The sequence below is a fragment of the Pseudomonas sp. 2725 genome (genome assembly GCF_050434585.1).
GTDB lineage: Bacteria > Pseudomonadota > Gammaproteobacteria > Pseudomonadales > Pseudomonadaceae > Aquipseudomonas > Aquipseudomonas jessenii.
Window position 1 is genome coordinate 1 of record NZ_JBNDIV010000009.1, and the last position, 57125, is coordinate 57125.

At 59.4% G+C, this 57125-nt stretch carries 52 protein-coding genes, 4 tRNA genes and 1 pseudogene (1 of these 57 running past the window's edge); 32 read left to right on the top strand and 25 right to left on the bottom strand.

What is annotated here, in order from left to right; translation table 11 throughout:
- Positions 1 to 310, top strand: a pseudogene (locus ABIE16_RS23790) (hypothetical protein); the annotation flags it as partial.
- 28 nt (positions 311 to 338) lie between these two features.
- On the opposite strand, the gene msrQ reads toward ABIE16_RS23790, so the two are convergent.
- The 9 genes from msrQ to mrcB form a co-directional block, all read right to left on the bottom strand.
- Complete coding sequence (msrQ, locus tag ABIE16_RS23795) at positions 339 to 959, bottom strand: protein-methionine-sulfoxide reductase heme-binding subunit MsrQ (RefSeq protein ID WP_102672222.1); 621 nt, start codon at positions 957 to 959, stop codon at positions 339 to 341.
- Positions 959 to 1972, bottom strand: a complete 1014-nt coding sequence (gene msrP, locus ABIE16_RS23800) for a protein-methionine-sulfoxide reductase catalytic subunit MsrP (RefSeq protein ID WP_429522083.1) — start codon at positions 1970 to 1972, stop codon at positions 959 to 961. The genes msrQ and msrP overlap by 1 nt, the downstream gene beginning before the upstream one ends.
- Before the next feature lie 58 nt (positions 1973 to 2030).
- On the bottom strand, positions 2031 to 2885 hold the full coding sequence (pssA, locus tag ABIE16_RS23805; protein ID WP_223500487.1) for a CDP-diacylglycerol--serine O-phosphatidyltransferase: 855 nt from the start codon (positions 2883 to 2885) through the stop codon (positions 2031 to 2033).
- Between the two features lie 143 nt (positions 2886 to 3028).
- Positions 3029 to 4045, bottom strand: coding sequence for a ketol-acid reductoisomerase (ilvC, locus tag ABIE16_RS23810; protein WP_003228216.1), 1017 nt, complete (start codon positions 4043 to 4045; stop codon positions 3029 to 3031).
- A 45-nt stretch (positions 4046 to 4090) separates the two neighbouring features.
- Complete coding sequence (gene ilvN / locus ABIE16_RS23815) at positions 4091 to 4582, bottom strand: acetolactate synthase small subunit (protein ID WP_003205610.1); 492 nt, start codon at positions 4580 to 4582, stop codon at positions 4091 to 4093.
- Between the two features lie 2 nt (positions 4583 to 4584).
- Positions 4585 to 6309, bottom strand: coding sequence for an acetolactate synthase 3 large subunit (locus ABIE16_RS23820; protein WP_057716561.1), 1725 nt, complete (start codon positions 6307 to 6309; stop codon positions 4585 to 4587).
- A 483-nt stretch (positions 6310 to 6792) separates the two neighbouring features.
- Complete coding sequence (locus tag ABIE16_RS23825; protein WP_090451421.1) at positions 6793 to 7128, bottom strand: YqcC family protein; 336 nt, start codon at positions 7126 to 7128, stop codon at positions 6793 to 6795.
- Complete coding sequence (locus ABIE16_RS23830) at positions 7128 to 7865, bottom strand: tetratricopeptide repeat protein (protein WP_102672225.1); 738 nt, start codon at positions 7863 to 7865, stop codon at positions 7128 to 7130. The genes ABIE16_RS23825 and ABIE16_RS23830 overlap by 1 nt, the downstream gene beginning before the upstream one ends.
- A gap of 16 nt (positions 7866 to 7881) precedes the next feature.
- The gene (mrcB, locus tag ABIE16_RS23835; protein WP_090451424.1) at positions 7882 to 10200 is read right to left on the bottom strand and encodes a penicillin-binding protein 1B; all 2319 of its coding nucleotides are present in this window, start codon (positions 10198 to 10200) and stop codon (positions 7882 to 7884) included.
- Positions 10201 to 10316: 116 nt separating this feature from the next.
- On the opposite strand from mrcB, the gene ABIE16_RS23840 reads away from it, so the two are divergent.
- From ABIE16_RS23840 to ABIE16_RS23855, 4 genes are all read left to right on the top strand, one after another.
- Complete coding sequence (locus ABIE16_RS23840; RefSeq protein WP_429522084.1) at positions 10317 to 11873, top strand: AAA family ATPase; 1557 nt, start codon at positions 10317 to 10319, stop codon at positions 11871 to 11873.
- A 90-nt stretch (positions 11874 to 11963) separates the two neighbouring features.
- Positions 11964 to 12308, top strand: coding sequence for a pentapeptide repeat-containing protein (locus tag ABIE16_RS23845; protein ID WP_008053898.1), 345 nt, complete (start codon positions 11964 to 11966; stop codon positions 12306 to 12308).
- Between the two features lie 249 nt (positions 12309 to 12557).
- The gene (locus tag ABIE16_RS23850) at positions 12558 to 12830 is read left to right on the top strand and encodes a TfoX/Sxy family protein (RefSeq protein WP_057713281.1); all 273 of its coding nucleotides are present in this window, start codon (positions 12558 to 12560) and stop codon (positions 12828 to 12830) included.
- 481 nt (positions 12831 to 13311) lie between these two features.
- Entirely contained in the window at positions 13312 to 13629 is a 318-nt protein-coding gene (locus ABIE16_RS23855; protein ID WP_090451430.1) for a Rieske (2Fe-2S) protein, read from the top strand.
- Here the strand turns inward: ABIE16_RS23855 and sfsA are convergent.
- Together sfsA and ABIE16_RS23865 are read right to left on the bottom strand one after the other, a co-directional pair.
- Positions 13626 to 14339: a DNA/RNA nuclease SfsA gene (sfsA, locus tag ABIE16_RS23860; RefSeq protein WP_429522085.1), complete on the bottom strand. Its 714-nt coding sequence runs from the start codon at positions 14337 to 14339 to the stop codon at positions 13626 to 13628. The two genes, ABIE16_RS23855 and sfsA, sit on opposite strands and share 4 nt — an antisense overlap.
- Complete coding sequence (locus tag ABIE16_RS23865; protein WP_429522086.1) at positions 14339 to 15511, bottom strand: pyridoxal phosphate-dependent aminotransferase; 1173 nt, start codon at positions 15509 to 15511, stop codon at positions 14339 to 14341. Before ABIE16_RS23865 ends, sfsA begins: the two co-directional genes overlap by 1 nt.
- Before the next feature lie 333 nt (positions 15512 to 15844).
- On the opposite strand from ABIE16_RS23865, the gene dksA reads away from it, so the two are divergent.
- The 16 genes from dksA (at position 15845) to ABIE16_RS23945 (ending at position 36986) form a co-directional block, all read left to right on the top strand.
- Entirely contained in the window at positions 15845 to 16285 is a 441-nt protein-coding gene (dksA, locus tag ABIE16_RS23870) for an RNA polymerase-binding protein DksA (protein ID WP_008053890.1), read from the top strand.
- 229 nt (positions 16286 to 16514) lie between these two features.
- The gene (gluQRS, locus tag ABIE16_RS23875; protein WP_429522087.1) at positions 16515 to 17411 is read left to right on the top strand and encodes a tRNA glutamyl-Q(34) synthetase GluQRS; all 897 of its coding nucleotides are present in this window, start codon (positions 16515 to 16517) and stop codon (positions 17409 to 17411) included.
- Between the two features lie 77 nt (positions 17412 to 17488).
- Positions 17489 to 17665, top strand: coding sequence for a hypothetical protein (locus ABIE16_RS23880; protein WP_003176118.1), 177 nt, complete (start codon positions 17489 to 17491; stop codon positions 17663 to 17665).
- Positions 17649 to 20603, top strand: coding sequence for a sensor histidine kinase (locus ABIE16_RS23885; protein ID WP_167362842.1), 2955 nt, complete (start codon positions 17649 to 17651; stop codon positions 20601 to 20603). The genes ABIE16_RS23880 and ABIE16_RS23885 overlap by 17 nt, the downstream gene beginning before the upstream one ends.
- A gap of 22 nt (positions 20604 to 20625) precedes the next feature.
- On the top strand, positions 20626 to 22059 hold the full coding sequence (locus ABIE16_RS23890) for a sigma-54-dependent transcriptional regulator (protein ID WP_057713275.1): 1434 nt from the start codon (positions 20626 to 20628) through the stop codon (positions 22057 to 22059).
- A 799-nt stretch (positions 22060 to 22858) separates the two neighbouring features.
- Entirely contained in the window at positions 22859 to 24259 is a 1401-nt protein-coding gene (locus tag ABIE16_RS23895) for a polynucleotide adenylyltransferase PcnB (protein WP_056728631.1), read from the top strand.
- 3 nt (positions 24260 to 24262) lie between these two features.
- Positions 24263 to 24748: a 2-amino-4-hydroxy-6-hydroxymethyldihydropteridine diphosphokinase gene (folK, locus tag ABIE16_RS23900; protein WP_429522088.1), complete on the top strand. Its 486-nt coding sequence runs from the start codon at positions 24263 to 24265 to the stop codon at positions 24746 to 24748.
- Positions 24749 to 25112: 364 nt separating this feature from the next.
- Entirely contained in the window at positions 25113 to 25913 is an 801-nt protein-coding gene (gene panB, locus ABIE16_RS23905) for a 3-methyl-2-oxobutanoate hydroxymethyltransferase (RefSeq protein ID WP_057713273.1), read from the top strand.
- A complete protein-coding gene (gene panC, locus ABIE16_RS23910; RefSeq protein ID WP_429522089.1) occupies positions 25910 to 26770 on the top strand; it encodes a pantoate--beta-alanine ligase in 861 nt (286 codons plus the stop codon). The genes panB and panC overlap by 4 nt, the downstream gene beginning before the upstream one ends.
- Before the next feature lie 234 nt (positions 26771 to 27004).
- A complete protein-coding gene (gene panD, locus ABIE16_RS23915) occupies positions 27005 to 27385 on the top strand; it encodes an aspartate 1-decarboxylase (RefSeq protein WP_003228271.1) in 381 nt (126 codons plus the stop codon).
- A gap of 224 nt (positions 27386 to 27609) precedes the next feature.
- A complete protein-coding gene (gene pgi / locus ABIE16_RS23920; RefSeq protein ID WP_057713271.1) occupies positions 27610 to 29274 on the top strand; it encodes a glucose-6-phosphate isomerase in 1665 nt (554 codons plus the stop codon).
- 231 nt (positions 29275 to 29505) lie between these two features.
- On the top strand, positions 29506 to 31443 hold the full coding sequence (gene acs, locus ABIE16_RS23925; protein ID WP_429522090.1) for an acetate--CoA ligase: 1938 nt from the start codon (positions 29506 to 29508) through the stop codon (positions 31441 to 31443).
- Positions 31444 to 31573: 130 nt separating this feature from the next.
- Positions 31574 to 32443, top strand: coding sequence for an oxygenase MpaB family protein (locus ABIE16_RS23930; protein WP_429522091.1), 870 nt, complete (start codon positions 31574 to 31576; stop codon positions 32441 to 32443).
- Positions 32444 to 32625: 182 nt separating this feature from the next.
- Positions 32626 to 33642: a class I SAM-dependent rRNA methyltransferase gene (locus tag ABIE16_RS23935; protein WP_429522092.1), complete on the top strand. Its 1017-nt coding sequence runs from the start codon at positions 32626 to 32628 to the stop codon at positions 33640 to 33642.
- Positions 33643 to 33735: 93 nt separating this feature from the next.
- On the top strand, positions 33736 to 36693 hold the full coding sequence (locus tag ABIE16_RS23940) for a DUF748 domain-containing protein (RefSeq protein WP_429522093.1): 2958 nt from the start codon (positions 33736 to 33738) through the stop codon (positions 36691 to 36693).
- Positions 36693 to 36986, top strand: coding sequence for a DUF2845 domain-containing protein (locus ABIE16_RS23945; RefSeq protein ID WP_173677975.1), 294 nt, complete (start codon positions 36693 to 36695; stop codon positions 36984 to 36986). Before ABIE16_RS23940 ends, ABIE16_RS23945 begins: the two co-directional genes overlap by 1 nt.
- A gap of 267 nt (positions 36987 to 37253) precedes the next feature.
- Here ABIE16_RS23945 and ABIE16_RS23950 read toward each other — a convergent pair whose 3' ends face one another.
- Positions 37254 to 37610 carry a BON domain-containing protein gene (locus tag ABIE16_RS23950; protein ID WP_223500415.1) on the bottom strand — a complete coding sequence of 119 codons (357 nt, stop codon included), beginning with the start codon at positions 37608 to 37610 and terminating at the stop codon, positions 37254 to 37256.
- Positions 37611 to 37910: 300 nt separating this feature from the next.
- Positions 37911 to 38333, bottom strand: coding sequence for a pilin (locus ABIE16_RS23955; RefSeq protein WP_429522094.1), 423 nt, complete (start codon positions 38331 to 38333; stop codon positions 37911 to 37913).
- A 227-nt stretch (positions 38334 to 38560) separates the two neighbouring features.
- Between ABIE16_RS23955 and ABIE16_RS23960 the strand changes: the two genes are divergently transcribed.
- From ABIE16_RS23960 to yacG, 4 genes are read left to right on the top strand one after another with little or no spacing between them, the layout of a single operon-like run.
- Positions 38561 to 39778, top strand: a complete 1218-nt coding sequence (locus tag ABIE16_RS23960) for a type II secretion system F family protein (RefSeq protein WP_429522095.1) — start codon at positions 38561 to 38563, stop codon at positions 39776 to 39778.
- A 1-nt stretch (position 39779) separates the two neighbouring features.
- Entirely contained in the window at positions 39780 to 40652 is an 873-nt protein-coding gene (locus ABIE16_RS23965) for a prepilin peptidase (RefSeq protein WP_102672244.1), read from the top strand.
- A complete protein-coding gene (coaE, locus tag ABIE16_RS23970) occupies positions 40649 to 41272 on the top strand; it encodes a dephospho-CoA kinase (RefSeq protein ID WP_057713261.1) in 624 nt (207 codons plus the stop codon). Before ABIE16_RS23965 ends, coaE begins: the two co-directional genes overlap by 4 nt.
- Positions 41269 to 41469, top strand: a complete 201-nt coding sequence (yacG, locus tag ABIE16_RS23975) for a DNA gyrase inhibitor YacG (RefSeq protein ID WP_102672246.1) — start codon at positions 41269 to 41271, stop codon at positions 41467 to 41469. Before coaE ends, yacG begins: the two co-directional genes overlap by 4 nt.
- Before the next feature lie 35 nt (positions 41470 to 41504).
- Here the strand turns inward: yacG and ABIE16_RS23980 are convergent, their stop codons facing one another.
- Entirely contained in the window at positions 41505 to 42194 is a 690-nt protein-coding gene (locus ABIE16_RS23980) for an energy-coupling factor ABC transporter permease (protein WP_349736310.1), read from the bottom strand.
- 71 nt (positions 42195 to 42265) lie between these two features.
- Positions 42266 to 43198 carry a LysR family transcriptional regulator gene (locus tag ABIE16_RS23985; RefSeq protein WP_429522096.1) on the bottom strand — a complete coding sequence of 311 codons (933 nt, stop codon included), beginning with the start codon at positions 43196 to 43198 and terminating at the stop codon, positions 42266 to 42268.
- 121 nt (positions 43199 to 43319) lie between these two features.
- On the opposite strand from ABIE16_RS23985, the gene ABIE16_RS23990 reads away from it, so the two are divergent.
- Positions 43320 to 43562 carry a DUF2790 domain-containing protein gene (locus tag ABIE16_RS23990; RefSeq protein WP_223500404.1) on the top strand — a complete coding sequence of 81 codons (243 nt, stop codon included), beginning with the start codon at positions 43320 to 43322 and terminating at the stop codon, positions 43560 to 43562.
- 9 nt (positions 43563 to 43571) lie between these two features.
- On the opposite strand, the gene ABIE16_RS23995 is transcribed toward ABIE16_RS23990, so the two are convergent.
- Genes ABIE16_RS23995 through ABIE16_RS24005 form a run of 3 tightly spaced genes read right to left on the bottom strand, consistent with a single transcriptional unit; the run spans position 43572 to position 47424 of the window.
- Positions 43572 to 44840, bottom strand: a complete 1269-nt coding sequence (locus ABIE16_RS23995) for an OprD family porin (protein WP_429522097.1) — start codon at positions 44838 to 44840, stop codon at positions 43572 to 43574.
- A gap of 16 nt (positions 44841 to 44856) precedes the next feature.
- Positions 44857 to 46077, bottom strand: a complete 1221-nt coding sequence (locus tag ABIE16_RS24000) for a benzoate/H(+) symporter BenE family transporter (RefSeq protein WP_429522098.1) — start codon at positions 46075 to 46077, stop codon at positions 44857 to 44859.
- Positions 46078 to 46080: 3 nt separating this feature from the next.
- Positions 46081 to 47424, bottom strand: a complete 1344-nt coding sequence (locus ABIE16_RS24005; protein ID WP_429522099.1) for an aromatic acid/H+ symport family MFS transporter — start codon at positions 47422 to 47424, stop codon at positions 46081 to 46083.
- Positions 47425 to 47643: 219 nt separating this feature from the next.
- Here ABIE16_RS24005 and ABIE16_RS24010 point away from each other — a divergent pair, with 219 nt between their 5' ends.
- From ABIE16_RS24010 to ABIE16_RS24025, 4 genes are read left to right on the top strand one after another with little or no spacing between them, the layout of a single operon-like run.
- Positions 47644 to 48270 (top strand): DUF1780 domain-containing protein, encoded by a 627-nt coding sequence (locus ABIE16_RS24010; RefSeq protein ID WP_007970534.1) that lies wholly within the window; start codon positions 47644 to 47646, stop codon positions 48268 to 48270.
- Positions 48267 to 48794: an MOSC domain-containing protein gene (locus ABIE16_RS24015; protein ID WP_090451463.1), complete on the top strand. Its 528-nt coding sequence runs from the start codon at positions 48267 to 48269 to the stop codon at positions 48792 to 48794. The genes ABIE16_RS24010 and ABIE16_RS24015 overlap by 4 nt, the downstream gene beginning before the upstream one ends.
- 53 nt (positions 48795 to 48847) lie before the next feature.
- Positions 48848 to 49021 (top strand): DUF3094 domain-containing protein, encoded by a 174-nt coding sequence (locus ABIE16_RS24020; RefSeq protein WP_007970531.1) that lies wholly within the window; start codon positions 48848 to 48850, stop codon positions 49019 to 49021.
- 60 nt (positions 49022 to 49081) lie between these two features.
- Positions 49082 to 50380: an NAD(P)/FAD-dependent oxidoreductase gene (locus tag ABIE16_RS24025; RefSeq protein ID WP_090451465.1), complete on the top strand. Its 1299-nt coding sequence runs from the start codon at positions 49082 to 49084 to the stop codon at positions 50378 to 50380.
- Positions 50381 to 50557: 177 nt separating this feature from the next.
- Here the strand turns inward: ABIE16_RS24025 and ABIE16_RS24030 are convergent.
- The 7 genes from ABIE16_RS24030 to rluD form a co-directional block, all read right to left on the bottom strand.
- A tRNA-Pro gene (locus ABIE16_RS24030) sits at positions 50558 to 50634 on the bottom strand.
- Positions 50635 to 50729: 95 nt separating this feature from the next.
- Positions 50730 to 50805: transfer RNA gene (locus tag ABIE16_RS24035), tRNA-Lys, on the bottom strand.
- Between the two features lie 5 nt (positions 50806 to 50810).
- Positions 50811 to 50887 (bottom strand) — tRNA-Pro (locus ABIE16_RS24040).
- Between the two features lie 9 nt (positions 50888 to 50896).
- Positions 50897 to 50972, bottom strand: a tRNA-Asn gene (locus ABIE16_RS24045).
- A 300-nt stretch (positions 50973 to 51272) separates the two neighbouring features.
- Positions 51273 to 53837 (bottom strand): ATP-dependent chaperone ClpB, encoded by a 2565-nt coding sequence (clpB, locus tag ABIE16_RS24050; protein WP_429522100.1) that lies wholly within the window; start codon positions 53835 to 53837, stop codon positions 51273 to 51275.
- A 295-nt stretch (positions 53838 to 54132) separates the two neighbouring features.
- A complete protein-coding gene (pgeF, locus tag ABIE16_RS24055) occupies positions 54133 to 54852 on the bottom strand; it encodes a peptidoglycan editing factor PgeF (RefSeq protein WP_429522101.1) in 720 nt (239 codons plus the stop codon).
- Positions 54849 to 55811: a 23S rRNA pseudouridine(1911/1915/1917) synthase RluD gene (rluD, locus tag ABIE16_RS24060; protein WP_008052092.1), complete on the bottom strand. Its 963-nt coding sequence runs from the start codon at positions 55809 to 55811 to the stop codon at positions 54849 to 54851. Before rluD ends, pgeF begins: the two co-directional genes overlap by 4 nt.
- Before the next feature lie 151 nt (positions 55812 to 55962).
- Here rluD and ABIE16_RS24065 point away from each other — a divergent pair, with 151 nt between their 5' ends.
- Together ABIE16_RS24065 and ABIE16_RS24070 are read left to right on the top strand one after the other, a co-directional pair.
- The gene (locus ABIE16_RS24065; RefSeq protein ID WP_057713251.1) at positions 55963 to 56985 is read left to right on the top strand and encodes an outer membrane protein assembly factor BamD; all 1023 of its coding nucleotides are present in this window, start codon (positions 55963 to 55965) and stop codon (positions 56983 to 56985) included.
- Between the two features lie 125 nt (positions 56986 to 57110).
- Positions 57111 to 57125: the beginning of a PP0621 family protein gene (locus ABIE16_RS24070; protein ID WP_057713250.1), read on the top strand. The gene runs 219 nt beyond the window's last position; 15 of the gene's 234 nt are visible here — the first part of the coding sequence; the start codon lies at positions 57111 to 57113; its stop codon lies off the right edge, out of view.

Below are 57125 nucleotides of genomic sequence, written 5' to 3' on the forward strand. Positions count from 1 at the left end.
CGGTTGGTTAAGATCTTTCGTCTCAACCGAGGCGCGCATTCTACAGCAGCCTCATTTGCTGTCAAGTGATTATTTTCAGAAGCTTTCAAAGTTTCGCTTGGAAATCCTTAACAACTTCAACCACTTGCGCCTCAGATCTCTCATCAGCGGGAGGCGAATTCTACAGCGTTACACGCTGCTGTCAACACCTCTTTTTCAACTCCCTTTCGGCTTCGATGAACTGAAGCAACCTGCTGCCGAAAACTGCATAACTCTTTGTTTACCAAGGAGTTTTCCGTTTCGACTGCGCCGGAAGTGGGGCGAATTATAGACACCTGGAATCTGCCGTCAACCACTATTTACGCCTTTTTGGCAGAAGAGGCCTTTTTAGCCATTAGACGCGGGATTCGACGAGCCACAGGCGGTAGCCGCAGCATTAACAGCAATGCACCTATAGATGCATAGATCACCCACTCTTTCAGGTCGGCGCGCACAATCCAGAGCATATGCAGTAATCCAAGCCCGAGAATGGCATAAGCCAGGCGATGCAACTTCTTCCAGCGGGCGCCCAATCGTCGCTGGCTGTATCGATTGGAAGTCACCGCCAATGCCAGCAAACCAAGAAAACCCAACGCCCCGACAATAATGTAAGGCCGCTTGCGCAACTCGACACCCAACTGCGACCAGTCAAAACCAAGAATGAATGCGCAGTAGCTACCGAGGTGGAGCAGCACATAGGCAAAGCACCACAATCCCAACTGTCGCCGCACGGCATTCCACCCCGCCCAACCGGTGAGTCTCTGCAAAGGCGCCATGCTCAAGGTTACAAGCAGCAGAACAAGCGCCCCCAAACCCAATCGATCGACCAGCACCTTGCCCGGATCCGGCCCGAGGACATCCTCCCAGGCCTGGTACAGCCACAGCAGCGGCCACACCAGCACCACGACAAAGACACCGATACGCCAAAACGGATAGCGCATCAGTAATTCTTCCTCAGGTCGAGCCCCGCATATAGAGAGGAGACTTCCTCTGAATAGCCGTTGAACATTTGCGTGTCGCGCACATTGGGCTTGAACAAGCCACTGGGCAGGCGGCGTTCACGCGCCTGAGTCCAACGAGGATGATCAACGGTGGGATTCACGTTCGCATAAAAGCCATATTCATCCGCAGCAATACTCTGCCAAGTGGTTTTCGGCTGCTCGCTGACCAGACTGATGCGCACAATTGACTTGATGCTCTTGAAGCCATATTTCCAAGGCACCACCAAACGCAACGGCGCGCCGTTTTGATTAGGCAATTCACGCCCGTACATCCCCACTGCGAGAATCGCCAACGGATTCATGGCCTCATCCAGTCGCAACCCTTCCACATAGGGCCAGTCGATCAAGGCAAAACCGGAGCGCTGACCCGGCATGTTTTGGGGATCCTGCAAGGTTTCGAAGCGGATGAATCTGGCTTTCGAGGTCGGCTCGACTTCCTTGAGCAAGGCCGAGAGCGGAAAACCGATCCAGGGAATGACCATCGACCAGGCTTCCACGCAACGCAGCCGGTAGATTCGCTCCTCCAACCGATACGGCTTCATGAGGTCCTCCAGCGCATACCGCCCAGGCTTGCCCACCTCCCCGTCCACCACTACCGACCACGGCTCCGTCTTCAGCGTGCCGGCATTGGCGGCCGGATCACCTTTGTCTGTGCCGAACTCGTAGAAGTTGTTGTAGTGGGTCGCATCCTTGAACGGCGTGATCGCCTCATCCTTGACGCTGATCACCCCCCACTGGGTAGCCGGAAGTTTTTCGCTGAACCAGGAAGGCGCCTTGCCGGGCTCGACATCCGGATAACGCACAGCATCGCCAGCGCTGGCCCATTGCGGCAGGCTGCCCAGAGCGAAGCCCGCAACCGTGGCGCCGAGCACTTTGCGTCGAGAAAGATAGAGGGATTCAGGCGTGACGTCCGACTCGTGGCAGTCGGACGCTCTGGGGACTTTGATCAGCATGGTTACTCCGCAGCTTTGGAGGACAGATGCACCCATAGACTGCGGAGTATGAGGGAAATTACGCGCTCTTGTTACGGCGAAGACGTAACAGATATTGAACCGGGCCGGAGGCTGCATAGGCGAGAAACACCAGCAGCAGGATACGCGGAGGGTCACTGAACACCACTGCGAACACCAGCACCACGGCGAGAATCGCCACGAAAGGCACTCGCCCCTTCAGGTCCAGCTCCTTGAAGCTGTTGTACTTGATGTTGCTGACCATCAGCATGCCGGCCGCCGCAACCATCAGCGCAACCAGGAAGGACATCTTGGAACCCTGAATGCCGTAGTCACTGAACGCCCAGACGATACCTGCAACCACACCCGCAGCGGCAGGACTGGCCAGACCGATGAAGTAGCGCTTGTCCGCGGTACCGACCTGAGTGTTGAAGCGCGCAAGGCGCAAGGCCGCGCCCGCCACATAGATGAAGGCGACCATCCAACCAACCTTGCCCATGTCACCCAAGGCCCAACCGAAGGCCAGCAATGCCGGGGCAACACCAAAGGCAACCATGTCCGACAGCGAGTCGTACTCGGCACCGAAGGCGCTCTGGGTATTGGTCATGCGGGCCACGCGCCCATCAAGACCATCGAGCACCATTGCGACGAAGATCGCGATGGCCGCGAACGCGAAATATTTGCTCGCATTGGTCGAGTCACCGGCACTCAAGGCCGCCTGGGCGCTCATTGAGTTGATGATGGAATAGAACCCTGCGAACAGATTCGCAGTGGTGAACAGATTCGGCAGAAGATAGATACCACGATGCCGGACTTTACGACCTTCGGCGTCATGCCCTTCCTCGACATGCTCATCGATGGGCAGCAGGCTTTCGGCGTCGGAAGCCTGGTTTGGCTCTTCGGGGCGTTCGCTCATGGACATTACCTTGCAACGGGTGGAAAGTTTGGACAGGTGTCTGGGACGACGGTTCGGCCGCAAACGATGCAGCTTTATACCAGAACCGGCCCCCCAAACGAAAAAACGCGGCCTAAGCCGCGTTTTTCGTACAAGCGCGTGACTTAGTTTTTAGCTTTGTCGACGATCTTGTTGGCACCGATCCACGGCATCATGGAGCGCAGTTGCTCACCGATGATTTCGATACCGTGAGCGGCGTTGTTACGACGCTTGGCGGTCATCGAAGGATAGCCGGTAGCGCCTTCGCTGATGAACATCTTGGCGTATTCGCCGTCCTGAATACGTTTCAGGGCGTTGCGCATGGCCTGACGGGATTCGGCGTTGATGACTTCAGGGCCGGTCACGTACTCGCCGTATTCGGCGTTGTTGGAGATCGAGTAGTTCATGTTGGCGATACCGCCTTCGTACATGAGGTCAACGATCAGCTTCAGTTCGTGCAGGCACTCGAAGTAGGCCATTTCCGGCGCGTAGCCAGCTTCAACCAGGGTTTCGAAACCGGCCTTGACCAGCTCAACGGTACCGCCGCACAGAACGGCTTGTTCGCCGAACAGGTCGGTTTCAGTCTCGTCCTTGAAGGTGGTTTCGATGATGCCGGTACGACCGCCGCCAACGCCGGCAGCGTAGGACAGGGCGACGTTCTTGGCGTTGCCCGAGGCATCCTGGTAGATAGCGATCAGGTCAGGGATACCGCCACCCTTCACGAACTCGGAACGTACGGTGTGGCCTGGAGCCTTCGGCGCGATCATGATCACGTCGAGGTCAGCGCGCGGCACAACCTGGTTGTAGTGGATCGCGAAGCCGTGGGAGAAGGCCAGGGTGGCGCCTTTCTTGATGTTCGGCTCGATTTCGTTCTTGTACAGGGAGGACTGGAATTCGTCCGGGGTCAGGATCATGACCAGGTCGGCAGCTGCAACAGCAGAAGCAACGTCGGTCACTTTCAGGCCGTGGGCTTCAGCCTTGGCAACGGTAGCCGAACCTTTACGCAGGCCGACAGTCACGTCAACGCCGGAGTCTTTCAGGTTGCACGCTTGAGCGTGGCCCTGGGAACCGTAACCGATGATGGCAACTTTCTTGCCCTGGATGATCGACAGGTCGCAGTCTTTATCGTAGAAAACTTTCATGAATTTCCCCTATATCAGGCCGTTCAGGCCGTTCGCTAATTTGGTTTAGATGCTGAGTACTTTGTCGCCGCGGGCAATGCCGGTCACGCCACTACGGACGGTCTCCAGAATCGAGGCGGTGCCAATGGACTGAATGAAGCTGTCGAGCTTGTCGCTGGTACCGGTCAGTTGAACGGTATACACGCTGGCGCTGACATCGACGATCTGTCCACGGTAAATATCGGTAGTGCGCTTGATCTCGGCACGCTGGGCGCCGGTGGCCTTGACCTTGACCAGCATCAGTTCGCGCTCGATGTGAGCACTCTCCGACAGGTCGACCAGTTTTACCACTTCGATCAGCTTGTTCAGGTTCTTGGTGATCTGCTCGATGATTTCATCGTGACCGACCGTGGTCAGCGTCAGACGCGACAGGGTCGGGTCTTCGGTTGGTGCCACAGTCAGGCTTTCGATGTTGTAGTTGCGCTGCGAGAACAGGCCAACCACACGAGACAGAGCACCGGGTTCGTTTTCCAGAAGCAAGGAAATAATGTGCCGCATGATTAGGTACGCTCCGTCTTGCTCAGCCACATATCGCGCATGGAGCCGTCTTTGATCTGCATCGGGTAGACGTGCTCGCTGGTATCGACCGAAATATCGATCACCACCAGGCGATCTTTCATGGCGAACGCTTCTTCCATCTTCGACTTCAAATCTTTCGATTCAGTGATGCGCACGCCAACGTGACCATAGGCTTCAGCCAGCTTGACGAAGTCAGGCAACGACTCCATGTAGGAGTGCGAGTGACGGCTGCCATAGCTCATGTCCTGCCACTGACGAACCATACCCAGAACGCCGTTGTTCAGAATGACGATTTTTACCGGCAAACCGTATTGCAGACAGGTGGACAGTTCCTGGATGTTCATCTGGATACTGCCTTCGCCCGTCACACAGGCGACGTCGGCATCCGGATAGCTCAACTGAATGCCCATGGCTGCCGGGAAACCGAAGCCCATGGTGCCCAGGCCACCGGAGTTGATCCAGCGGTTCGGCTTGTTGAACTTGTAGTACTGCGCAGCAAACATCTGGTGCTGACCCACGTCGGAGGTCACAAAGGCATCGCCATTGGTCACTTCGCACAGGGTTTCGATCACGGTCTGAGGCTTGATCTTGCTGCCGTCGCCCTTGTCATACGGGAACAGGCCGCGATCACCGCGCCACTCGTCAACCTGCTTCCACCAGCTGGCAACGGACTCCTTGTTCGGGGTCTCGCCGATTTCCTTGAGGATCGCGACCATTTCGGTCAGGACACTCTCAACCGGCCCCACGATAGGCACGTCGGCCTTGATGGTCTTGGAGATCGAAGCCGGGTCGATGTCGATGTGAATGATCTTGGCGTTCGGGCAGAACTTCGACGCGCCGTTGATGACACGGTCGTCGAAACGTGCGCCGACAGCGAGGATCACGTCAGCATGGTGCATCGCCAGGTTGGCGGTGTAGCTGCCGTGCATGCCGAGCATGCCGATGAACTGACGGTCGGTGCCAGGGTAGCCACCGAGGCCCATCAGGGTATTGGTCACTGGCAGGTTGAGCATCTTCGCCAGTTCGGTCAGTGGTGCGGAACCACCGCCCAGGATCACGCCGCCGCCCGAGTACAACACAGGACGCTTGGCCGCCAGGAGCATTTCTGCCGCCTTGCGGATTTGACCGGAGTGACCGCGAACAGCCGGGCTGTAGGAACGCAGCTTGGCTTTTTTCGGGAAGACGTATTCGAACTTCTCGGCCGGGTTGGTCATGTCTTTCGGGATATCGACAACGACCGGGCCAGGACGACCGGATTGCGCCAGGTAGAACGCCTTCTTCATGACTTCCGGGATTTCCGACGCGTGCTTGATCATGAAGCTGTGCTTCACGATCGGCCGGGAGATACCGATCATGTCGGTTTCCTGGAACGCATCGGTGCCAACCATGGTGCTAGGCACCTGGCCGGAAATGATCACCATTGGAATGGAGTCCATGTAGGCGGTGGCGATACCGGTGATGGCGTTTGTTGCGCCAGGACCGGAAGTCACCAGTACCACGCCGGCTTTACCGGTGGCACGGGCGTAGCCGTCAGCCATATGGGTAGCCGCTTGCTCGTGACGAACCAGGATGTGGGTCACTTCCGGTTCTTTGAACAGGGCATCGTAGACATGAAGAAGAGCACCACCCGGGTACCCGTAGATATATTTGACGCCTTCGTCACGCAAGAAGCGGACGAGCATCTCACCGCCAGATAAAAGCTCCACGTTGCTCACCTCTAAAACGCCAGAATACCGCCCACGAAAAATGGGACGGGTCTTAATAGGTTTACTTCTCGGCAGAGCATGAGCGACGGTGGTCGCCGACTACGTCAGCACTGACTGAGCAAGTATTGGGATCGTCCCAAGTGTTGCGGGGCTTTCCCACCCAGCGCGAGGTAACGCGTTGCGGGTGTAACAGGTCGACGCGGATATGCGCCTCATGATCTGCTGAGAGGGTCTGCTTCTGGCAGTCCCTGTACAGCGGACTTTGGATTCTTCTGTTTCGGCCTTCGCAAGTCAAGTCGTCTATGTGCTTTATTCTACTAAGCACATGAGAACGCAAGAAAAAACCCGTAAATCCACCCCGTGTTAGCTTTGATTGCGCAACTTTTGGCAAAAAATTGGCACGCGAATGCACTTACCCTGAAACGGCCGACAAAATAGAGAGATATTGTGAACAACTGCCAGCGGACACTGGCAGCTTCTGGCTCAGCGGGACGCGGTGATCAGTTGATCGAATTCTTTGAGCAGCACCTGCAACTGCCGATCCCTACCCTGGACATTGCGCCCGGCAAAGACCATTTCAGCCATTTCCTGAATGCCCGAAGCATTGGGTAGCGGCAAATCCTGCTCGAGGATCATCTTCATGCGTGGCAGGAAGATCCATTGCAGCCATTGTTCGAAATCCAGTGTGTCGACCGAAAACGGCTCGACACTGGAAAGCGCTTCGGCAGAGGGCGGGACTTCATCCCACCACCCTTGCACCCGCAACTCGCGCTCGATCAACAACAGTTGATCGGCGATTTTCAGAAATCGCACATCCATCACAGCGTTACCTTGGCCTTCTGACGAGCCAATGCCGCGCCCTGAGAGTCACCCTGCTTTTCGCGCGCCTGGCCAATCAGCTCCCACAAGCTGGCCTGAAGGGCTGGACGGCCATTGGCAAAGGTCAGCCCACGGCGAGCGAACTGCTCGGCTTGGGCCGCATCGCCCTGAGCCATGCGTACCTGGGCCAGACGGTAAAGCACCTGCGGCTCACGCGGAGCAACGCGCTGGGCGCGTTCGAGGCTGGAGGAGGCACCATTGAGATCGCCGCTCGCCTGTTGCTGTTGAGCGGTGGTCAGCAAAGCCAATACCGGGCCGTCCAATTGCTCGTCGGCAGAAAGCCCGCCCGAACTGGCCGATGGAATCCCGCTTGGCGACGACGGCATGCTGTAGCTGCCCGGATTGATCGGCGCCGATTGGACCGGCGACGTGTCAATCGGCCCCGGCGTGATCGGACCCGGGGTAATCGGCGTGGTGCTGATCGGCGTCGAAGTCGTTGCCGCGCCTGGCACCATCACCACTACGCCGCTGTCACCTTGCGGAATCGCCTGGGTCTGCGACTGACCCTGCGCAGGGCGCTTGACGGTCGTCTGGCGGAAACCGCCATTGGCCGAGATCCGCTCACTGTTGGACACGGCGGTGCCGGAATCCACGACCGGAATCGAGCCACGTTGTACGCTAGAGCAACCGCTGAGCAAAGCTACGGCGGCAACCGCTGGAATCAACCACTTGTTCACTTGAAACCCTCTTTGCTTAATTCATCCAGCCCTTGACCCAGTCCATCACCGTCTCGGCAGGGTTTTCACCACCGCAAGCAGCACCGGGAGGTGGTTCGCTGCCGCGAATATACGGCATCTGCACGGCACCAGGGCAACCGGCGTCAGAACCTTGCCCGGTTCGCGAGTCCACCCAAGCCTGAACGATATTATCCGGCTGCGGCATGTCCAGCGGCAACGGGTCGGCCTTGCGCATAAAGCTGGTCCAGACCTGCAAGGCCCCGGTGGCGCCGGTGAATGGTGTCTTGCCGTTGTCGTCGCGACCCAGCCAGACCACCGCCAGCAAGTCCTGGCTGAAACCGGCAAACCAACTGTCTCGCGAATCGTTACTGGTACCGGTCTTGCCCGCCAGGGTCAGCGTCCTTGGCAACGCGTTATAAACCGAGCTGCCGGTACCCTCACGCATCACCCGCTGCATGGCGCTCTGGATCAGGTAAATGGAGGCCGGATCAAAACGCTGCTGTATCTGGAACGGATAACGCTTGAGTGGCTCGCCCTCGGCAGTCAGCACGCTACGAATCCCGCGCATCGGCGTATTGAAGCCGCCGTTGGCCAAGGTCTGGTACATGGTCGCCACTTCGATTGGCGTCATGCCGCCGGCCCCGAGCAACATCGACGGGAAGGCCGGGAATTCACGCGTCACACCCAGGCGCGCCACCGTCTTCAATACGTTCGGCACACCGACCGCCAAACCAAGACGCGCGGTCGACAGGTTGTAGGAATGCGCCAGGCCTTGATAGAGGAACACCGTACCGTGAGAACGGCGATCGTAGTTCTGCGGCTTCCAGACCTGACCATCCGCGCCTTTGACCGAGAAGGACTCGTCCGACAGCCAACTGGTCAATGTGTACTGGCTCGGTTTCTCCAGTGCGGTCAGATAAACAGCCGGCTTGATCAGCGAGCCGATCGGCCGTACAGCATCCAGCGCCCGGTTGAACCCGGCAAAACTGGCCTGGCGGCTGCCGATCATGGCCTGCACTTCTCCGGTCTCCGGGTTGGTCACGACCATTGCCGCTTCGACGTCATCGGACCCCTTGCGTCCTGCCAGACGCTTGAAGGTGTCGTTGACCGAGGCCTCAGCCTTCATCTGCAGGATCGGGTCGAAACTGGTGAAGATGCGTAGCCCTTCTTCGGTCAAGTCTTCGTCGCGATAGTCTTCACGCAACTGACGCTTGACCAGATCGAGGAAGCCGGGGAACGAGCTGTCCGCCAGACTGCCGCGCTTGGTCACGCCCAGCGGCATTTTCTTCGCCGCCTCAACCTGCTCGGCGGTCGCGACGCCCTGCTCTTGCAGCACATCGAGTACCAGGTTGCGCCGCTCGAGGGCACGCTCCGGATTACGACGGGGGTTATAGGAAGAAGGCCCCTTGACCATGCCCACCAGCAGCGCGACCTGATGCAGCTTGAGCTCGGCCAGCGGCTGGCTGAAGAAGAACTGGCTGGCCAGACCGAAACCGTGCACCGCACGCTGACCGTCCTGCCCGACAAACACTTCGTTGAGGTAAGCCTCAAGGATTTCGCGCTTGTCGTAGTGCAGTTCAAGCAGCAGCGCCATCATCGCTTCGGTGAGTTTGCGGCTCAGGCTGCGCTCGTTGGTCAGGTAGAAGTTCTTGACCAACTGCTGCGTCAGGGTACTGCCGCCCTGACGCATGCGCCCGGATGAACCATTGACCCAGATTGCACGGGCGATCGACTTCGGCGAAACACCAAAGTGATGATAAAAATCGCGATCCTCGACCGCCACCAGCGTTTCAAGCAGGTACGGTGGCACCTGATCGATCTTGATCAGAATCCGGTCTTCGAGGTTTTTCGGGTACAGGCCGCCGATCAGCAGCGGCTCCAGGCGCACCACCGACAGCTTCGAGCCTTTTGCCCCCGCCAACTCGGCCACGTAATCGCCGGAGAAACGCACCCGCACCGGTTGCGCCTGCTCCATGCCTTCATAGAACTGGAAGCCACGGGTATTCAGATCAACGGTATTGCCGTTGACCGACGCCGCCCCCGGACCGTTGGCCACGCTTTCGCGGCGATAGCCCAAGGCATCGAGCTCGGTCAGGAAATCATCCCGGCTCAGCTTCTGTCCGACGAACAGTTCGAGCGGGCGCGCGTAAACCTTGGCCGGGATGGTCCAGCGCTTGCCGGAAAACTTCTCCTGGACGATCGCATCAAGGTAAACGGCGAATCCGGCCAGCACCACAAGGGCGACCAGACTGAGTTTAATGGCCCAGCCCAGCCAGGGGCGCAGGCCCCTGGAGGGTGGTTTTTTCGGGGTACGGGGAGTTCGAGTACGAGTCATGGCGGCGGATTATACGCACTTTATTCATCCTCAACAGGAGCGCTCCGAGGTTTGCGTCAAGCGGACTTGCGGCCATAATGACGGCCTTGAATTTCCCAGACTCTGAAGGATCGCCTGTGAGCCAGTCCCTGATCGCTGCCCTGCAAAACCCTGCCCTCTACCCGCATCCTGTAGAGGGGTTCCAGGTCATCGAGACCCATATTTCCTGGGTACTGCTTACCGGCCCCTATGCCTATAAAGTGAAGAAGCCGGTCAATTTCGGTTTTCTCGACTTCACCAGCCTTGAGGCTCGCGGACACTTTTGCGCTGAAGAACTGCGCCTGAACCAGCGTCTGACCGACGATTTGTATCTCGAAGTGCTGCCCGTCACCGGCAGCGCCGAGGCTCCGCAACTGGGCGGTGAAGGCCCGGCCATCGACTATGTACTGAAGATGCGTCAGTTCCCGCAAAACGGCTTGCTCAGCACCCTGCAAGCCAATGGCGAACTGACCACCGCGCACATCGACGAGATGGCCGAGCAAATCGCCCGCTTCCACCTCAGCGCGCCGAAAGTGCCGGCCGGGCACGAAGCCGGCACCCCGGACAGCGTCATGGCGCCGGTGCGGCAGAACTTCGAACAGATTCGTCCGTTCCTCAGCGACAAAGCCGACCTGTTGCAACTCGACGCCCTGCAAGCCTGGGCCGAAAGCAGCTTCGAGCGCCTCAAACCGCTGCTCGCCCAGCGCAAGGCCGAAGGTTTCATTCGTGAATGCCACGGTGATATCCATCTGGGCAATGCAACCGTGATCGACGGCAAGGTCGTGATCTTCGACTGCATCGAATTCAACGAACCGTTTCGCTTTACCGACGTTTATGCAGACACCGGTTTCCTGGCGATGGACCTGGAAGATCGCGGCCTGAAGTGCCTGGCGCGTCGCTTCATCAGCCAGTACCTGGAGCTGACCGGCGACTATCGCGGTCTCGAACTGCTGAACTTCTATAAAGCCTACCGCGCACTGGTTCGCGCCAAGGTTGCCCTGTTCAGCATGCCGGCCGACGCCACTGCGGTGCAGCGCGCCACGACCTTGCGCCAGTACCGCAACTACGCCAACCTGGCCGAAAGCTACAGCACCATTCCCTCACGCTTCATGGCCATTACCCACGGTGTTTCCGCTGTCGGCAAGAGCCATGTCGCCATGCGCCTGGTCGAAGCCCTGGGCGCGATTCGCCTGCGTTCCGATGTCGAGCGCAAGCGCCTGTTCGGCGAGCAAACCGTCGAGAATGACGTACAGGCCGGCATCTATAGCGCCGACGCCAGCGCGGCGACCTATGCCCGCCTCCACGAAATCGCCGACGTCATTCTGCGTGCGGGGTTCCCGGTGGTGGTCGACGCCACTTACCTCAAGCGTGATCAGCGTGACAGTGCAGCGAAGGTGGCCGAGGCCACGGGTGCACCCTTCCTGATCCTCGACTGCAATGCGCCACAGGCTGTAATCGAAAGCTGGCTGGCCATGCGCCAGGCAGACAAGAAAGACCCGTCCGACGCCACCCTGGCTGTTATCGCCGCCCAGCAAGACAGCCGTGAAGCGCTGACACCCGCGGAAATCCTCTGCAGCAAACGCGTCCAGACCAATGAAAGCGGGACGCTCGATACCGTTGTGGAGCAAATTCGCCAGCGCCTGCCAGGGCTGTAAGAACTATTTCAGTCGTGAGGCCCTCGCTGGCTTCACGACTGTCAAATAGTGGCACTATACTGGCGTCATAAAAACATCAGGTGATGCGACATGAGCCAGCCAAAACTTCTCGACACACCGCTATATGCCCTGCTGCACAAAGACGACATCAAAGGCTTCAACAGTGAACGCCCCAAGGATGGCCCCATCGACATGGTGGGTGGAGATTTCCGGGGGCTGGACCTGCGCGAATTGAATGCCGACGGCGTGGATTTCAGCGACGCCTACTTCCGTTCCGCCGACTTGCGTGGCATCGATTTTCGCAAAGCGAACCTGGAAGGCGCGAGCCTGGCCCACGCGCAGATCTCCGGTACGTACTTTCCAGTGGAACTCAGTGCCGACGAAATCCTGATGTCGATGAACTTCGGTACGCGATTGCGCTATCGCACCCGCTGATCATCGTCGCTGACTGACACGTCCGGCGCCTCTCGTTGCGCTGGACGGTGGGGATGTTCGCCCTTTGTTTCCAGATTCTTCCCCGCCTCTCTCTCCACTGCGCTCATAGACTTGTTCATGCACTGCCAATGCTCGTTTCTTAGAAGCATTTGCGTCGTAAACGAGCAAACAATCACGCTTTTCCTACTGATGGCTACACTCCTCAGAAGATTGCCCACGCTCTCCATTCGGCCATCGCAAGGAGGCTTGATGAATGATGAACTGCAACACCTGAAGAATCTTGGCAAGACGTCAGCGCAATGGCTGCATGCCGTGGGCATCCATAGCGCTTCGGACTTGCGTCGCCTCGGGGCGGTGGATGCTTATCGGGCCGTGCGCACGCGCGGTTTTCGGGCGTCCAAGGTGTTGTTGTACGCAATTGAAGGCGCCCTGATGGACGTTCACTGGAATGATATTCCTGCCGAGCGCAAGGAAGCCCTGAACAAACAACTGGAAGCCATCTCTACACGCAACAAGAATTGATCCGACAACTATTTCTGAAGTTTTGCAACCTGGAACCCAATGATTGCGGGGCCTGCAGACACAAATCCGGCAAATCGCAAGGAAATCGAAAAACAGCGGTTGACTTGGTAATGAGAATCGATATGATTATCACAACTGGTCGCGAGACTGGTCGATATTCTGAAAAGCCCTTGGTTCGGACTCTCGGATTATCTCCTCATCAGGCTAATCACGGTTATTTGACCCGGCTCTTGCCGGGTCTTTTTTTGCCTGTGGAAAAGTACTGACAGGATGCCGCGATGGATGCTCCAGGCAGATCACGACGACGCGGGTGGTCAGGCGCATAAACAGCTTTCTTTGAAGGTTTCCCGGGCATCGGATGATCAGGCCAAGTATCCTCGACGCCAGGCACTTGTCCCCGGCGGGCAAGACCGCCATTTGACAGCATTTAACCGCCCAGCTCGGACATATCCGGTCACGAGTTGCGGGACCGAGGATAGACATGAAGTTGCTTTGCGCAGGCGCCGAGTTGGTCAATGACAGCAGCCGCGGGTTCGACATCGATGACCAAAAGTTTTTTGCAGTGCGCCGCAGCGGACAGGTTTACGTCTACATCAATCGCTGCCCGCACCGGGGCGTTGCCCTGGAGTGGCATCCCGACCAGTTTCTCGACCCCAGCAACAGCCTGATCCAGTGCGCCACCCATGGCGCACTGTTCCTGATCGAAGACGGTGAATGCGTCGCCGGCCCTTGCGCGGGGCAAGCCTTGACCAGCGTGGTCTGCCGCGAGGATGAACAAGGGATCTGGATCAGCCTTTAGCCACCCGGCAACACGTCCAGACGTCGGTCGACCAGCATTTCTTCGTGGCTCAACCGCACACCGTAAGCCAACACCTCGACACCACAGGCAATCGCCTCACGCAAGGCTTGCGCATAAGCGGCATCGATTTCCTGCGCCGGGCGCACAGCCTCGATGTCGGTCAGGCAAACACAGTACAACTGCACCGCGCGAATACCGTCCCTGGCCAGGTGGGCCAGCTCCCGCAAGTGCTTGGCGCCACGCTGGGTGACCGCATCGGGAAACGCCGCCACCGCCGTACCGTCGAAGCCCAGGGTCACGCTTTTGACTTCGACGTAGGCCGGCCCTTCGGGGTAATCAAGGCGGAAATCGATACGACTGTTTTCCTGACCATAGGCCACTTCACGCTTGAGCCCGGTAAAACCGTTCAGCTCGGTGATGACACCCGCCCGTAGCGCTTCTTCGATCAAACCATTGGCTCGGGCGGTATTCACGCAAAACAGCCGCCCTTGCGGGGTTTCACCGACCTCCCAGGTGCCAGGTAACTTGCGTTTCGGGTCGTTGGAGCGACTGAACCAGACCTGCCCGCCTTCGACCTGACAATTGAGCATCGAGCCAGTGTTCGGGCAGTGAATGGTGAGCAATTCGCCGCCAACGGTTTCGATATCGGCGAGAAAACGCTTGTAACGTCGGATCAGGCGCCCTTCTTCGAGGGGAGGATTAAAACGCATCAGCCTTGCCAACTCCGCAACCCACGGGCAATGCGCTCGACCGCCTCCTGCAAACGCTCGAGATTTTGCGTATAGGCGAACCGCACATGATGCCCGGCCTGATAACGCCCGAAATCCAGCCCCGGGGTGAATGCCACGTGCTCGGTTTCGAGAAAGTGTTTGCAGAACGCGAAGGCATCGCCGCCGAACTTGCTGATATCGGCGTACAAATAGAAAGCCCCTTCCGGCTCCACGGCAATACCGAAGCCCAGTTCACGCAAGGCCGGTAGCAGGTAATCCCGACGCCGGCCAAATTCGGCGCGACGCTCTTCGAGAATGCTGATGGTTGCCGGCTCGAAACAGGCCAACGCAGCGTACTGCGCCATGCTTGGAGCACTGATGTAGAGGTTCTGGGCGAGCTTTTCCAGCTCACCGACGGCCGCGTCGGGGGCCACCAGCCAGCCGAGCCGCCAACCAGTCATCCCGAAGTACTTCGAAAAGCTGTTCAGAACGAATGCACTGTCGTCGACTTCCAGCACGCTGGCCGCATCGGTGCCGTAGGTTAGGCCGTGATAAATCTCGTCGACCACCAGATGACCGTGGCGCTCCTTGATCGCGACAGACAGCTTCGCCAGCTCGTCGCGGGTCAGGATCGTGCCGGTTGGATTGGCTGGCGACGCCACCAATGCGCCGACGCTGTCGTGGTCCCAATGACGCTCGATCAGGTCCGGCGTCAATTGATAGCGCACCTCCGGACCGACCGGCACCAGTTGTGCCGCGCCTTCGACCAGCCGTAGGAAATGCCGGTTACACGGGTAGCCCGGATCCGCCAGCAACCAGTGTTTACCGGGGTCGACCAGCAAAGCGCTGGCCAGCAGCAACGCGCCGGAGCCGCCAGGCGTGATGAGGATGCGCCGCGGATCGATGTTCAAACCATAACGCTGTTGATAGAAGCCCGAAATGGCCTCGCGCAGCTCTGGAATGCCTCGTGCGGCGGTGTAACGGGTCTTTCCCGCTGTCAGCGCAGCCTGGCCGGCCTGGATGATCGGTTCGGCGGTGGTGAAGTCCGGCTCGCCGATTTCCAGGTGGATCACATCGTGGCCGGCGGCCTGCAATTCATTGGCCCGCGCCAACAGCGCCATGACATGGAAAGGTTCGATCGCGCGACTGCGGGCACTGTAGGGCTGAGCCATTGGCCTTCCTTCAACGGAAAAAAAACCGATTCTACCCAAGCGCAGGAACGAGCGAGAACCTAAAGCGGTCAGAGGCCTTGTAAGGCAGATCACAAACGACTCAGGCGCGCGCGCAAGGTTTGACTAAAATCAATAATTGAGCAGGGTTCCAGAGCCACCAGACAACGGTTTGTCATCAATTGCAAGCACCCTGTGCCGCGAGCTCGACATCCGGGAGTAGCGCGGCCCGAGTTGATCTGGTAAGTTCGCCCGCTTGCAGCCGCAGGGCCGGCAGGTGTCGGTGATGGAGCAATCCTGCGCAGATGGATTACAAGAGTAGAGGCGGTCTATTTCATGTCCACCCAAGCAAAGCAGCAAAACCAGACGATCAGCGGCTTCGAGCCCTATGTTCAGAAAACCGGCGAAGAGTACATGGGCGAGCCCATGCGCAAGCACTTCACCAAGGTCCTGAATCAGTGGAAGAAAGAGCTGATGGAAGGTGTCGACAAGACCGTGGACCACATGAAGGACGAAGCGGCCAACTTTCCTGATCCGGCAGACCGTGCCAGCCAGGAAGAGGAATTCGCCCTCGAACTGCGTGCCCGCGATCGTGAACGCAAGTTGATCAAGAAGATCGACAAGACCCTTCAGTTGATCGAAGACGAAGAGTACGGCTGGTGTGAATCCTGCGGCATCGAGATTGGTGTCAAGCGCCTCGAAGCACGCCCTACCGCCGATCTGTGCATCGACTGCAAGACCCTGGCGGAAATCAAGGAAAAGCAAGTCGGCAAATAATTGCGACTTGAACGAAGAACGGAGCGTGCGAACGCTCCGTTTTTGTTTCCAAAGTTCGCCGATGCCCGTTGCGATTAAAATCGCCATCACTGTAGGAGCGAGCTTGCTCGCGATGAACCTGAGAACGCCGCGGGGTACCAGGCTCCCGGCGTTATCGTTGACGGCAATCGCGAGCAAGCTCGCTCCTGCAGGAATCTGACGACAGCCTGGAATAAGTTGCCTTGCCCTGATGACCGCCACCACCTCCCCCACCTACATTGGGCGTTTCGCCCCGACGCCCAGCGGCCATCTGCACTTCGGCTCGCTGGTCGCCGCGCTGGCCTCCTACCTTGACGCGCGCTCGGTGGGCGGACGCTGGCTGATGCGCATGGAGGACCTCGATCCACCCCGCGAGGAACCCGGCGCCCAGGCGGCCATACTCAAGGCACTGGAAAGCTATGGCTTTGAGTGGGATGGCGACCTGGTTCGCCAAAGCGAGCGGCACGATGCCTACGCCGAGGTGCTCAATCGCCTGTTCAATCAAGGCCTGGCCTACGCCTGCACCTGCTCGCGTAAACAGCTGGAGCCGTATCACGGAATTTATCCGGGCTTGTGCCGCAATGCCGGTCACGGCACCGACGATGCGGCCATCCGCCTGCGCGTACCCGAACTGGAATACCATTTCATTGACCGGGTGCAGGGCCAATACCGACAGCATCTGGGGCGGGAAGTCGGCGATTTCGTGATCCGCCGCCGTGACGGGCTCTACGCTTATCAATTGGCGGTGGTCCTGGACGACGCCTGGCAGGGCATCACCGATATCGTTCGCGGTGCCGACTTGCTGGACTCCACGCCCCGCCAGCTCTACCTGCAAGAACTGCTCGGCCTGCCTCAACCGCGTTATCTGCATATCCCGCTGATTACCCAGCCTGATGGCAACAAGCTCGGTAAATCCTACCGTTCGCCGCCGCTGACCGAGGATCAGGCAACGCCCCTGCTGCTGCGGGCGCTACGGGCGCTGGGACAGAACCCGGGAACCGAACTGACGTACGCTACGCCACGGGAAGTGCTGAATTGGGGCGTTGCCCACTGGGATGCTTCGCTGATCCCGCGCACACTGAGCCTGCCCGAGGCACAGCTATTGTGATCGCACTTGCAGTGGCGCACCCATCCGTTACCATCGCCGCACGTTTTCGGGCACGCGCATAAAAAAGAGAGGCCGGGATGTACATCTATCGCTTGGTCCTGCTTTTGGTAGTGGGGATTTACCTGTTTTCCCCGGCCATCATGGATTGGTGGATCGACGCCACTGGCGCCTGGTATCGCCCTTATCTGCTCTGGCTGATTCTGATCGTCGTGACCTTCATCCTGCAGAGCCAAAAAGATGCCGATGAGCTTTAGTCTGACCCAGATGATCCTGATCAGCGCCGCATACCTGGCGGTGCTGTTCGGTGTGGCCTGGATCAGCGAACGGGGCATGATTCCTCGGGCGATCATTCGCCACCCGCTGACCTACACCCTGTCACTGGGCGTCTACGCCAGTGCCTGGGCGTTTTACGGCACCGTGGGCCTGGCCTATCAATACGGCTACGGTTTTCTGTCCAGCTACCTGGGCGTTTCCGGGGCATTCCTGCTGGCGCCAGTGCTGCTCTACCCGATCCTGAAGATCACCCGCACCTATCAACTGTCGTCGCTGGCGGATCTGTTTGCCTTCCGCTTCCGCAGTACCTGGGCCGGTGCGCTGACCACGATTTTCATGCTGGTCGGCGTACTGCCGCTGCTGGCCTTGCAAATTCAGGCGGTCGCCGACTCCATCAGCATCCTCACCCGAGAGCCGGTACAGCATCGCGTGGCCCTTAGCTTCTGCGCACTGATTACGCTGTTCACGATTTTCTTCGGTTCCCGTCACATCGCCACCCGCGAAAAGCATGAAGGCCTGGTGTTCGCGATTGCCTTCGAGTCGGTGATCAAGCTGATCGCTCTCGGCGGTGTCGGGCTGTATGCGCTTTACGGCGTGTTCGACGGCCCGCAACAGCTTGAACTGTGGCTGCTGCAAAACCAGACCGCGCTCGCCGCCCTGCACACACCGTTGCAGGAAGGCCCGTGGCGTACGCTGCTGCTGGTGTTCTTCGCCTCGGCGATCGTGATGCCGCACATGTATCACATGACCTTTACCGAGAACCTCAACCCGCGTTCGCTGGTGAGTGCGAGCTGGGGCCTGCCGCTGTTCCTGTTGCTGATGAGCCTGGCAGTGCCGCTGATTCTCTGGGCCGGCCTGAAACTGGGCGCCACCACCAACCCGGAATACTTCACCCTGGGAATCGGTATCGCCGCCAACAGCAAGGCTTTGGCGTTGCTGGCCTATGTCGGCGGGCTGTCCGCCGCCAGTGGCCTGATCATCGTCACCACGCTGGCACTGTCCGGGATGGCCTTGAACCACCTGGTCCTGCCGCTGTATCAACCACCGGCCGAAGGCAACATCTACCGCTGGCTGAAGTGGACTCGCCGGGCGCTGATCGTCGCAATCATCATGGCCGGCTACGGTTTCTACCTGATGCTCGGAGCCGAGCAGGACCTGGCCAACCTCGGCATTGTCGCTTTCGTCGCCACGTTGCAGTTCCTGCCGGGCGTGCTCTCGGTCCTGTATTGGCCGACCGCCAACCGTCGCGGCTTCATCGCCGGCTTGCTGGCGGGGATCCTGGTGTGGCTGGTGACCATGCTGTTACCGCTGGTTGGCAACCTGCAAGGCTTCTACATTCCACTGCTGAACATGATCTACGTGCTGGACGACACCAGCTGGCACATGGCGGCGATTGCCTCGCTGGCGGCCAACGTACTGATGTTCACGCTGATCTCGCTGTTCACCAACGCCAGCACCGAAGAGGCCAGCGCTGCCGAAGCCTGCGCTGTGGATAACGTTCGCCGCCCGCAACGCCGGGAACTGCACGCCGCCTCGCCCCAGGAGTTCGCCACGCAACTGGCCAAGCCACTGGGTGCAAAAGCGGCGCAGAAAGAAGTGGAACAGGCACTGCGCGACCTCTATCTGCCTTTCGACGAGCGCCGCCCCTATGCCCTGCGTCGCTTGCGTGACCGCATCGAAGCCAATCTCTCCGGCCTGATGGGCCCGAGCGTGGCCCAGGACATGGTCGAGACGTTCTTGCCGTACAAGGCTGGCGGCGAAAACTACGTCACCGAAGACATTCACTTCATCGAAAGCCGCCTCGAGGATTACCACTCGCGCCTGACCGGCCTGGCCGCCGAGCTCGATGCCTTGCGCCGCTATCACCGCCAGACCCTTCAGGAATTGCCGATGGGCGTTTGCTCACTGGCCAAGGATCAGGAGATCCTCATGTGGAACAAGGCCATGGAGGAACTCACCGGCATCGCCGCGCAGCGCGTGGTCGGTTCGCGCCTGAGTACCATTGCCGACCCATGGAAAGACCTGCTGCAAGGTTTCATCAATCTGCCGGACGAGCACTTGCACAAACAGCACCTGGCCCTCGACGGCCAGACACGCTGGTTGAACCTGCACAAAGCGGCGATCGACGAACCCCTCGCGCCGGGCAACAGTGGCCTGGTGTTGCTGGTGGAAGACTTGACCGAAACCCAGATGCTCGAGGACAAACTGGTGCACTCCGAGCGCCTGGCCAGCATCGGTCGACTGGCGGCCGGCGTGGCCCATGAAATCGGCAACCCGATCACCGGTATCGCGTGCCTGGCGCAAAACCTGCGCGAAGAACGCGAAGAAGACGGCGAGCTGAAGGAAATCAGCGGCCAGATCCTCGAGCAGACCAAACGCGTGTCGCGCATCGTCCAGTCGCTGATGAGCTTTGCCCATGCCGGCAGCCATCAGCACAACGACGAGCCCGTCTGTCTGGCCGAAGTGGCTCAGGATGCCATCGGCCTGCTGGCCCTGAACCGACGCAATTTCGAAGTGCAGTTCTACAACCTGTGCGACCCCGAACACTGGGTCGAAGGCGACCCGCAACGGTTGGCCCAGGTATTGATCAACCTGCTTTCAAACGCCCGTGACGCCTCGCCTCCCGGCAGTGCGGTACGGGTCAAGAGCGAAGCCGGCGAACACACGGTCGATCTGATCGTGGAGGACGAAGGCAGCGGTATTCCGTCGAGCATCATGGACCGATTGTTCGAACCTTTCTTCACCACCAAGGACCCTGGCGAAGGCACCGGTCTGGGCCTTGCACTGGTCTATTCCATCGTTGAAGAGCATTATGGACAAATCACCATCGACAGCCCGGCTGATGTTCAAAGCCAACGCGGTACCCGAATCAGGGTTACCTTGCCGCGTCATGTCGAAGCGACGTCCGCTGTGAACTGAGACCGTCGAGAGTATCGAATCAATGCCGCACATTTTGATCGTCGAAGACGAAACCATTATCCGCTCCGCCTTGCGCCGCCTGCTGGAACGTAACCAGTACCAGGTCAGCGAAGCCGGATCAGTGCAGGAAGCACAAGAACGCTTCACCATTCCCTCGTTCGACCTGATCATCAGTGACCTGCGCCTGCCGGGCGCGCCTGGCACGGAGTTGATCAAGCTCGCCCAGGGCACGCCGGTGCTGATCATGACCAGCTATGCCAGCCTGCGCTCGGCGGTCGACTCGATGAAAATGGGCGCGGTGGACTACATTGCCAAGCCATTCGACCATGACGAAATGCTGCAAGCGGCCGCACGAATCCTGCGTGACCGACAAACGGTACAAGCCGGCGGTGAAGCGGTTGCCGGCAAAGCTGCCAACGGTGCGGCGAAGTCCGGTACCGACAACAGCAACGGTGAGATCGGCATTATCGGCTCATGCCCACCGATGCAGGACCTGTACGGCAAGATCCGCAAAGTGGCACCGACCGACTCCAACGTTCTGATCCAGGGCGAATCGGGTACCGGTAAGGAACTGGTGGCGCGCGCCCTGCACAACCTGTCCAAACGTGCCAAGGCGCCGATGATTTCGGTGAACTGCGCGGCCATTCCGGAAAGCCTGATCGAGTCCGAACTGTTCGGCCACGAAAAAGGCGCATTCACCGGCGCCAGCGCCGGGCGCGCCGGCCTGGTGGAAGCGGCGGACGGCGGCACCTTGTTCCTCGACGAAATCGGCGAACTGCCACTGGAAGCCCAGGCTCGCCTGCTGCGCGTATTGCAGGAAGGCGAGATTCGTCGCGTGGGCTCGGTGCAGTCGCAAAAAGTCGACGTGCGCCTGATCGCCGCGACCCACCGCGACCTCAAGAGCCTGGCGAAGATCGGCCAGTTCCGTGAAGACCTGTATTACCGCCTCCACGTTATCGCGCTGAAGTTGCCAGCCCTGCGCGAACGCGGTGCGGACGTCAACGAAATCGCCAATGCGTTCCTGGCGCGGCAAAGTGCGCGGATCAACCGCACAGACCTGAAATTCGCCGCGGATGCCGAGCAAGCCATTCGTCACTACTCCTGGCCCGGCAACGTTCGTGAACTGGAAAACGCCGTCGAGCGCGCCGTTATCCTGTGCGAAAGCCCGGAAATCTCAGCCGAGCTGTTGGGTATCGACATCGAACTGGGCGACCTGGAAGACGACGAATTCATTGGCCTGGCGCCACAACAGGGCAACGCCAGTAACAGCAACCACGAACCGACCGAAGATCTCTCCCTGGAAGACTACTTCCAGCATTTCGTCCTCGAACATCAGGACCACATGACCGAAACCGAGCTGGCCCGCAAGCTCGGGGTCAGTCGCAAATGCCTTTGGGAGCGCCGTCAACGCCTGGGAATCCCACGTCGCAAGACCGGGGTGACCAGCGAAAGCTGAACCGTACCTGTCTCATGTGCGGGTAACACATGACTTTGGTGAAAAAACTGTTACCTCAGTTTTTTCACGTAACAGAAGCCGGGGCTTACGGTAACGAAGCCCCGGCTTTTTTTGGCCCTCGAAATGCCTGCCGACCGACCTAACCCCTTGTTTTATTGGGTTTCGCAAAAGTTGGCACGCACCCTGCTATATGTTTGGTACAAGAACAATAACAAGCAATGCACAAGACAATAAAAATAAGACGAATCGACTCACGCACAATAAAAACAAGACGGCGAGAGGCGCAGCTAACTGATTCTTTTGGAGAGGCGTTGTATTTGGGGCTTGCCCCACGACCAGGCCGAGAACAACAAAAAACTGTCTTAAGACAGAGCCTGTACTGGTTGGATCGAAAGATCACTGCAATTCAGCGACCAAAGCAATCCGTTTGCTCTTGGCTCCCGATTGGGAGGGTCATGAAGGAAAGCTTCATGGCGAGGGCACTCAACAAAAACAAGAAGCCCGAAACCAAAAATAAAAATAGAGCATGCAACTACTTCTTGGGGAGCTTCGGCTCCCCTTGTGGTTTCTGCGATTCCCCCCCCATAACCGCTTCCTGTACCTGTAGGAGCGAGCTTGCTCGCGAAAAAACCACAGGCAGCACTGGGCATCCGGTTTTCCGCGTCATCGTTCACGACCATCGCGAGCAAGCTCGCTCCCACAGTGTCCTACACCATCCCCCGACTAAATGCTAGAATCCCCGCCCATCATGCGGTCATTCTTCTGTTATGGCCGAATATTCCTTCAAACAGTGCATCCCATGCTGAAGAAGCTGTTCCAGTCATTCCGTTCTCCCAAGCGTCCTACGCAACACATTCGCAGCACGCCTGAAGTGCTCAACAGCGGCCAACACTCGCTGCAGAAGGCGCAATTCAGCCGTTACGCGGTGAATATCGTTGAACGCCTGCAGAACGCCGGTTATCAGGCTTATCTGGTTGGCGGTTGCGTGCGCGACATGCTGCTGGGTATCACCCCGAAAGATTTCGACGTTGCCACCAGCGCCACACCCGAGCAGGTACGGGCCGAATTCCGTAACGCGCGAATCATCGGGCGCCGGTTCAAACTGGTGCACATCCACTTCGGCCGCGAAATCATCGAAGTCGCGACCTTCCGCGCCAATCACCCGCAAAACGAAGACGAGGAAGACAGCAACCAGTCTTCGCGCAACGAAAGCGGGCGCATCTTGCGCGATAACGTTTACGGCACCCTGGAAGAGGACGCGCAACGTCGCGACTTCACCATCAATGCCTTGTATTACGATCCGGTCAGCGAACGCATCCTCGACTACGCCAACGGCGTACACGACATTCGCAATCACCTGATCCGCCTGATCGGCGATCCGACGCAACGCTACCAGGAAGACCCGGTACGGATGCTGCGGGCCGTGCGTTTCGCCGCCAAGCTGAACTTCGGCATCGAAAAACACAGCGCCCTGCCGATCCGCGGCCTGGCGCCGATGCTGCGCGAGATCCCGTCGGCTCGTCTGTTCGAAGAGGTGCTCAAGCTGTTCCTCTCCGGCCATGCCGCCGACACGTTTGAAATGCTGGTCGACCTGCAGTTGTTCGATCCACTGTTCCCGGCCAGCGCCGAAGCACTGGAATACAACCCGACGTACACCCACACCCTGATCAGCGAAGCCCTGATCAATACCGACCTGCGGATCAAGCAGAACAAACCGGTAACCCCGGCATTCCTGTTTGCAGCCCTGCTCTGGCCTGCCCTGCCGGCCCGCGTCCTGCGCCTGCAGGAGCGTGGCATGCCACCGATTCCGGCGATGCAGGAAGCGGCGCACGAGCTCATTGCCGAGCAGTGCCAGCGCATTGCGATTCCGAAACGCTTCACCATGCCGATCCGCGAAATCTGGGACATGCAGGAACGCCTGCCCCGCCGCAGCGGCAAGCGTGCCGATCTGTTGCTGGACAATCCGCGCTTCCGCGCCGGCTACGACTTCCTGCTGCTACGTGAAAGCGCCGGCGAGCAGACCGATGGCCTGGGCGAATGGTGGACGGACTATCAGGACGCCAACGAAAGCGAGCGTCGCGACATGATTCGCGACCTCAGCGGCAAGGACGAAGGCACCGGCGCCCCGCGCAAGCGTCGCCGCAGCGGTGGCTCCAAGCGCAAACGCGCTGCCGGCGCTTCGAGCACCACGGGCGAGTAATCCATGGAACGCATCTACATCGGCATGGGCAGCAATCTGGCTGACCCCGCCGAACAATTGCGCAGCGCCGTCGAAGCGCTGGCGCAGTTGCCGCAATCGCAGCTGGTCAGGGTTTCTGCGTTTTACCAAAGTGACTCGCTTCTGCCCGGCCAACCGCGTTACACCAATGCAGTCGCCGCTCTCGACAGCACACTGGCGCCGCTGGATCTTCTGGATGCCTTGCAGGCCATCGAAAACGGCCAGGGTCGCGAACGTCTTGAGCGTTGGGGACCACGCACGCTGGACCTCGACATCCTGCTGTTCGGTGATCGCCTGATCGACGAACCGCGCCTCAAGGTTCCCCATTACCACATGCAGGAACGGGCCTTCGTACTGTATCCGCTGGCGGAACTGGCACCTGCGGATCTGCACTTGGCCGATGGCCGGAACTTGACCGAACTGCTCAAGGCATGCCCGTTCGTCGGCCTGGAACGCCTCCTCCCGACGTGACACAAATACCCTGTGGGAGCGGGCTTGCTCGCGAAAGCGGTGTATCAATCAACATTAATGTTGAATCTGATGCGCCCTTCGCGAGCAAGCCCGCTCCCACATTGGTTTTGTGTCGCGCACAAGATCTGCTGCTGAATCGCATCAGTTACCCCGGTAACACCCCACCCGTAACAATGCGGTAACACACGCAATTGACTTCCCTCGTTCTCCTCACGACTATAGGCGTCCCGCTGCCGCCTACACGGCGTTCAAGGGCGCAATCCAGGCCTTAAAAGCACGACGAAAGAGCGTGCGCCTGTATTCAACGAAGAATCACGCGCGTTACTCGCAGTAGTTTCCACAGCGCCTGAATGAGGAACTTTTCATGCCAGCCATCACCCTGACCACCCTGCAAGGTCTGAAGCAAAAAGGTGAAAAAATCACCATGCTGACCTGCTACGACGCGACCTTCGCCCACGCCTGCAATCAGGCCGGCGTCGAAGTGCTGTTGGTGGGCGACTCCCTCGGCATGGTTCTGCAGGGCCACGACAGCACCTTGCCTGTCACCACCTCGGAAATGGCTTACCACGTGGCCGCCGTCAAACGCGGTAACAGCGATGCCCTGATCCTCGCCGACCTGCCTTTCATGGCCTACGCCACCACCGAGCAAGCCATGACCAACAGCGCCCTGTTGATGCAGGCCGGCGCGCACATGGTCAAGGTCGAAGGAGCATTGTGGCTGGCCGACTCGATCCGCCTGCTGGCCGAGCGCGGCATCCCTGTCTGCGCGCACATGGGCCTGACGCCACAGTCGGTGAACATCCTTGGCGGCTACAAGGTCCAGGGTCGCAATGAAAACCAGGCGCGGCAGATGCGTGCCGACGCGATCGCCCTGGAACAGGCTGGCGCGGCAATGCTGCTGCTCGAGTGCGTCCCGAGCGAACTGGCGGAAGAAATCACCCAGGCGGTGAAGATTCCGGTGATCGGTATTGGTGCCGGCAATCGCACCGACGGCCAGGTGCTGGTTCTGCACGACATGCTGGGCCTGTCCATTACCGGTCGCGTGCCGAAATTCGTGAAAAACTTCATGACTGGCCAGACCAGCATTGACGCTGCATTGAATGCCTACGTGACTGAAGTCAAAGCGGCAACTTTCCCTGGGATCGAACACGGATTCTCTGCATGAACACCGTAAAAACCGTACGCGAACTGCGGGCCGCCGTGGCCCGAGCCCGTGGCGAAGGCAAACGCATCGCCTTTGTGCCAACCATGGGCAACCTGCACAGCGGCCACGTGGCGCTGGTGACCAAAGCCTCCCAACGGGCGGACTTCGTGGTGGCGAGCGTTTTCGTCAACCCGCTGCAATTCGGTGCTGGCGAAGACCTCGACAAGTACCCGCGCACCCTCGCCGCCGACCAGGAAAAACTGCTCCAGGCCGGTTGCCATTTGCTGTTTGCCCCCACCGTTGAAGAAATGTATCCCGACGGCATGGCCGGCCAGACCCGCGTCAGTGTCCCGCAATTGTCCGAAGGTCTGTGCGGCGCCAGTCGTCCGGGGCATTTCGAAGGTGTGGCGACGGTGGTCAGCAAGCTGTTCAACATGGTCCAGCCGGACCTGGCGATTTTCGGCGAGAAAGACTTCCAGCAACTGGCGGTGATTCGCGCGCTGGTTCATGACCTGAACATGCCGATCCAGATCATCGGTGAGCCCACTGTTCGCGCAACCGATGGCCTGGCGCTTTCGTCGCGCAACGGTTTCCTCAGCGAAGAGCAACGCGCTGTGGCACCGGTGGTTTATCGCACGCTGAAAGCGATCGGCGAAGCGATCAAGCAGGGCGAACGCGACTACCCGGCGCTGATCGGCACCCAGATCAAACAGCTCGAAGCAGCCGGCCTGCGTCCTGACTATCTGGAAATCCGCCATGCCCTGACCTTGCGCCCGGCGACGGCGCAGGATCGTGACCTGGTGATTCTGGTGGCGGCGTTCCTCGGTACGACGCGGTTGATCGACAACCTGCACCTGAACCTCGACGCGCCAATCTAAACACTCTCGAATTCTGTGGAGTGAGTCTGTGGCGAGGGGGCTTGCCCCCGTTGGGCTGCGAAGCGGCCCCAAACTTTCGAGCGTTTCCGAAATTTTGCCAGTGCTACGCACTGGAACGGGGGCAAGCCCCCTCGCCACAAAAGTACACTTCAAACCCTTCGCTTCATTCGTATTGCCGCCCACAACCCCTTCGGGCAAACTGCCCGCCGTTCGATTCCGACCTGGGAAATACTCATGCACGCCATCATGCTCAAAGCCAAGCTGCATCGCGCCGAAGTCACCCACGCTGTACTCGATTACGAAGGCTCCTGCGCCATCGACGGTGAATGGCTGGACCTGTCCGGTATTCGTGAGTACGAGCAGATCCAGATCTACAACGTCGACAACGGCGAGCGCTTCACCACCTACGCCATCCGTGGCGAAGAAGGCTCGCGCATGATCTCGGTCAACGGCGCCGCTGCCCACAAGGCCAAGGTCGGTGATCGCGTGATCATCTGCGCTTACGCTCATTACAGCGAAGCCGAACTGCTCAACTTCAAGCCACGCATGCTCTACATGGCACCGGGCAATGAACTGAGCCACACCAGCAATGCCATTCCGGTCCAGGTTGCCTGATACGAGTCTTGTCTCTTCCGTTTGTCGGGCCGTTCCTAACTTCGATGTTAAAAAAGTACCGGAAACAGGTCAGACAAAGTCAAGACAGATCATTGCGTGGGGTTTACTGTATTCGCCCTGCGCCATGAAATCGTGTCGACGCAGTTGACCGGAACGCCCACCCACAGCGCTCCGGGATTTTTAGTGTTCAAAAGGCCGTTCAAGTAATAAGGAAACCCGCAGCGATGGCGTATTACCGCACTCCTCACGACGTTACCGCTCTGCCCGCCTGGCAAGCGTTGAATGACCACCGCCAAGCCATGCAGGACTTCAGCATGCGCGAAGCCTTCAATGCCGATCCGCAGCGTTTTACTCAATTCACCCTCAGCAGCTGCGGCCTGTTTCTCGACTATTCGAAAAACCTGATCAACGCCGAGACCCGCAATCTGCTGGTGGGCCTGGCCAACGAAGTCGACCTCAAGGGCGCGATCAAGTCGCTGTTCGATGGCGAAATCGTCAACTCTTCCGAAGGTCGTCCGGCCCTGCACACGGCATTGCGCCGCCCGGTCGGCGACAAGCTGTCGGTCAATGGCGTCAACGTGATGCCGGAAGTGCACAAGGTACTGAACCAGATCACCGACCTCGTCGGCCGTATCCACGACGGTCTGTGGCGCGGTTACACCGAGAAGCCGATCACTGACGTGGTGAACATCGGCATCGGCGGCTCCTTCCTCGGCCCTGAGCTGGTGTCCGAAGCCTTGCTGTCCTATGCCCAGAAAGGCGTGCGTTGCCATTACCTGGCGAACATCGACGGCAGCGAGTTCCACGAACTGACCATGAAGCTGCGCGCCGAGACCACGCTGTTCATCGTCTCGTCGAAATCCTTCAACACCCTTGAAACCCTGAAGAACGCCCAGGCTGCCCGTGCCTGGTATCTGGCCCAGGGTGGTTCGGAAGCCGAGCTGTATCGCCACTTCATCGCGGTATCGAGCAACAACGCCGCCGCGGTAGCGTTCGGCATCCGCGAAGAGAACATCTTCCCGATGTGGGACTGGGTCGGCGGGCGCTACTCGCTGTGGTCGGCCATTGGTCTACCGATTGCCCTGGCCATCGGCATGTCCAACTTCAAGGAATTGCTGTCCGGTGCCTACACCATGGACCAGCACTTCCTGACCGCGCCCTTCGAACAGAACATGCCGGTGCTGCTGGCCTTGCTCGGCGTGTGGTACGGCAACTTCTGGGGCGCGCAAAGCCACGCGATCCTGCCGTACGATCACTACCTGCGTAACATCACCAAGCACCTGCAACAGCTGGACATGGAATCCAACGGCAAGAGCGTGCGCCAGGACGGCAAGCCAGTGTCCACAGACACCGGGCCGGTAATCTGGGGCGGCGTCGGCTGCAACGGTCAGCACGCCTACCACCAGTTGCTGCACCAGGGCACCCAATTGATCCCGGCCGACTTCATCGTGCCGATCGTCAGCTTCAACCCAGTGTCCGACCACCACCAGTGGCTGTACGCCAACTGCCTGTCCCAGAGCCAGGCGCTGATGCTCGGCAAGACCCTTGCCGAGGCCGAAACCGAGCTGCGCGACAAAGGCATGAGTGACGCCGAAGTGCAGAAACTCGCGCCGCACAAGGTGATCCCGGGCAATCGTCCGAGCAACACCCTGGTGGTCGAGCGCATCAGCCCGCGTCGCCTCGGCGCTCTGGTGGCGATGTACGAACACAAAGTCTTCGTGCAAAGCGTGATCTGGGGCATCAATGCCTTCGACCAGTGGGGCGTGGAACTGGGCAAGGAGCTGGGCAAAGGCGTCTACAACCGCCTGGTCGGCAGCGAAGAAACCCCGGCCGAGGACGCCTCGACCCAAGGGCTGATCAACTACTTCCGTGGTCGTCACCGCGGGTGATTTGATAGCACAACCCACGGGCTTTGGATCAACCCGAATCCTGTGGGCAAAAACAATTCCCTGTGGGAGCGAGCTTGCTCGCGATGACGGACTGTCAGTCGACAACCATGTTGACCGCCATGCCCTCATCGCGAGCAAGCTCGCTCCCACAGTTGTTTTGTATCTGACTTGAACCCATGGACCTCTCGGCGCATCTTTATCCTTGTCGCAAAACAAGCATAAGGAACCGTCATGTTCGATATCAGCACGTTCCCCAAAGCCGATGCCGTCCGCCGGGCCGCACAATTGAGTCAAGACGACTATCAGCGCCTGTACCGCCAATCCGTCGAACACCCCAGCACCTTCTGGGCCGAACAGGCCACGCGCTTTCTGGACTGGAGCGCGCCCTGGGAAACCGTCCAGCGCTACAACCTGAAAACCGGTGAAGCCAGCTGGTTTGCCGGTGCGCAATTGAACGTCAGCTACAACTGTATCGACCGGCACCTGGAGAAACGCGGCGATCAGGTCGCCATCATCTGGGAAGGCGACGACCCTGCCGACTCGACATCGATCACCTACAAAAAACTGCATGAAAACGTCTGCCGCCTGGCCAATGTGCTGAAAAACCGTGGCGTGAGAAAAGGCGACCGCGTGTGCATCTACATGCCGATGATTCCCGAGGCGGCCTACGCCATGCTGGCCTGTACCCGCATCGGTGCAGTGCACTCGGTAGTGTTCGGCGGCTTCTCCCCGGACTCGTTGCGCGACCGCATTCTCGACGCCGACTGCCGCACCGTGATCACTGCCGACGAAGGCGTGCGCGGCGGCAAGGTCGTGCCACTCAAGCAGAACGTCGACAAGGCGCTGCAAAGCTGCCCGGGCGTGAGCAGCGTTCTGGTGGTCGAGCGCACCAAGGGGCTGGTGAACTGGGTCGAAGGACGGGACATCAAGTACCAGCAGGCCCTGCGCGAAGCCAGCGCCGATTGCCCGCCCGAGCCGATGGACGCCGAAGACCCGCTGTTCATCCTCTACACCTCCGGCAGCACCGGCAAACCCAAAGGCGTGCTGCACACCACCGGTGGCTACCTGCTGCAAGCAGCGATGACCTTCAAGTACGTGCTGGACTACCGCGACGGCGAAGTCTTCTGGTGCACCGCCGACGTAGGCTGGGTCACTGGCCACAGCTACATCGTCTACGGTCCGCTGGCCAACGGCGCGACCACGCTGATTTTCGAAGGCGTGCCGAACTACCCGAGTACCTCGCGCTTCTGGCAGGTGATCGACAAGCACAAGGTGAACATTTTCTACACTGCCCCGACGGCCTTGCGCGCACTGATGCGCGAAGGCCCGGAACCGTTGAAGCAAACATCCCGCGCCAGCGTCAGGCTACTCGGCACGGTTGGCGAACCGATCAACCCGGAAGCCTGGGAATGGTATTTCCATGAGGTCGGCGAAGAGCGTTGCCCGATCGTCGATACCTGGTGGCAGACCGAAACCGGCGGCATCATGCTCAGCCCGCTGGTCAGTGCCCAGCGGATCAAGCCCGGTTGTGCGACACAACCGATGTTCGGCGTGCAACCGGTGCTGCTCGACGAGCAAGGCAAGGAAATCAAGGGCGCCGGCAGCGGCGTACTGGCCATAAAGTCCAGCTGGCCTGCACAGATCCGCAGTGTCTATCGCGACCCGCAACGCATGGTCGACACCTATTTCAAGCCCTACCCCGGCTACTACTTCACCGGTGACGGCGCGCGGCGCGATGAAGATGGCGACTACTGGATCACCGGGCGCATCGACGATGTGATCAACGTGTCCGGCCACCGTATCGGCACCGCCGAAGTGGAAAGCGCCCTGGTGCTGCACGAGAACATCGCCGAGGCCGCTGCGGTCGGTTATCCCCACGACATCAAGGGCCAAGGCATCTATGTCTTCGTCACCCCCATGAACGGCGTCGAAACCAACGATGAACTGAAGAAAGAATTGCTGGCCCTGGTCAGCAAGGAAATCGGCAGTTTCGCCAAACCGGACTTGATCCAGTGGGCGCCGGCCTTGCCGAAAACCCGCTCAGGCAAGATCATGCGGCGCATTCTGCGCAAGATCGCCTGCAACGAACTGGACAATCTGGGCGACACTTCGACCTTGGCCGATCCAAGCGTGGTACAAGGCTTGATCGATAAACGCCTGAATCAATAACGTTCTGTCTTCTGCAGGAGCGAGCTCGCTCGCGATGAACTCAAGCGCGCCGCGTACATTCAGGAGAAACGCGTTACCGTTAACGTCCATCGCGAGCAGGCTCGCTCCTACAGAAAATTACAGAGTGGCCATGGAATTCATCCGCACCCGCATCGAAACCCAGATCATGAGCCTGACCGGTTTGTCTTTGGGCAAACTCGACCTGGAAAACCCCAAGGGCGACCCCGGGCTGTTCGGGCCAGACTCGGTGAGCTGGCAAGTCCATGGCGATTTCAGCAGCATGCTGATCGGTGGCATCAGTGCCCTGATGCTGCAGGCCCTGCACCCGCTGGCATTGGCCGGGGTCTGGGACCATTCGAACTTTCGTGAAGACATGCTCGGCCGCCTGCGCCGCACCGGGCAGTTCATCTCCGGCACCACCTTCGGCTCTCGACAGGATGCCGACTGGCTGATCGAAAAAGTCCGCACCATCCATTTGCAGATCACCGGTACAGCGCCGGACGGACGTGCCTACGCCGCCAGCGATCCCGAACTGCTGACGTGGGTGCATGTGGCGGAAGTCAGCAACTTCCTCGCCGCGCATTTGCGCTATCGCAACCCGCACCTGTCCCCGGTCGATCAGGATCGCTATTACGCGGAAATCGCCCTGGTCGCCGAACGCCTGGGCGCCCGGGATGTGCCCCGCTCGCGGCGGGAAATTGCCGACTACCTCAAGCGCATCCGTCCTCAACTGCTGTGCGACGAGCGCAGTCGTGAAGTCCTGCGCCTGTTGCTGAACGCCCCCTCCCCCAGTCGCTTGGTCAAGCCTTTCGGCGGTCTGATGATGCAGGCCGGGATCGACCTGCTGCCGGACTGGGCCAGCGACATGCTCGGCGTCAGCCAGAACCCGCTGCAACGCAAGCTGATCCGCGCCAGCGTCAATCGCAGTGCGCCGATGCTGCGCTGGGCGGTGCGTAACGGTTCGGTGCAGCGGGCTAAACGGCGGATGGGGATTACTTAGAAAGAACAAAGTCAAAAGCTTCGCGAGCAAGCCCGCTCCCACACTGGATCTATGTCGATCGCAAGTTTTATGTTCACAGAAAATCCAATGTGGGAGCGGGCTTGCTCGCGAAGGCAGCGCCTCGGTCCCGCGCCAAAACTGTTAAACTCCCGCGCCCAATTCTCTCCTGCAAGGCGCCCAGCATGTCTTCCTTGAATCAGGCGCTGCGCGCCGCCCTCGATCAACGCCAGGACCTGCTCGCCGAACTGCACCTGCAAGGCACCGATTGCTATCGCCTGTTCCACGGTAGCCAGGAAGGCGCCGCTGGCCTGACCATCGACCGCTACGGCCCGCAGCTGCTGGTGCAAAGTTTCCACCATGCGCTGGAGCGCGAGACGCTGCTGCAACTGCACGAAGCGATCAATCAACACCTGGGTTTTGAAACCCTGCTGGTCTACAACGACCGCTCCCGTGGCAACTCGCGCATCGATCGCGATGACATCGTCTACCGCGCCGACGAAGCCGCCCTGCAAGACCTGGTCGGCCACGAATGGGGCCTGAACTATCGGGTACGCGGTCGCCATGCCGGACAGGACCCTCTGCTGTTCCTCGACCTGCGCAACACCCGCGGCTGGGTCAAGGATCACAGCAAGAACAAAAGCGTGCTGAACCTGTTTGCCTACACCTGTGGTGTCGGCCTCAGTGCCGCCGCTGGTGGCGCACGCGAGGTGTGCAACCTGGACTTCGCCGAAGGCAACCTGGCGGTCGGTCGGGAGAACGGGCAGCTCAACCCGCAGTTGCCGACCATGGAATTTATCCAGTCCGACTACTTCCCGGCCATTCGCCAACTGGCCGGCCTGCCGATCAGCCAGCGCCGCGGGCAAAAGCTGCCGAGCTATCAGCGCCTGGAACAGCGCCAGTACGATCTGGTGCTGCTGGACCCTCCGGCCTGGGCCAAGAGTGCATTTGGCACCGTCGACCTGCTGCGCGACTACCAGAGCCTGCTCAAACCGGCCTTGCTGACCACTGCCGACAACGGCGTGCTGATCTGCTGCAACAACCTGGCGAAAGTCAGCATGGACGACTGGCGCGAACAGGTTTTGCGTTGTGCAGAGAAGGCCGGGCGGCCGGTGCGTGAATGGACCGTGATGAAACCGGGCGCCGATTTTCCGTCAATGGATCAACAGCCACCGCTGAAAACCCTGATCCTGCAGCTCTGACCGTCGTCGGAGAAATCTGAAAATTCCTGAACAGGCCAATCACTTCGGAACCGGAAACGCGTGCCATACTCCAACGCACTCCGATTCAGACAGATGAAGCCGCACATGCACAAAGGATTGATTCGCGCCATCGGCGCCTTGTTGACTGCTCTGGCCCTCTACAGCTTGCTGGGTTTTCTGATTTTACCGGGTGTCGCGTTGCGCGTTGCCAACCAGCAACTGGCCAACTACGCCACCACACCCGCGACCATCCAGCGGATCGAATTCAATCCGTTCAGCCTTGAACTGACCCTTTGGGGCTTGAACATCGGCGAACCCGGCAAGGAGCAGGTCGGTTTCGAGCGCCTGTACGCCAATCTGCAATTCGACAGCCTGTGGACCAAGGCGGTGCACCTGTCTGATGTCGAACTGACCAAGCCCAAGACCGAAATCCTGTTCAGCAAGGACGGCAAACTCAATCTGCTCGGGCTGTTCAAACTGCCAGAGAGCGAACCCACGCCGGCCGACCCGGATGCCAAGCCGTTTCCACTGCGCATCGAGCGGATCAAACTGGCGGGCGGCGCCGTGCATTTTGAAGATGCCCGGCCCAGCGAGCCCATCGAGTTTCTCTACGACACACTCGATTTCGAACTGAAGAACCTCAGTACCCTGCCCGATGACAGCGCAGACATGACCCTGGTGGCCGTCGGCCCCAATGGCGGACAGATCGACTGGACCGGCAACTTCAGCCTGATCCCGATCGCCTCCGAAGGTAAGCTGAAAATCACTGACGGCAAGATGAAAGCCTTTTGGCCCTATGTGCGCGATGCCGTGCCACTGGATCTCGAAAACGGCGTCATGAGCATCAGCACCGACTACAAACTCAACCTGGCCAAGGAAACCGAGCTGCTACTGAGCAATGTGGCGGTCAGCATCGCCCCCTTCGCGATCAAGGCTCCGGATGGCCGGCCGCTGGTAAAGCTCGAGCGCCTGGACGTCAGCGAAACCACCGTGGACCTGGCCAAGCAGCAAGTGGTGGTGGGCAAGATCCGCAGCCACAAACTGGAAACCTGGGCCGCGCTGGAATCGGACGGCCAACTCGACTGGCAGAAACTGTTCGCCAGCCAGCCGGCCAAACCCGCTGCCAAAGCCAAGGCGGATGCCGAACCGACCGGCACTCCGGCGGCGGCAGACTCACCGAAACCTGAACCGGCCGCACCAGACAAACCCTGGCAAGTGCTGCTCAAGGATGTGCAACTGCGCGACTACAAGGTGCATCTGGCTGACCGCAAGGCACAACCCGCCGTCGCCCTGGAACTGAGTCCGCTGAACCTCGACCTGCAAAATTTCGACAGCCTCAACGGTTCCCCCTTTACCCTCAAGCTCGATACCGGTGTAGGCAAGCAAGGCAAGATCATGGCCGACGGCGAGGTCAACCTGGCCCCGGTCAGCGCCAGGCTGAAGGTACAGACCAAGGACATCGACCTGCGGGTTGCCCAGTCCTACATCACGCCGTTCATTCGCCTGGAACTGCGCAGCGGCATGCTCGGCAGCGATCTGGCGGTCGACCTGAAAAGCACCGAGCCCTTGGCCTTCGGCGTCACCGGCCGTGCCCAGGTCGATCAGTTGCATACCCTGGACACCTTGAAAACCCGCGACTTCCTCAAGTGGCAGCAGGTCGTGGTCGAAGGCCTGAACTATCAGCATGGGGACAGCCTGTCGATCGACAAGATCAACCTGTTCCAGCCCTATGCGCGCTTCATGATCAACGATGATCGCACCACCAACATCGATGACCTGCTGATTCCACAGCCAGCGGATTCCGGGGCAAAAACGGCGGCGAACAAACCGGCCAGCAACGAAAAACCGCTGGGCATCCACATCGGCGGCATTTTCATCAATGACGGTTCGGCCAACTTTGCCGACTTCAGCCTGACCCCGAACTTCGCCACCGCCATCCAGCAACTCAATGGGCAGATCGGCACCATCGACAGCCGCCGGCCGAAACCGGCCAGTGTCGACGTCAAGGGCAAGGTCGATCGCTACGCACCGGTGACCATCAAGGGCTCGGTCAATCCGTTCGACCCGATGGCCAGCCTCGACATCGCCACCAGCTTCAAACGCGTGGAACTGACCACGCTGACGCCCTACTCCGGCAAGTTCGCCGGCTACCGTATCCGCAAGGGCCGGCTCAATCTCGACCTGCACTACCAGATCACCAAGGGTCAGCTCAAAGCTGAAAACAAAGTGGTGGTCGAACAACTGCAACTGGGTGAAAAAGTCGACAGCCCGGATGCCGTGAGCCTGCCACTGAAACTGGCCATTGCCTTGCTCAAGGACGTCGACGGCAAGATCTCCATCGAACTGCCGGTCACTGGCGACCTGAACAACCCTCAGTTCAGCGTCATGCCGATTATCTGGCAGACCCTGCGCAACCTGATCGTCAAGGCCGCGGCAGCACCGTTCAAACTCATTGGCGGCTTGGTCAACGGTGGTGGTTCGGAAGACCTGGGCAGCGTTTCATTCGCAGCCGGTTCCAGCGAATTGAGCAAGGACGCCGAAGGCGCCCTAGACAAACTGTCCAAGGCGCTCAAGGAACGCCCGGCCCTGCGCCTGGAAATCGAAGGCACCGCCGCCCAGAGCAGCGATGGCCCGCTGATCGCCGAACAACGCCTGGAGCGTGAATACCAGTACAACTACTACAAAATGCTCCAGCGCCGCGGTGACAAGGTCCCGGCCCAGGCTTCGTTGCTGGAAGTGCCGGACGGAGAAAAGGGCCCGCTGCTCGAAGGTATCTACCGCACCCGCCTGAAAACCCAGCCCCCTGCCGAATGGAAGGACCTGGGCAAGGAAGAACGCACCGCGAAAATGCGTGCCGAGGTGATCAAGTTCTGGAGTGCCAGCGACGTACTGTTGCGTCAACTGGGCCAGGAACGCGCCAGCAGCATCAAGGATTATCTGGTCGACAAGGCCCAGTTGGAAGATGACCGGGTGTACTTCATCGATGCCAATCTGGGCGAGGCGCAAAGCGACGGCCGCGTGGTGACGCCGATGCATCTGGATGCCGAGTGATGCATCGGCAGCTGGCAGGCTTGGCTCTGGCGCTCTCCGTCAGTCAGGCCTGGGCGGCCGATACCCTGCGCTGTGGCAGCCAGTTGATCAGCGTCGGCGACCGCTCGAGTGAGGTCGTGCAGAAATGCGGTGAGCCGGTCAGCCGCGACTTGCTGGGGTACAAGCGCAGTGCCGATCGACGCGAGGAGTTTCAGGTCGAGGAGTGGACCTACGGACCGAATGGCGGGATGTATCAATACTTGCGGTTCGAAGGTAATCGGTTGAAGCAGATCACCAGTAAACGCGGAAATTGATTAGCACTATCCAATGTGGGAGCGGGCTTGCTCGCGAAGGCGATAGATCAGTCAACTTATTGGTTGAATGACACACCGCTTTCGCGAACAAGCCCGCTCCCACATTGGGTTTTCAGCGTTACATATAGAACAGGCCCCGGCAATAAATGCGCGGGGCCTGTGACGGCCACATCCTTATGGCCCTTCGCATGAACACTCAGGTTGCAACAGACGTATGACTCTGCCCGTCTGTCGCGCCTTCTCCCGGTCCAGGCGAGAAGCCTTGCCTTACTCGGCTTTGAGGCCGTCAGCGGAGACCGCTTTGACGCCTTTGATTTTCTTGGTGATGGCCACAGCCGCTTCTTTTTGCGAATCGGTCACGGCGGTGGTCGACGACAGCGATACCACGCCTTTTTTGGTTTCAACTTTGATGTCGCTACCTGGAATGCCTTTTTCAGTCATCAGGTCAGCCTTGACTTTGGTGGTGATCCAGGTATCGGAAGTATCTTCTTTCACTTCGGTCATTTCACCGGCAGCCAGCACCATTGGCGACTGGGTTGCCTGGGTGGTTTGAGCAAACGCGGCGTTGGCCATGGTCAGGGTCAGCGCGGTAGCAGCAGCGGCAGTGATAGCGAACTTCTTCATACGAGTAACTCCTGTTTTTCGGAAAGTCTGCCGGATGTCTTGTCGGCAGGGTTACCAAGGGTATTGCGAACGCTGTGCCAACTTTGAAACAAAGATAAAAACCTTAAAAATCAAAAAGTTATGAAATCAGCCAATTTTCGGAATCATGCAAAATGCACGAGAAGCAGAAACACTGCATGCAAGTTGCGGGTTTATGGAAAGTTCCTAAGATGCTGAAATTTCTGAGCTTTATCTGCAACATTTGACGACGGGTCGACAAACAGGAAAATCCCCGCAAAAGCGGGGACTTGATTCAGCAATTCATGCCGCAGAACCGGAACACCCTTTAGGCAAGTAATCCTCGGAAACGCTGCTTTTACATGACCAGCCTTTGGTTTCGTCCCGTGTCAGGGTGACGGTTTTGCCCTGGACCACCCCCGGGGCATTGTGCAACGTACAAACGATTGATCCCGCTCCCGCTGGCGTTGTAGCCGTCACAGACAGGGCGCAGTGGTTGGTCGATGTCTTGCCGGCCGGCGCCACGTTGGCAATTGTCGGGGTTTCCCCCTGGTTGATCACATCCTCGAACGGCACCTTCATTGCAGTCAGCTCAGCCATCGCCGCCGTGACCTTGGCCCGTGCCTGGTACTTGGAATACATCGGCAGGCCCAGGGTTGCCAGGATCCCGATGATCGCCACCACGACGAGCAACTCGATCAGGGTAAAACCTTTTTGATTGTTCATTTACAAGCTCCATGCATGAGTCGAAGGCTCATGACCTGCCCCATGGCAGCACAGCCTGTGCCAAGGCCAGAAGCCCCTGTTGGCAGGGGGCATGGTGGCCGCAAAGCCCTTACTTGCTACCAGGATCAGTACTATCTGACGTTTTTTGTCACATCACCCCTGCGGGTTTGGCCCCATCCTTTGACTAGGCTATAAGAGCAATTCAATCGGAATACCCAGGACTGAACATGGCGGTCAAAGCAGCGAAAATCAGCGTGTATGCATGGGAAGGCATCGACCGCAAAGGCACAAAAGTGACCGGCGAACTCAGCGCTCAAAACCCGGCGCTGATCAAGGCGAAACTGCGCAAGCAAGGCATCAGTCCGGGCAAGGTTCGCAAAAAAAACCATTCGGTTTTCAGCATGGGCAAGCGTATCAAGGCCCAGGACATTGCCCTGTTCACCCGGCAAATGGCGACGATGATGAAGGCCGGCGTGCCGTTGTTGCAGTCCTTCGACATCATCGGCGAGGGCTTCGACAATCCGGCCATGCGCAAGCTGGTGGACGAACTGAAACAGGAAGTTGCGGCAGGCAGCAGTTTCGCCGCCGCCCTGCGCAAGAAGCCCCGGTATTTCGATGAGCTGTATTGCAACCTGGTGGATGCCGGCGAGCAGGCCGGTGCCCTCGACACCCTTTTGGAGCGAGTCGCGACCTACAAGGAAAAAAGCGAAAGCCTCAAGGCCAGGATCAGGAAAGCCATGACCTACCCGCTGGTGGTGGTGTTCGTCGCGACGATTGTCACCGGGATTCTGCTGGTCAATGTCGTGCCGCAGTTCGAATCGGTGTTCAAAGGCTTTGGCGCCGAACTGCCGGCCTTCACCGTGATGGTCATTGGCCTCTCGCAATTCATGCAAGCCTGGTGGTGGGTGGTCCTTGTCACGCTGATCACGATGACCTTCGGCGTACGCCACGCCCTCAGGACATCCCCGGCCTTGCGTGACCGGATGGACACCTGGCTGCTGAAACTGCCGCTGGTGGGCACCCTGATGCACAAGTCCGCCGTGGCCCGGTTCGCCCGTACACTGTCGACCACTTTCGCAGCGGGTGTACCGCTGGTGGAGGCCCTGGAATCAGTGGCCGGTGCGACCGGCAATAGCGTGTTCAAGCGCGCGGTATTGCGCATCCGGCAGGACATCTCGACCGGCATGCAATTGCATTTCGCCATGCGCACCTGCGGCGTCTTTCCGAACATGGCGATACAAATGACTGCAATTGGCGAAGAGTCCGGCACCCTGGACGCTATGCTCGACAAAGTCGCGGGGTTCTACGAAGACAACGTCGATAACATGGTCGATAACCTCACCAGCCTGATGGAGCCGTTCATCATGGTGGTGCTGGGTGTTATCGTCGGTGGACTGGTAGTTGCCATGTACCTGCCCATCTTCCAACTTGGCTCAGCGATCTGACATGCCCTTGAATGAAATCCTGACTCAATCTGCGCTGGCCTTTGTCCTTCTCGCAGGCATCACCGGCCTGCTGGTCGGCAGCTTCCTCAATGTCGTGATCTGGCGCCTGCCAAAAATGCTCGAACGCGACTGGCGCGAGCAGGCCCATGACATTCTCGGGCTGCCAGGCGAAACGCCGCTGCCGACCTACAACCTGTTGCTGCCCCACTCCCAGTGCCCGCACTGCGGTCACCGCATCCGCGCCTGGGAAAACATCCCGCTGCTCAGTTATGTGTTTTTGCGCGGCCGCTGCTCAGCCTGTGCGGCCGCGATCAGCCCGCGCTATCCGTTGACCGAACTGGCCTGCGGCCTGTTGTCGGCATTTGTTGCCTGGCACTTCGGCTTCGGTTGGCCCGCCTGCCTGATGCTGGTCCTGAGCTGGGGTTTGCTGGCGATGAGCCTGATCGACGCCGAGCATCAGATATTGCCGGACGTACTGGTGCTGCCGTTGATATGGCTGGGGTTGATCGTCAACAGTTTCGGCCTGTTCGTCTCGTTGCATGAGGCGCTTTGGGGGGCGATAGCCGGCTACAGCCTGCTGTGGTCGGTGTTCTGGCTGTTCAAGCTGATCACGGGCAAGGACGGCATGGGCTACGGTGATTTCAAGTTGCTGGCGATGCTGGGCGCCTGGGGTGGCTGGCAGATTTTGCCGCTGACCATCCTGCTGTCCTCGCTGGTGGGGGCCATTATCGGGCTGATGCTGCTGCGCTGGCGCAATGCAAAAACCTCGACGCCGATCCCTTTCGGTCCCTATCTGGCCATTGCCGGCTGGATTGCGTTGCTCTGGGGTGGTCAAATAACCGACCTCTATTGGCAGTTTGTCGGTTTGAAATGAATAGCCCTGTGGAAAAACCCTGGATTCTCGGCCTGACCGGCGGCATCGGCAGCGGCAAAAGTGCGGCCGCCCAACACTTCATCGATCTTGGCGTGCATGTGGTCGACGCCGATCATGCCGCTCGCTGGGTCGTTGAACCCGGTCGCCCGGCACTGGCACAAATCGCCGAACACTTCGGCCCCGGCGTCCTGCAGGCCGACGGGCAACTGGACCGCGCCGCGCTACGCAAATTGATTTTCGAAGTGCCAGAAGAACGCCGCTGGCTGGAGGCCCTCCTGCATCCGCTGATCGGCGAAGAAATCGCTCACCACCTGGCGCTGGCAAAATCGCCTTATGCGATTCTGGTTTCGCCGCTGCTGATCGAGTCCGGGCAATACGCCATGACCCAACGGGTGCTGGTGATCGATGCCCCCGAACAATTGCAGATCGAGCGTACCCTGCAACGTGACCAGACCAGCGAGCAGCAAGTCCAGGCGATCCTCAAGGCCCAGTCCAGCCGTCAGGATCGCGTGAACCATGCCGACGACGTCGTGGTCAACGACCGCGACCTTGCCTGGCTGCACAGCGAGGTCGAACGCCTGCATCATTTTTATCTTTCTTTGCGTGGAGGCCAGTCATGAGCCAACCAACAACCGTCGACTGCCCAACCTGTGGCGCCCCCGTGGAATGGACCGCCGAGAGCAAATTCCGGCCATTCTGCTCCGACCGCTGCAAACTGATCGACCTGGGTGCCTGGGCGTCCGAAGAACACAAGATTCCAGTGGCACCCGATGCCGAGGACGAGATGTTCAGCGGTGACTTCGACCCGCGCCATTGATCCATCGAGTGGGCGATTCCAGGTTTTGATGCGGATCAGGACTTGGGATCGTCGTCCTTCCAGGGAGCCGAGAGGTAGCGCGTGCGGTTGAACGTCTCAAGCCACTCCGGACAAAACACGACCAGCGCACTGACGATCATGCCGTTGATAAACGCTTCGGGAAAAATGATCAGCCATAGATATCCGACAAAATCTTCCAGCCAGTACGGCATGGCAAAACGCTCGTCGAACCATAACAACCAAAGCGCCAGCAGCAGACACAGCAACGCCGACAGCGCGGCGGCAAAAAATCCGGAAACGAAGATATACACGAAGGGATTTCGTGGCTGCGCCCTCTCCACCAGAATGGCGCAGCACTCGGTGACCAGCACCGGCAACGCGATCAACAGCGCGCCATTGATCCCGACCGCCACCAGGTCCTGTCGCCCGAGCAACACCAGCCCCGTTTGCGCCACCAGGCCACCCACCAGCGCCAGCGGCCAGTCCAGCAGTAGCGTCACTGCGGTCATGCCGATGAAGTGGTAAGACACCCCGGTATCAAAGTCGCGCCGCACCAGCCACAACAGAAACAGCGCAAACACCGTTCCAAAGAGCAGATGCTGACGACGGCTGTCGGTGAACAGTTCAACCCACGGCGCGCGACAGATCGCCCAGATCAAAACCGGCACATAGATCAGCCAGCCGACCGCAAGGGTTTGCGATGACAGCAACTCTGCACCGATCATGGCTAGGTGCGCCTCCCAGGCGAAGAACAACAGGCACTCAGTCTACACCGCCGCCCGCATGCCCTTCGACTTCAAGCCCAATGCTGCGGATCGTTCATCACCGCGTCATGTTCGGCGAACAGCTTCGGTAGCTCAGACTTGAGAAAGTCCACCCAGGTGCGGACCTTGGCATCGAGAAAGCGTCGCGAAGGATACAGCGCATACACATTGCGCTCGCGCAGGCGCCATGCAGGTAACACACGCAGCAAAGTACCGTCGCTCAAGGGCCGCGTCGCGGTGTAGAACGGCAGCAGGCTGATGCCCATGCCCGCCTCCGAAGCCTTGACCATCGACTCGGCAACATTGCACTGAAAGGTCTTGGCCGGGCTGACGGCGTGCTCGCCGTCCTGGTCCTGGAAAAGCCATTGATCGCCGTACAGCGGGTCGAGCATGCGCAGGCAATGATGATCGCTCAGCGCCAGCGGCTGCTGCGGCACACCCCGGCGTCGCAGATAGGCCGGGGAGGCACAGGGCACGCTGTAGATCTGCCCGATGGCTTGCGCAACCATTTGCGAATCGGCAAGTTCCGGAGCGATCGAAATCACCACATCGTGCCCTTCCTCCAGCGGATCGGGATTGCGCTGCGACAAGGTCAGCTCGAACACCACATCGGGATAAAGCTCGCTGTAGCGGGCGATCAACGGCGTGAGCAGCACACCCAGGCCGTTCATGCTGTGCACCCGCAGGCGTCCGGCCGGATTGATATGAGCGCCGCGGGCCTCGGCCGTCGCCTCATCCATGGCCTCGACGATTTGCCGGCTGCGCAGCAGGAAGCGCTCGCCGGCGTCGGTCAGGCTCAAGCGCCGCGTGGTGCGTTGTAGCAGACGCGCCTGTACATGTTCCTCCAGATCCGCCACCAATCGGGATACCTGCGCGGTCGACAGATCCAGCGCATCGGCAGCCCCGGTGAAACTGGCGCAGTCCACCACCCGGATGAATACGCGCAAGTTGTTAAGCACATCCATAAGCCCCCCTCGGGCGATGACTGTTACGTTTTATGTAAGGCTGCATCCGCCGTTCGCCCCTTTATCCGTCGGTGGCAAAGACTAAAATTCAGACATCAAAACCGACACGGAGCACGCCAACATGAAAACGTTGATCAGCCTGTTGCTGACCGTCATCGCCACCTCGGCCATGGCCGCTGACAACGAGCCCCTCGCAGTCCTGTACAACCCGGCGCAGCCACTGGACATCGCCAGCGTGGTTTCTGTGTCGAACACCGCGACAGCGTGCGGGGTCGTACCGGCGACCATGGTGTATGTCGATCATCAAGGCCAGACCCACCGTGTGACCTACAACGTCATGGGGGATTGCACCAGCAACCTGTGATCACCGGGCTCACAGCAAGGTCCACGTGTAGCTGAGGATCAAGCGGTTCTCGTCGATATCACTGCGGTAGTTTGAACGCGCCATCGCATTGCGCACGCGAATGCCCAAACCTTTGAGGCTGCCGCTCTGCAACACATAGCCGATGTCCAGGTCACGTTCGCGATCCTTGCCCTCATAGCCCTTGCCGGTATCGACATTGTTGCCGCTGATGTAGCGCACGGTACTGGTCAGCCCCGGTACGCCGAGCGCCGCGAAGTCGTAGTCGTAACGCGCCTGCCAGGAACGCTCATCGGTGAAGGCGAACTCGTAGGTCGGCACCTCGTTGCCCAGTGGAGAGATGTTGGCAAATACCCGTGGAAATGCACTGTCGCCGAACATGCCCTGATAGCCGACGTAAAACGTATGACCGCCACGCTTGGCCGATAGCAGCGAGAAGAACGCCTGGTTGTCGATGTTGCCCAGCAGTTTTTTGCCGTCCTCGCGCGAATCGTAGTAACCGAGGTTGGCGCCGAGGATCCAGTCGCCCACCGGCTCACTGTGCTTTAAACCCAGAAAACGCTGGTTGTAGATATCTTCCAGTTGCCCGTACCAGGCACTGACTGAGCTGCGCTTGTCGTTGAAGACATAGTCAGCGCCGGCAAAATTGAAACCGTCACTGCTGACCTGACGCTGCGGCACGTGACCCAGCATCGCCTGCATTTTTTCGTCGCCAGCCTCGTTGCGCAGGCTGGTTGAACTCAAGTGACCACCCTGCACAGTCAGGCCATTGATCTCGTTGGAGGTGATGCTTGCGCCCTGATAACTGGGTGGCAGCAGGCGAATATCGCTGAATGCCAACACCGGCAGGTTGGGTTGCAACTCACCGACTTTCAGCTCGGTTTTGGAGTAGCGCATCTTCAACGCGCCTTCCAGACGGCTGTAGTTGTCTGCCGCGCGGCCGTCGTCCTGCACCGGCAACAAACCGGTATTGGTCCGGTCCGGAGCGCTGTCGAGCTTGAGACCGAGCAAGCCGATGACGTCCATCCCAAACCCGACGGTGCCCTGGGTGTATCCAGACTTCACGTTGAGGATGAAACCCTGGGCCCACTCTTCAGCCTTCGATTGCTGGTTGGCGCCGACGATGTCGGAATAGTCGCGACTGAAGTAGTAATTGCGCGCCTGCAACGTCGCGCTGGTGTCTTCGATAAAGCCTTTTTCAGCGGCCATCGTGCCTGTGGAAAAACTCGAGACGACAGCCAGGGACAACACCGAACCGGTTGTTGGGAGAATCTGTTTCATCGTTTTTCTCTTATTGTTATTGATCGACTGGTTGAAAGACTTCAGTTGCAGTGGATTTGCGACGGGGAACGGGACGACGGGCGCTCAACAGCACATGGGTGACCATGCCGAAAATCAGCCCCCAGAAAGCGGCAGACAAACCGAACAACGACATGCCCGAAGCCGTGACCAGAAAGGTCACCAGTGCGGCTTCACGATCGCTCGGCACCGCCATCGCGCCGGTCAACGCGCCGGCAATGGCGGCGAACAAGGCCAGCCCGGCCAGCGCCGCGATCAACTCTTTGGGGAACGCTGAAAACAGCGAGACCAGCGTGGCGCCGAAGATCCCCAGCAGCAGGTAGCACAGGCCGCCGACGACCCCGGCCACGTAGCGTTTGCGAGGATCTTCGTGAGCTTCGCGACCGGTGCAGATCGCCGCGGTGATCGCCGCCAGATTCAGCCCATGGCAACCAAACGGCGCCAGCAATGCGGTGCCCAGCGCGCTACTGGCGATGATCGGGCTCGCTGGCGTCGGATAGCCACTGGCGCGCAGCACCGCCATGCCGGGCACGAACTGACCGGTCAGCGCCACCATCACCAGCGGCAAGGCAATGTTCAGGATCGCGCCCAGACTGAACTCGGGCGTGAACCACACCGGCGTGGCCAGGTCGATCACCAGCGCTTCACGATGTAAATCACCGGTGAACGCGGCAATCGAACAGCCCATCAGCAGCACCATCATCACCGCATAACGCGGCATCACACGCTTGCAGATCAGGTAGCAGGCAAACATCGCCAGGACCAGCAACGGCTTGCGCTGCATCGACACGAACAAGCCAGTGCCGAAACTGAACAGGATCCCCGCCAGCATCGCCGCCGCGATGGCGGCGGGCAGCTTGCTGATGATCCGGTCGAAAGCGCCCGAGATGCCAACCACGAAAATGATCAGGCTGCTGACCAGATACGCCCCCACCGCCTCTGCCATGGAGATGTCCGGCAACAGCGTCACCAGCAACGCCGAGCCCGGCGCCGACCAGGCGATGATCACCGGAACGCGGTAGCGCAGGCTCAAACCGATACCGAGCACGGCACTGCCAATGGAGATCGCCCAGATCCAGGACGACAACACTTCCCGCGAAAGATGTGCCTCTTCTGCCGCCTGAAAGATGATCACCAACGGGCCGGCGTAGGAAATCACCGTGGCAATGAATCCAGCCACGGCGGCTGACAACGAGAAGTCCTGGAAAAACGCTTTCATGATTCAGGCACCGGTCGCTGACAACGCTGGGTTGACGCCCGCAACGCTGCGTCGGCTGCTGATGGCGAACACGGTCATGGCCAGGGTCGCCACCGCACCGGGCAAGGCAAACGCCATGAAGTTCAGTTGCAGGGGCAAGCTGATCCCGAGCAAGGCACCACCCAGCAGCGGACCGACGATGGCCCCGTTGCGCCCAATGCCCGACGCCCAGCCCAGACCGGTAGACCGAATCGTCATGGAGTAAAACTGCGCGGCACAGGCGTACAAAAGAATCTGCGAGCCAATGGTGGTGGCACCCGCAATGGCGATCAGCAAGTACAACACCGGCATCGGGCTGTTGAAGCCCAACAGCGTGATCGACACCGCCGCCATGGCGAAAAACACCGCCAGCACTCTCGGCAGATTGAGTTTGTCGCCCAGCACCCCGCCACCGACCGCGCCGAAGATCGCCCCGAAGTTCAACACCAGCAGGAACGACAGGCTCGAACCCAGGCTGTAACCGGCGTTGGCCATCAGTTTCGGCAGCCAGGAACTCAGCGCGTACACCATCAACAGGCAGCAGAAAAACGCCAGCCACAGCATCAGCGTGCGCAGCGCACGGCCTTCACGGAACAACTGCAACACTGGGGTGCCCGTGCCTTTCACTTCGGCCATGTGCAATTGATCAGAGGTTTGCGCGACGTAGGCCGGATCGATGCGCTGAAGAATATTGCGCGCCTCTTCATTACGCCCCTGACGCAACATGAAGCCCACCGATTCGGGCAGGAAATACATGATCAGCGGCAACAACAGCAACGGCAGGACCGCCACGTAAAACACCGACTGCCAGCCGAAACTCGGGATCAGCACAATGCCCAGTCCGGCGGACAGCATGCCGCCCACCGAGTAACCGCTGAACATGATCGCGACCAGAGTGCTGCGGATTTTTTTCGGCGCGTACTCGTTCATCAGTGCCACGACGTTAGGCATCACGCCGCCAATGCCGAGCCCGGCAATGAAGCGACAGAGGCCGAACTCGGTGGGGTTTCGGGCGAAACCATTGAGTACGGTGAAGCCACTGAAGAGCATCACGCAGATCGTGATGGCTTTTTTGCGACCGATCCTGTCCGACAGCGGACCGAAGAACAGCGCACCGAACATCATGCCGAACAGTGCATAGCTGCCCAGTGCACCGGCTTGCAGAGGACTGAGCCCCCACTCTTTCATCAGCATCGGCAAGACCACGCCGTAGATCACCAGATCGTAACCGTCGAAGATGATGATCAGGGCACACCAGAACAGCACCATCCAGTGAAAGCGGTTGAAACGAGCGTTGTCGATAACCTCATGTACGTCGATCTTGCGCATGGCATATATCTCTTGTTGTTGTTTTTTTAGAGCGGCGGTAACACGGCTTACGTCCGTACAGCCGAGGGTAGAGCCGCCCGATACGTGGCAATATCCAGTGCGCGCAGATCACTATCCATTTTGTGCAGGGCCCTGAAACGGGCATGGGAGCGGGAGGCATTGACCCTCTCCGACAAATTGTCTTCTTTGCGATCACATTTGAACGCTAAGCTTGGGCCTATGGATGACTCAGATTACTTACGCCTGCTGACCATCGCGGCCGAGCAAGCCAACGCGTTCCTGTCCAATGCCCGCAAGTGGGAGCGTGAGCGTTGGGTCTGCCAGCGCCTGCTGCAAGGCTTGAACATTCCCTATCGCGCCGATGAGTTCGCCCCCGCCGGGGAGCCGCCGGATGTGTTGTTTCGCGATGCCAGTTTCGAGGTGTTCTTCGTGCTCGACGAGGGCCGGCGCCTCAACGATGAATGGCGCGACGAATTGCAACGCCGACGCAGCGCGTTTTCCCTGAGCCAACTGGTGCGCCGCGAGGCCAAGCCACGACGCATCCCCGCCAACGAGTTCTTGCTGCGATTGGCGCCGACCTTGCGCAAAAAAGCGCACAACTACAAAGAGCGCGGCATGGATCTGGGTGAATTGGACATCATTGCCTTCGCCAGCCTCAAACGCGAAGTGCTGGACCTCAACAGCCATTTCCCGCCGCCGACCGAATACCTGCGCCAGGGCTGGCGCTCGCTGTCATTGGTTGGGCCGACATTCGCCCGCGTGCTGTTCGCTCACCCGGATGCGCCGGACTTCTTGCGCAGCAACCTGGGGCGCAGCATTGTGTTCGACGTCGGGATCAGTCTGTGAGCCCGCTGCAGGAGCTGATCGCCGAGGTGCCACAACAGGGTCGTGTACGCTGGATCGGCGTGCGCCCGCAATCACGTTCGGCGATGCTTGCACTCGATGCCGTGGAAGCGCGCCTGGAGGCCGGCCTGACCGGCGACCACGCCCGCCCCGGCGTGCGCAATGCGCGGCAGGTAACGCTGATTCAGTGGGAGCACCTGGCAGTGATCAGTTCACTGATGGGGCGAGCACAGGATCATCCGGTCCGGCCTGAAGATCTGCGGCGCAATCTCGTTATCAGTGGCATCAACCTGTTCAGCCTCAAGGGCCGCCGCTTCCGGATCGGCCAGGCAACGTTCGAAACCACCGGCTGGTGCCAGCCCTGCGCGCGTCTGGAAAGCAACCTGGGCATCGGCACCTTTCAGGCCGTGCGCGGACATGGCGGAATCACTGCCCGGGTGTTACAAAGTGGCATCATTCGCCTGGACGACATCGTTAGCGTCGAACCCATTGCGGACAGCGGCTATGCTGCGTTCAACCCTGGGTAAAAACACTGTAGCTTCTACACATTCAGCAACGTCTACTCCTGACGAGGCCCGATATGACCAGCCGCCTGAACCCCGACGACCAAAAGCATGTCGAAGAGTACCTGCAGTTGTCCCAGCACCAAGTCGAGCGCCGGCCTTTCCGGCCGTGGATGCTCCTTGTACTGGTATTGGCAGTGACCATTGGTCTGGGCCTGTTGAGCCGACTTATCAGTTACCTGACGCTATGAGCTGCCTTGCGCTCGCTCGGGTAATTGCACCGATTTCCTTTAGCCTTGCGAGTTATCCCCATGTCCCATCGTATTGTCATTGTCGGCGGCGGCGCCGGCGGTCTGGAGTTGGCTACCCGTCTGGGTAAGACTCTGGGCAAGCGCGGTACGGCCAGCGTGATGCTGGTCGACGCGAACCTGACCCACATCTGGAAACCCTTGTTGCACGAAGTGGCGGCCGGTTCCCTGAACTCTTCCGAAGACGAACTCAACTATGTCGCCCAGGCCAAATGGAACCACTTCGAGTTCCAGCTGGGGCGCATGAGCGGGCTCGATCGCGCGAAGAAAAAAATCCAGCTGGCCGCCACCTACGACGAAGCCGGTCTGGAGCTGGTGCCGGCCCGCGAAGTGCCTTACGACTCGCTGGTGATCTCCGTCGGCAGCACCACCAATGATTTCGGCACCCAGGGCGCGGCGCAACACTGCCTGTTCCTCGACACCCGCAAACAGGCCGAGCGTTTCCACCAGCAACTGCTCAATCACTATTTGCGCGCGCACGCCGGTCAGACCGACACGATCGAGCAAATCAGCGTGGCCATCGTCGGCGCCGGTGCCACCGGGGTCGAACTGGCCGCAGAACTGCACAACGCCGCCCACGAATTGGCAGCCTATGGTCTGGACCGGATCAAACCGGAAAACATGCACATCACCCTGATCGAAGCCGGTCCACGGGTGCTGCCGGCGCTGCCGGAGCGCATTGGCGGGCCTGTGCATAAAACCCTGGAGAAACTCGGGGTCAACGTCATGACCAATGCCGCTGTCAGCGAAGTGACGGCCGACAGCCTGATCACCGCCGACGGCAACGAAATCAAGGCCAGCCTGAAAGTCTGGGCCGCGGGGATTCGCGCACCGGGTTTCCTCAAGGACATCGATGGCCTGGAAACCAACCGCATCAATCAGCTGCAAGTGCTGCCGACCCTGCAAACCACCCGTGACGAAAACATCTTCGCGTTCGGTGATTGCGCCGCCTGCCCGCAACCGGGTAGCGACCGCAATGTGCCGCCACGCGCCCAGGCCGCTCACCAACAGGCTTCGCTGCTGGCCAAATCGTTGAAACTGCGCATCGAAGGCAAGGCGTTGCCGGAGTACAAGTACACCGACTACGGCTCGCTGATCTCGCTGTCGCGTTTTTCGGCTGTGGGTAACTTGATGGGCAACCTCACCGGCAGCGTGATGCTCGAAGGCTGGCTGGCGCGGATGTTCTACGTGTCGCTGTACCGCATGCACCAGATGGCGCTGTACGGGCCGTTCCGCACAGCGATGCTGATGCTGGGCAGCAAGATCGGTCGCGGCACCGAGCCGCGCCTCAAGTTGCACTAACACCTCAACCACTGTGGGAGCGAGCTTGCTCGCGATAGCGGTCTGGCATTCAGTACATGTGTTGAATGTCAGGCCGTCATCGCGAGCAAGCTCGCTCTCACACTGGTTTTGCGGCGTTCTTGAGTTTCCTGCGGACAAAAAAAATCCCCGTATCTTTCGATACGAGGATTTTTAATATGGTCGGGGTAAGGGGATTCGAACTCCTGACATCCTGCTCCCAAAGCAGGCGCGCTACCGGACTGCGCTATACCCCGGTAAAAAAAAGGCACCTTTGAAAGGCGCCTTCTTCGATCAGCGCTTTTGGCCTCTGATCTTAAGATTCGATTCCAGCGCTAACTGGTTTCAAAAATGGTGGGTCGTGTGGGATTCGAACCTACGACCAATTGGTTAAAAGCCAACTGCTCTACCAACTGAGCTAACGACCCAAAAATGGTCGGGGTAAGGGGATTCGAACTCCTGACATCCTGCTCCCAAAGCAGGCGCGCTACCGGACTGCGCTATACCCCGGTTTGAAATTGGCTCCGTGACCAGGACTCGAACCTGGGACCCAATGATTAACAGTCATTTGCTCTACCGACTGAGCTATCACGGAACTACACATTTCAATTTACAACTTTGAAGCTTTACTGCGTTCTCTTCAACCCGTTCGCATCGCTGCGTTCGTGTGTCTGAGGCGCGCTATTCTACAATCTTCAGCACCTCTGTCAACCCCCTAAATTGCTTTCAAGTTAATGATTTGCAACTTATTTTGGATTCCTGCTTGGGGAGCGGAAACCCTGGCGGGTGACTTACTGCGGGGCGCACTTTACAAGCCTTTTCCTTTGAGTTCAACAGCCTAACGAAAAAAAGGCCTCGCAATGCGAGGCCTTTTCAATTTTGTTGCCGATCTGGATCAGACGAAGACGATTTCGTCGTTTTCCACCACACCGTGAGCGGTATCGCCCGGCATGAATCGACCGGACAGGATCAACTGCGCCAGCGGGTTCTCGATCCAGCGCTGGATAGCGCGCTTGAGCGGCCGTGCGCCATATACCGGGTCGTAACCGACCGCGATCAGCTTGTCCATGGCTTCCGGGCTGAGTTCAAGCTTCAGCTCGCGCTCGGTCAGGCGGCTGCGCAGACGGCCCAGCTGGATCTCGGTAATGCCGGCGATCTGATCCCGCGCCAACGGCTCGAAGATCACCACTTCGTCGACCCGGTTGATGAACTCCGGCCGGAAGTGGCTGGAAATCGCATCCATCACCGCCGCGCGCTGCGCCTCACGGTCACCGACCAGTTCCTGGATCTGTACCGACCCCAGGTTGGAGGTCATGACAATCACGGTATTCTTGAAGTCCACCGTGCGGCCATGGCTGTCGGTCAGACGACCATCCTCGAGCACTTGCAGCAAGATGTTGAACACATCCGGGTGCGCCTTCTCGACTTCGTCCATGAGGATCACCGAATACGGCTTGCGACGAACGGCCTCGGTCAGGTAACCGCCCTCTTCGTAGCCCACATAGCCTGGTGGCGCACCGATCAAGCGAGCCACGGAATGTTTCTCCATGAACTCGGACATGTCGATCCGCACCATCGCCTCTTCAGTATCAAAGAGGAATTCGGCCAAGGCCTTGCACAGCTCGGTTTTACCGACACCGGTCGGGCCGAGGAACATGAACGAGCCGCTTGGCCGGTTCGGGTCGGACAACCCGGCGCGGGAACGCCGCACCGCATTGGAAACCGCAACGACCGCTTCGTCCTGGCCGATCACACGCTGGTGCAACAGGCTTTCCATCTTCATCAGTTTTTCGCGCTCGCCTTCGAGCATTTTCGACACTGGAATACCGGTCCACTTCGAAACCACTTCGGCGATCTCTTCCTCCGTCACCTTGCTGCGCAGCAGCTGGTTTTCGGGTTTGCCATGCTGGTCGACCATTTGCAGGCTGCGTTCCAGGTCCGGGATCACCCCGTACTGCAACTCCGCCATGCGGTTCAGGTCGCCTTTGCGGCGGGCCGTTTCCAGCTCCTGACGGGACTGCTCGATTTTCTGCTGGATCTGCGCAGAACCCTGGACTTCGGCTTTTTCCGAATTCCAGATTTCTTCGAGATCCGAGTACTCACGCTCTAGACGTGCGATTTCTTCCTGCAATTTTTCCAGACGCTTCTTCGCCGCGTCGTCGCTTTCTTTCTTCAGCGCCTGGGATTCCACCTTCAACTGAATCAGGCGCCGCTCCAGACGGTCCAGCACTTCCGGCTTGGAGTCGATCTCCATGCGGATGCGGCTGGCGGCTTCATCGACCAGGTCGATGGCCTTGTCCGGCAACTGCCGGTCAGTGATGTAGCGATGGCTGAGCTTGGCCGCGGCAATGATCGCGCCGTCGGTAATCGCCACCTTGTGGTGAACCTCATAACGCTCCTTGAGGCCACGCAGGATGGCGATGGTGTCTTCTTCGCTCGGCTCGTCCACCAGCACTTTCTGGAAACGTCGCTCGAGAGCGGCGTCCTTCTCAATGTATTGGCGGTACTCGTTGAGCGTAGTGGCGCCCACACAGTGCAGCTCACCGCGGGCCAGGGCCGGCTTGAGCATGTTGCCCGCATCCATCGAGCCTTCGCCCTTGCCGGCGCCGACCATGGTGTGCAGTTCGTCGATGAACAGGATGATCTGCCCTTCCTGCTTCGACAGCTCATTGAGCAGGGATTTCAGGCGCTCTTCGAACTCACCGCGATACTTGGCCCCGGCGATCAGCGCCCCCATGTCCAGGGACAACAGGCGCTTGCCCTTGAGGCCATCCGGCACTTCGCCATTGATGATGCGCTGGGCCAGGCCTTCGGCGATGGCGGTTTTACCCACGCCAGGCTCACCGATCAGCACCGGGTTGTTCTTGGTACGACGTTGCAGCACCTGGATGGTCCGGCGAATCTCATCGTCACGGCCGATCACCGGGTCGAGCTTGCCGTCTTCGGCGCGCTTGGTCAGGTCGACGGTGTATTTATCCAACGCCTGACGCGATTCTTCGTGGTTGGCGTCGTTTACCGCTTCGCCGCCACGCAGGTTGTTGATCGCATTTTCCAGGGCTTTCTTGCTCACGCCCTGGCCGAGCAACAGCTTGCCGAGCTTGCTGTTCTCGTCCATGGCGGCGAGCAGCACCAGCTCGCTGGAGATGAACTGGTCGCCCTTCTGCTGGGCCAAACGGTCGGCCTGGTTGAGCAGGCGCGCCAGATCCTGCGACATGTTCACGTCGCCGGTCGGGTTCTGGATTTTCGGTAGCTGGTCGAGCTCTTTGGTCAGCTCTTTACGCAGGCTGTTGACGTCGAAGCCCACCTGCATCAACAGGGGCTTGATCGAGCCGCCCTGCTGTTCGAGCAAGGCTTGCATCAAGTGCGCCGGCTCGATGGCCGGATGATCGAGGCCGACTGCCAGGGATTGGGCATCGGACAACGCTAACTGCAATTTGCTGGTTAAACGGTCTATACGCATGGGTCACCTTCCTTTTGAGCAGGCCGGACCTATAAAACATCCTGAATGAAGAAACCTGCCAGATACCACAATAGATGTGGTCGATTCTGGGAGTTTCAAGCGTCGGGACGTTGATGCAGGTCAGGCAAGTCTAGCGGTCGCGCCCTGCCTTACGAATACGTTCCTCTTTGGCGAGTGGCTGTTGTCGTCAGGCAAGGCGCCGCGACGAGTCATAGCCCGCTATGGCGAAGAGCGGCAACGCAGCATGACGGCAACAGACGCCGTCAAAGAGGAACAGTATTCGTGAGACAGGGCGCTACAGCCAGATCAGGGAGGCGAATCGGCCAGTGCGGGGCGCACGGCGGTAAGAAAAGAAGCGAGGATCGGTCACGGTGCAGAAACCGCCACCATAGACAGCCGTTACACCGCGAGCCGCCAGACGCAAACGCGCCAGCATATAGATGTCAGCCATGAACTTGCCGGGGTTTTGACTTGGCACGAAGGCTTCTGCGGCTTGAGGCAGTTGCTGCACGAAGGTTTCGCGCACTTCGGAGCCAACTTCAAACGCTTGTGGACCAATGGCCGGACCGAGCCACACCAATACCTCGGCAGGCGGTACCGCCAGACTGTCGAGCGTAGCTTCCAGCACACCCGCCGCCAACCCGCGCCAGCCGGCATGGGCTGCCGCAACGCGAGTACCGGCACGGTCGCAAAACAGCGCAGGCAGGCAATCGGCGGTCATCGCCGCGCAGGCGACGCCCGGCGTTGATGTCCAACTGGCATCGGCAGTGTCCACCCGGCCTGGATTGGCATGGGCCACGACAATCCCGTGGACCTGCTGCAGCCAGGCCGGTTGAATGGAGAAATGATCAGTCAGACGACGGCGATTCTCGGCAACAGCTTCAGGGCTGTCGTCGACGTGATCGCCGAGATTGAGGCTGTCGAACGGCGCCAGACTGACGCCGCCCGCTCGGGTGGTCACACAGGCTTTGACCCCGGCCGGCGCGGGCCAGTCAGGAATCAGCCAGTCACTCATCCGATGAACGCCTCACGGTCTTGCTTGAGCAGGGTCAGCAACCAGACGAAATCTTCCGGCAATGGCGATTCCCAGCTCATGCGCTGACCGGTGGTCGGATGATCCAGTTCCAGGAAACGCGCATGCAGCGCCTGACGCGGGAAGTTTTTCAGCGACTCGACCATGGTTGGGTTGGCGGCCGGCGGAATACGGAAACGACCGCCATAGGCAGGATCTCCGACCAACGGATAGTTGATGTGCGCCATGTGCACGCGAATCTGGTGCGTACGACCGGTTTCCAGCTTCACCCGCACATGGGTGTGGGAGCGGAAGCGTTCGAGCACGCGGTAATGGCTGACGGCTTGCTTGCCACCCTCCATCACGGCCATGCGCTGGCGTTGCTGGCCGTGACGACCGATCGGCGCGTTGATCTTGCCACCGGCGGTCACCACACCGATCACGATGCACTCGTAGATCCGGCTGACGCTGCGGCTCTGCAACTGTGTAACCAGCTGCGTCTGCGCTTGAATGGTCTTGGCCACCACCATCAGACCGGTGGTGTCCTTGTCCAGGCGATGCACGATACCGGCGCGGGGCACATTGATGATGTCCGGCACGTGGTGCAGCAAGGCATTGAGCAAGGTGCCGTCGGCATGACCGGCAGCCGGGTGCACCACCAGGCCCGCAGGCTTGTTGATCACCAGGATGTCGTCGTCTTCATAGACGATATCCAGGGCTATGTCTTGAGCGACCCATTCGCCCTGAGCTTCCTGCTCGGCAGTCAGCTCAAGGATGGCGCCGCCGTGGACGATGTCTCGCGGGCGGATAACCGCCCCATCCACAGTCAGGCGGCCGTCTTTGATCCAGGCGGAAAGGCGCGAGCGCGAGTGCTCAGCGAATAATTGTGCGGCGACTTGATCGAGGCGTTGGCCGCCCAATTCGGACGGCACCTCTGCGCGAAGTTCAATTTTATCGGACATGCTCAGACTAGGCGTCGGCACAGCCTTTGGTTTCGGCTGCGCGCTTGTGGTTAAATACGGCGTCTTTTGCCCCGAGGCTATTCAACGGGGCGCTCATCATAACAGGACGGCCACGCCCAAGACAGCGGCCGTCATAGGGACGCAAGCCGCCATGCAAGTGAAACACCTGCTGCTGATCGCCATCCTCGCATTGACCGCTGCTTGCTCATCGAAGGAAGTCGTAGACGAAAACCTCAGTGAAGTCGAGCTGTACCAACAGGCTCAAAATGACCTGGACAACAGTAGCTACACCAGTGCCATCGCCAAGCTGAAGGCTCTGGAATCGCGTTATCCGTTCGGTCGCTATGCCGATCAGGCGCAACTCGAGCTCATCTACGCCAACTACAAGAACACCGAGCCAGAAGCGGCCAAGTCCGCTGCGGAACGCTTCATTCGTCTGCACCCACAGCATCCGAACGTCGATTATGCCTACTACCTCAAAGGCCTGACTTCTTTCGACCAGGACGTCGGCCTGCTGGCGCGTTTCCTGCCGCTGGACATGACCAAGCGTGACCCGGGCGCCGCCCGCGACTCCTATAACGAGTTCGCCCAGCTGACCAGCCGCTTCCCGAACAGCCGTTACGCACCGGATGCCAAGCAGCGCATGATCTATCTGCGCAACCTGCTGGCGGCCTACGAAATTCACGTGGCCGACTACTACCTGACCCGTCAGGCCTATGTCGCCGCCGCGAACCGCGGTCGTTACGTGGTGGAAAACTTCCAGGAAACCCCTTCGGTCGGCGACGGCCTGGCGGTGATGACCGAGGCCTACCAGCGCCTGCACCTGGACGAACTGGCTGCCACCAGCCTGGAAACCTTGAAGCTCAACTACCCGAACCACCCGACGCTGGTGGACGGCCAGTTCGTACCGACCGTCGCCGAAGCGGACAACCGTTCGTGGCTGAGCAAGGCGACCCTGGGCCTGATCGAGTCCCGTCCGCCGCTGCCACCAGGCGAAACCCGCGCCAACCAGGACGTACAGAGGCAGTTCCAGGACGCCAAGGACGCCATCCCGAGCGAGCTCAAGCCTAAAGACGACAATGGCGACGCGATCGAAGAAGAAAATCACGAAGCGGAAGGCAACAACAGTGACCGCTCGTGGTTCAGCTACATGACCTTCGGCGTGTTCGACTGACACCCCGGGTTGTGCAAAAAGGGAGACTTTCGAGTCTCCCTTTTTTATTTCAGCGCTTTATTACACTGTGCGCCTGTCAGGTCCTTGGCTAAACTGCCGCTTCATCAATCAAAAAGCAGCTCACCATGCTTCGTTTATTG

Coding starts and splice junctions, on each gene's coding strand:
- msrQ (WP_102672222.1), bottom strand. CDS start 959: ATGCGCTATCCGTTTTGGCGTATCGGTGTCTTTGTCGTGGTGCTGGTG.
- msrP (WP_429522083.1), bottom strand. CDS start 1,972: ATGCTGATCAAAGTCCCCAGAGCGTCCGACTGCCACGAGTCGGACGTC.
- pssA (WP_223500487.1), bottom strand. CDS start 2,885: ATGAGCGAACGCCCCGAAGAGCCAAACCAGGCTTCCGACGCCGAAAGC.
- ilvC (WP_003228216.1), bottom strand. CDS start 4,045: ATGAAAGTTTTCTACGATAAAGACTGCGACCTGTCGATCATCCAGGGC.
- ilvN (WP_003205610.1), bottom strand. CDS start 4,582: ATGCGGCACATTATTTCCTTGCTTCTGGAAAACGAACCCGGTGCTCTG.
- ABIE16_RS23825 (WP_090451421.1), bottom strand. CDS start 7,128: ATGGATGTGCGATTTCTGAAAATCGCCGATCAACTGTTGTTGATCGAG.
- mrcB (WP_090451424.1), bottom strand. CDS start 10,200: ATGACTCGTACTCGAACTCCCCGTACCCCGAAAAAACCACCCTCCAGG.
- ABIE16_RS23845 (WP_008053898.1), top strand. CDS start 11,964: ATGAGCCAGCCAAAACTTCTCGACACACCGCTATATGCCCTGCTGCAC.
- ABIE16_RS23850 (WP_057713281.1), top strand. CDS start 12,558: ATGAATGATGAACTGCAACACCTGAAGAATCTTGGCAAGACGTCAGCG.
- ABIE16_RS23855 (WP_090451430.1), top strand. CDS start 13,312: ATGAAGTTGCTTTGCGCAGGCGCCGAGTTGGTCAATGACAGCAGCCGC.
- sfsA (WP_429522085.1), bottom strand. CDS start 14,339: ATGCGTTTTAATCCTCCCCTCGAAGAAGGGCGCCTGATCCGACGTTAC.
- ABIE16_RS23865 (WP_429522086.1), bottom strand. CDS start 15,511: ATGGCTCAGCCCTACAGTGCCCGCAGTCGCGCGATCGAACCTTTCCAT.
- dksA (WP_008053890.1), top strand. CDS start 15,845: ATGTCCACCCAAGCAAAGCAGCAAAACCAGACGATCAGCGGCTTCGAG.
- gluQRS (WP_429522087.1), top strand. CDS start 16,515: ATGACCGCCACCACCTCCCCCACCTACATTGGGCGTTTCGCCCCGACG.
- ABIE16_RS23880 (WP_003176118.1), top strand. CDS start 17,489: ATGTACATCTATCGCTTGGTCCTGCTTTTGGTAGTGGGGATTTACCTG.
- ABIE16_RS23885 (WP_167362842.1), top strand. CDS start 17,649: ATGCCGATGAGCTTTAGTCTGACCCAGATGATCCTGATCAGCGCCGCA.
- ABIE16_RS23890 (WP_057713275.1), top strand. CDS start 20,626: ATGCCGCACATTTTGATCGTCGAAGACGAAACCATTATCCGCTCCGCC.
- ABIE16_RS23895 (WP_056728631.1), top strand. CDS start 22,859: ATGCTGAAGAAGCTGTTCCAGTCATTCCGTTCTCCCAAGCGTCCTACG.
- folK (WP_429522088.1), top strand. CDS start 24,263: ATGGAACGCATCTACATCGGCATGGGCAGCAATCTGGCTGACCCCGCC.
- panB (WP_057713273.1), top strand. CDS start 25,113: ATGCCAGCCATCACCCTGACCACCCTGCAAGGTCTGAAGCAAAAAGGT.
- panC (WP_429522089.1), top strand. CDS start 25,910: ATGAACACCGTAAAAACCGTACGCGAACTGCGGGCCGCCGTGGCCCGA.
- panD (WP_003228271.1), top strand. CDS start 27,005: ATGCACGCCATCATGCTCAAAGCCAAGCTGCATCGCGCCGAAGTCACC.
- pgi (WP_057713271.1), top strand. CDS start 27,610: ATGGCGTATTACCGCACTCCTCACGACGTTACCGCTCTGCCCGCCTGG.
- acs (WP_429522090.1), top strand. CDS start 29,506: ATGTTCGATATCAGCACGTTCCCCAAAGCCGATGCCGTCCGCCGGGCC.
- ABIE16_RS23930 (WP_429522091.1), top strand. CDS start 31,574: ATGGAATTCATCCGCACCCGCATCGAAACCCAGATCATGAGCCTGACC.
- ABIE16_RS23935 (WP_429522092.1), top strand. CDS start 32,626: ATGTCTTCCTTGAATCAGGCGCTGCGCGCCGCCCTCGATCAACGCCAG.
- ABIE16_RS23940 (WP_429522093.1), top strand. CDS start 33,736: ATGAAGCCGCACATGCACAAAGGATTGATTCGCGCCATCGGCGCCTTG.
- ABIE16_RS23945 (WP_173677975.1), top strand. CDS start 36,693: ATGCATCGGCAGCTGGCAGGCTTGGCTCTGGCGCTCTCCGTCAGTCAG.
- ABIE16_RS23950 (WP_223500415.1), bottom strand. CDS start 37,610: ATGAAGAAGTTCGCTATCACTGCCGCTGCTGCTACCGCGCTGACCCTG.
- ABIE16_RS23955 (WP_429522094.1), bottom strand. CDS start 38,333: ATGAACAATCAAAAAGGTTTTACCCTGATCGAGTTGCTCGTCGTGGTG.
- ABIE16_RS23960 (WP_429522095.1), top strand. CDS start 38,561: ATGGCGGTCAAAGCAGCGAAAATCAGCGTGTATGCATGGGAAGGCATC.
- ABIE16_RS23965 (WP_102672244.1), top strand. CDS start 39,780: ATGCCCTTGAATGAAATCCTGACTCAATCTGCGCTGGCCTTTGTCCTT.
- coaE (WP_057713261.1), top strand. CDS start 40,649: ATGAATAGCCCTGTGGAAAAACCCTGGATTCTCGGCCTGACCGGCGGC.
- yacG (WP_102672246.1), top strand. CDS start 41,269: ATGAGCCAACCAACAACCGTCGACTGCCCAACCTGTGGCGCCCCCGTG.
- ABIE16_RS23980 (WP_349736310.1), bottom strand. CDS start 42,194: ATGATCGGTGCAGAGTTGCTGTCATCGCAAACCCTTGCGGTCGGCTGG.
- ABIE16_RS23985 (WP_429522096.1), bottom strand. CDS start 43,198: ATGGATGTGCTTAACAACTTGCGCGTATTCATCCGGGTGGTGGACTGC.
- ABIE16_RS23990 (WP_223500404.1), top strand. CDS start 43,320: ATGAAAACGTTGATCAGCCTGTTGCTGACCGTCATCGCCACCTCGGCC.
- ABIE16_RS23995 (WP_429522097.1), bottom strand. CDS start 44,840: ATGAAACAGATTCTCCCAACAACCGGTTCGGTGTTGTCCCTGGCTGTC.
- ABIE16_RS24000 (WP_429522098.1), bottom strand. CDS start 46,077: ATGAAAGCGTTTTTCCAGGACTTCTCGTTGTCAGCCGCCGTGGCTGGA.
- ABIE16_RS24005 (WP_429522099.1), bottom strand. CDS start 47,424: ATGCGCAAGATCGACGTACATGAGGTTATCGACAACGCTCGTTTCAAC.
- ABIE16_RS24010 (WP_007970534.1), top strand. CDS start 47,644: ATGGATGACTCAGATTACTTACGCCTGCTGACCATCGCGGCCGAGCAA.
- ABIE16_RS24020 (WP_007970531.1), top strand. CDS start 48,848: ATGACCAGCCGCCTGAACCCCGACGACCAAAAGCATGTCGAAGAGTAC.
- ABIE16_RS24025 (WP_090451465.1), top strand. CDS start 49,082: ATGTCCCATCGTATTGTCATTGTCGGCGGCGGCGCCGGCGGTCTGGAG.
- clpB (WP_429522100.1), bottom strand. CDS start 53,837: ATGCGTATAGACCGTTTAACCAGCAAATTGCAGTTAGCGTTGTCCGAT.
- pgeF (WP_429522101.1), bottom strand. CDS start 54,852: ATGAGTGACTGGCTGATTCCTGACTGGCCCGCGCCGGCCGGGGTCAAA.
- rluD (WP_008052092.1), bottom strand. CDS start 55,811: ATGTCCGATAAAATTGAACTTCGCGCAGAGGTGCCGTCCGAATTGGGC.
- ABIE16_RS24065 (WP_057713251.1), top strand. CDS start 55,963: ATGCAAGTGAAACACCTGCTGCTGATCGCCATCCTCGCATTGACCGCT.